We start from the raw sequence: 43364 nt of genomic DNA on the forward strand, positions 1-43364 counted from the left end.
GCTCTTTAAAAATCTGGATCAAGCTGAAAATTGAAACGACACACAGTTAATGTGTGTTCGAGTNTCTCAAATTTTCGCAATCAGAAGTGAAACATCTTCGGGTTGTGAGGTTAAGCGACTAAGCGTACACGGTGGATGCCCTGGCAGTCAGAGGCGATGAAGGACGTGCTAATCTGCGAAAAGCGTCGGTAAGGTGATATGAACCGTTATAACCGGCGATGTCCGAATGGGGAAACCCAGTGCAATTCGTTGCACTATCGTTAACTGAATACATAGGTTAACGAGGCGAACCGGGGGAACTGAAACATCTAAGTACCCCGAGGAAAAGAAATCAACCGAGATTCCCCCAGTAGCGGCGAGCGAACGGGGAGCAGCCCAGAGTCTGAATCAGCTTGTGTGTTAGTGGAACGGTCTGGAAAGTCCGACGGTACAGGGTGATAGTCCCGTACACCAAAATGCACAGGCTGTGAACTCGAAGAGTAGGGCGGGACACGTGGTATCCTGTCTGAATATGGGGGGACCATCCTCCAAGGCTAAATACTCCTGACTGACCGATAGTGAACCAGTACCGTGAGGGAAAGGCGAAAAGAACCCCGGCGAGGGGAGTGAAAAAGAACCTGAAACCGTGTACGTACAAGCAGTGGGAGCACCTTCGGGTGTGACTGCGTACCTTTTGTATAATGGGTCAGCGACTTATATTCTGTAGCAAGGTTAACCGTATAGGGGAGCCGCAGGGAAACCGAGTCTTAACTGGGCGTTAAGTTGCAGGGTATAGACCCGAAACCCGGTGATCTAGCCATGGGCAGGTTGAAGGTTGGGTAACACTAACTGGAGGACCGAACCGACTAATGTTGAAAAATTAGCGGATGACTTGTGGCTGGGGGTGAAAGGCCAATCAAACCGGGAGATAGCTGGTTCTCCCCGAAAGCTATTTAGGTAGCGCCTCGTGAACTCATCTTCGGGGGTAGAGCACTGTTTCGGCTAGGGGGTCATCCCGACTTACCAACCCGATGCAAACTACGAATACCGAAGAATGTTATCACGGGAGACACACGGCGGGTGCTAACGTCCGTCGTGAAGAGGGAAACAACCCAGACCGCCAGCTAAGGTCCCAAAGTCATGGTTAAGTGGGAAACGATGTGGGAAGGCACAGACAGCCAGGATGTTGGCTTAGAAGCAGCCATCATTTAAAGAAAGCGTAATAGCTCACTGGTCGAGTCGGCCTGCGCGGAAGATGTAACGGGGCTAAACCATGCACCGAAGCTGCGGCAGCGACACTATGTGTTGTTGGGTAGGGGAGCGTTCTGTAAGCCTGCGAAGGTGTGCTGTGAGGCATGCTGGAGGTATCAGAAGTGCGAATGCTGACATAAGTAACGATAAAGCGGGTGAAAAGCCCGCTCGCCGGAAGACCAAGGGTTCCTGTCCAACGTTAATCGGGGCAGGGTGAGTCGACCCCTAAGGCGAGGCCGAAAGGCGTAGTCGATGGGAAACAGGTTAATATTCCTGTACTTGGTGTTACTGCGAAGGGGGGACGGAGAAGGCTATGTTAGCCGGGCGACGGTTGTCCCGGTTTAAGCATGTAGGCTGGTTGTCCAGGCAAATCCGGATAATCAAGGCTGAGGTGTGATGACGAGGCACTACGGTGCTGAAGTAACAAATGCCCTGCTTCCAGGAAAAGCCTCTAAGCATCAGGTAACATCAAATCGTACCCCAAACCGACACAGGTGGTCAGGTAGAGAATACCAAGGCGCTTGAGAGAACTCGGGTGAAGGAACTAGGCAAAATGGTGCCGTAACTTCGGGAGAAGGCACGCTGGTGTGTAGGTGAAGTCCCTGCGGATGGAGCTGAGACCAGTCGAAGATACCAGCTGGCTGCAACTGTTTATTAAAAACACAGCACTGTGCAAACACGAAAGTGGACGTATACGGTGTGACGCCTGCCCGGTGCCGGAAGGTTAATTGATGGGGTTATCCGTAAGGAGAAGCTCTTGATCGAAGCCCCGGTAAACGGCGGCCGTAACTATAACGGTCCTAAGGTAGCGAAATTCCTTGTCGGGTAAGTTCCGACCTGCACGAATGGCGTAATGATGGCCAGGCTGTCTCCACCCGAGACTCAGTGAAATTGAACTCGCTGTGAAGATGCAGTGTACCCGCGGCAAGACGGAAAGACCCCGTGAACCTTTACTATAGCTTGACACTGAACATTGAGCCTTGATGTGTAGGATAGGTGGGAGGCTTTGAAGCGTGGACGCCAGTCTGCGTGGAGCCAACCTTGAAATACCACCCTTTAATGTTTGATGTTCTAACGTTGGCCCCTTACCGGGGTTGCGGACAGTGTCTGGTGGGTAGTTTGACTGGGGCGGTCTCCTCCCAAAGCGTAACGGAGGAGCACGAAGGTTAGCTAATCCTGGTCGGACATCAGGAGGTTAGTGCAATGGCATAAGCTAGCTTGACTGCGAGCGTGACGGCGCGAGCAGGTGCGAAAGCAGGTCATAGTGATCCGGTGGTTCTGAATGGAAGGGCCATCGCTCAACGGATAAAAGGTACTCCGGGGATAACAGGCTGATACCGCCCAAGAGTTCATATCGACGGCGGTGTTTGGCACCTCGATGTCGGCTCATCACATCCTGGGGCTGAAGTAGGTCCCAAGGGTATGGCTGTTCGCCATTTAAAGTGGTACGCGAGCTGGGTTTAGAACGTCGTGAGACAGTTCGGTCCCTATCTGCCGTGGGCGCTGGAGAATTGAGGGGGGCTGCTCCTAGTACGAGAGGACCGGAGTGGACGCATCACTGGTGTTCGGGTTGTCATGCCAATGGCACTGCCCGGTAGCTAAATGCGGAAGAGATAAGTGCTGAAAGCATCTAAGCACGAAACTTGCCCCGAGATGAGTTCTCCCTGAGACTTTAAGTCTCCTGAAGGAACGTTAAAGACGATGACGTTGATAGGCCGGGTGTGTAAGCGCAGCGATGCGTTGAGCTAACCGGTACTAATGAACCGTGAGGCTTAACCTTACAACGCCGAAGATGTTTTGGCGANTTGAGAGAATTTTCAGCTTAGATTCAGAGTTGAGTACGCAATAATTTGCGCAGCAGCAAGGCGACAAGCGACGGAAAGGAAGGAGCATACNNAAGTATGTGACTGACTTTACGAGCGCAGGCAACGCAGCTGATGCGATAAAGAATTGCGTACTGAGCACAAAGAATTTGCCTGGCGGCACTAGCGCGGTGGTCCCACCTGACCCCATGCCGAACTCAGAAGTGAAACGCCGTAGCGCCGATGGTAGTGTGGGGTCTCCCCATGTGAGAGTAGGGAACTGCCAGGCATCAAACAAGTGAAGAGCCCATCCTGCCGGATGGGCTTTTTGCGTTTCTGTCGTCCGGCCAGCGTGCCGGTATGTCTCCCCGGTGGCGCTGCGCTTACCGGGGCTACGGATCCGACACGGGGCTACGTCCCTGTGGCCGGACAAGGTGCGCAGCACCGCCTTTATTGCTTCGCAAAATAGCGTGACGAATGCTTGTGGCATGGTCAACCGGATAGTGAATTTACCGGATGATACAAGTCGGAAAATAATTATCAGCAGCTACGATTAATATTATTTCTTTATTTCAGCGCCATTATATTGTGCTCCGGTAAAATAATGATGCGGCCTCTTCCTCCCACAAAATAACGCGTTTACGCTTCAGAAAAAATATTTCCGTGACTGGATACTTCGCTTCCGGATGTATTGTGGCGAACGGTATGCTTCTTCCCTGTTTTTGTCTAAATGAGCTTTATCTTTAACACTTTGTTAACTTGATCTGGTTTATATGGCAGCAAATTTGATATACAAAGGGGGATGATTGCCTGTATGGATGCTGCCCGAAATACCTTGCGAAACATAGACTGGTTCTCGGCTGGCAAATGAGAATAGAAATGAAAATCCTGCTTAACTGGTCGCCATTGCGCCAGCTCTTCACTTACATTCAGGAGCGCTTTACCTTTCTGGTGCTGCTCTGCTGGCCAGCGATTATCTGGTTGTTCTGCCGGGTCGGCGTGTGGCTCACCGATAACGTTTATGAACTGCTGGGAAAATCACCAGCCCAGTCCTTCACCGTGTATCTGCAGCCGTTTATGACCCCCGGCACGCTGCTGCGCATCTCCATCAGCTGGGTGGTGTTGCTGTTCATTCTCTTCAGTATGGCGATGGCCTTCACCTGGGGTTTACGTCGCTTTATGAATCGCCATAAATAAACCATTCGGCCGCCGTAAGTCGACGGCCCTTCTTAAGCCTTTATGCCATCTCACCAATAGTCTTACGAAAACGCAGCAACGCGATAGTAAAGAACACTCCGCCGATAGCCAGCAAGGTTAAGAACTGCGGCCAGACGATGGCGAAGCTGGCGCCTCGATACAATATCGCCTGCGCCAGGCTGACGAAGTGGGTGGTCGGCATGGTCAACATAATATCCTGTACCAGCTGCGGCATACTTTCTCGCGGCGTGGATCCGCCGGAGAGCATCTGCAGCGGCAGTAAGACCAGGATCATCAGCAGCCCCAGCTGCGGCATCGAGCGGGCGAGGGTGCCCATAAAAATGCCGATCGAGGTAGTGGCGAACAGGCTGAGCGCCACCCCCAGCATAAACAGGGGAATCGACCCTTCAATGGGCACCTGCAAAATCCCCTGTACCATCAGTATCAGTGACAACCCGGAGACCACCAGCACCACCAGGCCCATCGACCAGATCTTGGCCAGCATAATTTCAAACGGCGTGATCGGCATCACCAGCAGATGCTCAATGGTGCCATGTTCCCGCTCGCGGATCAGCGCCGAACCGGTGAGGACAATGGCCAGCATGGTGATATTGTTGATGATCGCCATCACCGCGCCAAAGCGCTCCTGCTCAAGGTTAGGATTAAAACGCATCCTGACCGCCAGCTCTACCGGCAGCACGCTGTTATCCCGATAGCGGGCGATAAAACTGTTTACTTCGCCGGTGATAATATTCTGGATGTAACCGTTGCCGGTAAAGGCCTGACTCATGCGCGTGGCGTCGACGTTGACCTGGATTTCCGGCTGCCGATCGGCCAGTACATCGCGCTGGAAGTTAGGCGGGATGTTGATGGCGAACGTGTAGCGCCCGGCATCCAGCCCGGCGTCCATCTCATCAGCGGTGATCAGCTCCGGCTCAAGAAACCAGGGACGGTAAAAAGCGTTAATAATGCGTGAGGAGAGCTGGGATTTATCCATATCAGCAACCGCGATCGGCGCCAGGTGCAGCGAACCGGGCATCACCGTGGCCGAGGAGTACACCGACACGGTAAACGCAAACACGATCAGCGCCAGCATAGCTTTATCACCGAGCAGGCTGCGCAGTTCTTTGACGCCAAGATTATAAATATTGCGTAATCCGCGCATCATCCCTCCTGTTTCTGCAGCAGCAGCACGCTCAACCCGAGCACCAGCGGCACCGCAATCAGTAGCGGAATGAATGAGCCCCACAAATCGCTAATATTCAGCGCTTTCGAAAAGGTCCCGCGGGCGATAGTCAGGAAGTGGCTGGTCGGGTAGATTTGCCCAATCCAGCGTCCGGGACCTTCCAGCGAGGCCACCGGATCGATCATTCCGGAAAACTGGGTTGCCGGGATCAGCGTAATAATCGCGGTACCGAAAATAGCGGCGATTTGGCTCTTCATAAAGGTTGAGATCAGCAGCCCCAGACCAGTGGCAATGGTGACATACAGCAGCGCCGCCAGGGTCAGCGTCAGGAAACTCCCCTTATGCGCGACGCCAAAGACAAAGACCGACAGCGCGCACAGCAGGAAGAAGTTAAACATCCCCAGTACGATGTAAGGCAGCTGCTTGCCGAGCAGGAATTCGCTGCGGGTGGTTGGCGTCACGTACAAGTTGATAATCGATCCGAGCTCTTTCTCACGCACTACGCTCAGGGCGCTGAGCATCGCCGGGATCATCATCAGCAGCAGCGGGATCACCGCCGGGACGATGGCCGGCAGGCTCTTCACATCTGGATTGTAGCGATAGCGGGTCTCGATGGAGATGAGCGAGGTATCGCGCTGCGGGCTGCTCTGCCGGCCGGCCATCTCCTGCAGCCAGGCCAGATGCATCGCCTGTACGTAGCCGCGCACGGTTTCCGCGCGGTTGGGCATCGCGCCGTCCACCCACACGCCGATTTGCACCGGCGTGCCGCGGGCGATATCGCGGCCAAAGTTCGGCGGGATCTCTATCGCCACCGCCAGCTCGCCGTCGCGCATCCGGCGGTCCAGTTCGTCATAGCTGCGCAGCGGCGCCTGTTCGATAAAGTAGCGTGAGCCAGCGAGATTCTGCGACCAGCCCTGGCTGCTGAGGGTTTGATCGCGGTCGAGGACGGCAAAGCGCAGATCCTCAACGTCCATGCTGATCCCATACCCCATGATAAACATCAGGATCACCGTCCCCAGCAGCGCCAGCGTCGATCGTACCGGATCGCGGCGCAGCTCCAGCGCCTCGCGGCGGCTATAGCTAAACAGCCGGCGAAGACTGAAGGCCTGCCGTGGAGTCGTGTGTCGGGAATACGATGCCACAGCAGACGTGGGTTCTTCTGGTACTGGAGAGGACGGCTGGGCCTCTTTAAGCCAGGCGATAAACGCCTCTTCCAGGCTGTTTGAACCGCGCTGCTCGACCAGCGCCTGCGGCGTATCGCTGGCCAGCACTTTGCCGGCGTGCATCAGGGAGATACGATCGCAGCGTTCCGCCTCATTCATAAAGTGGGTGGAGATAAAAATGGTCACTTGATCCTGCCGCGCGAGGTCTACCATCAGCTGCCAGAACATATCCCGCGCCACCGGGTCGACGCCGGAGGTCGGCTCGTCGAGGATCAGCATCTCCGGGCGATGGATGACCGCCACCGCTAACGACAGGCGCTGACGGATCCCCAGCGGCAGATCGGCGGGAAGCGCGTCTTCAACCTCGGTCAGCATAAAGCGCTCGCACATTTCCGCCACCCGGCCGGGGATTTCGCCGTCCGGAATATGGAACAGGCGGGCGTGCAGCTCGAGGTTTTGCCGGACGGTCAGCTCGCTATAGAGCGAGAAGGCCTGCGACATATAGCCCACCCGCTGGCGGGTGGCGATATCCTTCGGGTCGACCGGCTGGCCGAACAGCCAGGCTTCACCTTCGCTGGCGGGCAGCAGGCCGGTGAGCATCTTCATGGTGGTGGATTTGCCGCAGCCGTTGGAGCCGAGGAAGCCGAAGATTTCACCGCGGGCGATGCGGAAATTAACGTGGTCGACGGCAACAAAGTTGCCAAAGCGCATGGTCAGGCCGCGCGCTTCGATGGCGATCTCTTCCTCACGGCTGTCGCGCGGTGGGATAACTACCGCCCTATGCGCCTGACGCTGTGCTTCTGGCAGCAGGGCGATAAACGCCTGCTCCAGGGTCTGGCTGCCGGTCTGGGCTTTGAGCTCTGCGGCGCTGCCGGTCGCCAGCACCTCGCCGGCGTTCATCGCCACCAGCCAGTCAAATCGCTCGGCCTCTTCCATGTAGGCGGTAGCGACCAGCACGCTCATATCCGGCTGGCGCTGACGAATATTGTCGATAAGCTCCCAGAACTGCGCCCGGGAGAGGGGATCGACGCCGGTGGTCGGTTCATCAAGGATCAGCAGCTGCGGATCGTGGATCAGCGCGCAGCACAGGCCGAGCTTTTGCTTCATCCCACCGGAGAGTTTTCCGGCGGGGCGATCGCGAAACGGCGCCAGCCCGGTACTCTGCAGCAGCTCGTTGATGCGCAGTTCGCGCTCGGCTTTATCGTGGCCGAACAGGCGGGCGAAGAAGTCGACGTTTTCATACACCGAGAGAGTGTGATAGAGGTTTTTCCCCAGCCCCTGCGGCATCCACGCGATTTTCGGACACACCTCGCGGCGGTGATGCACATCGCGCATATCGCCGCCAAGCACCATCACGTTCCCCTGCTCGATGGTCCGCGCCCCGGCGATCAGCGAAAGCAGGCTCGATTTGCCGACGCCGTCCGGGCCAATCAGGCCAACCATACGCCGTGCCGGGATCGCCAGACTGATATCGCGCAGCGCGATGGTGGCGCCAAACTGCTGACCAACATGTTCCAGCAGGGCGACGGGGGGCGAGGTATCCTGCGGCGTCAGTTTCATTGCGGCAACCTCACCGCCAGGGCTTCAGGCCAGGGTTGTTGTTTATCCAGCCGTACGTAAGCCATACCGGGCAGGCCGGTTTTGACATACTCCAGGTGTTGCGCCAGCAGCTCCGGCGGGATACGCGCTTTGACGCGGAACATTAGCTTCAGGCGCTCGTCGCTGGTCTCGACCGTTTTCGGCGTGAACTGGGCGACGCTGGCGACAAAGCTGATATTGGCCGGGATCACCAGATCCGGCGCGGCATCAAGGACCAAGCGCGCTTCGCTGCCGAGCGCCAGCAGACCTGCCTGTTCGGTGGGCAGAAAAAAGGTCATATAGACATCGGCGAGATCGACCATGTTCAGTACCCGGCCACCGGCGGCCAGGACTTCGCCTGGCTCAGCGACGCGATACTGAATGCGGCCATCGCGGGGGGCTTTGAGCTCGCTATCGTCAATATCGGCGAGGATCCGCCGCTCGGTCGCCTGGGCGGCTTCGACGCGGGTTTGCGCCTGATTAATGCTGGTGCGGGCAGCTTCGATGGCGGCGCGGGCGGCGGAGACCTGGGCTTTCGCCGATTCCAGCGCCGCGCGGGCGCTCTCTGCGGCCGCGCGATCGTCATCCAGCTGCTGGGCGGAGACGGCGCCACGCTGGGAGAGGGTGTTGGAGCGAACATGGCGTTTCGCCGTGGAATCCAGCTCCGCCTGGCGCTGCTTCACTACCGCTTCGCTGGCACGCATTTCACTTTGTCGCTGATCGAGCAAGGCTCTGGCGGCCAGGACCGCGCTTTCCGCTTCCTTGATTTGCGCGGCGGCTTCAAGACGCTGCTCGTTCAGTACCCGGGTATCCATTCTCGCCAGCACCTCTCCCTGGTGCACGAACTGACCCTCTTTGACCAGAATGGTGTCGATACGCCCGGCGATTTTACTGGCAATATCAACTTCGGTGGCTTCGATTCGGCCGTTGCTGCTGGCAAACCCCGCCGGGAGTCCCGGCGGGCGCAGCAGCCACCATGCGGCGGCGGCGAGCACCACCAGTAAGCCGACAAAATACCCTGCCCAATGTTTCTTTATTTTGTCCATACGCGACTCGCTTGATTCCCTGTGCTGAGTGGTGCGCGTGTTTCCTCCGGCGGGCGGAGCGTCCTTCTTGCGAAGGACGAAAAAGTGGAGGGAGGGCCGCTGACGCCGCGCTCTGCCGCGCCGATGCGCAGCCGCTCGCTGGGCTACTTATGTGGTCATCATCAGCGATCCTGGCCTTAATGAAACACGCATAGTGAGAGCTACCGTTAACGCGATAGTAACAGCCGGGGCGATATTGTCCATACGAAAGACAGGGTCTTGTCGGCGTGTTAACAAAATTATCCGCACAGGGAGTATTTCACCATCTCAGAACAGCACCGGCAGACCCAGCCCACGCTTCACCTCATGCAGCGTCTGCTGTGTGAGGTGGTGGGCGCGTTCGCTGCCCTGGCGCAGCAGTTCCAACAGCATCCCTTTATCCTGAATAAAAGTGGCCCTGCGTTCGCGGATCGGCGCCAGTAGCGTCTGCAAGCAGGTCTCCAGCTCATTCTTACACTGGCGATCGCCCAGCCCGCCGCGCTGATAGTGGGTTTTCATCTCTGCCACCCGCGCCTTATCGCTGTGGAATGCATCGAGATAGGTAAACACCACGTTGCCCTCGACATGCCCCGGATCGCTGACTCTCAGGTGCGTCGGGTCGGTATACATCGCGCTGACCGCGTGGTGGATTTCCTCCTCTGTGGCCGATAACGTCAGCGTATTGCCCAGCGATTTCGACATTTTGGCGTTGCCATCGACGCCCGGCAGGCGACTCACTTCGCTGAGTAGCGCCTTGCAGTGGCGCAGCACCGGCTCGCCGGTGAGGCTATTCATCTTGTGGACGATCTCGTTGGTCTGCTCAATCATCGGTAGCTGATCGTCGCCCACCGGCACCAGTTCGGCCTTGAACGCGGTGATATCGGCCGCCTGGCTAATCGGATAGGCGAGAAAACCCACCGGCAGCGAGCGGGCGAATCCCTTCTGGGCAATCTCATTTTTGACCGTCGGATTACGTTCTACGCGGGCGACGGTGACGATATTCATATACAGCGCGCTGAGCTCCGCCAGCGCCGGCAGGGCGGACTGCAGGCAAATAGTGGTGAGCCTGGGGTCGATGCCGACGGCCAGATAATCGGCCATGACTTCGAGGATATGGTGGCTGATTTTTTGCGGATTGCTGCCGTTGTCCGTGAGCCCTTGCAGGTCGGCGATCAGGATAAATTGCTGGTGGTTATGCTGCAGCGCGACGCGCTGGCGCAGCGAGCCGACGTAGTGGCCAAGATGCAGCTGGCCGGTCGGGCGGTCACCGGTGAGGATGGTTTGTGGATGGTTCATCAAGAACTCCTTATCAGACTGTTCAGCCGAAAGACGTCCTGAAAACACCAAAGCCGCCTTCCGGCGGCTTTGAAAATGGAAACGTGTATCGTGCCGCCTGTTATGCAGGCAGCCACCAACGGCGGGGATAGGTAACGATAACGTTTCTGTTCATAGGGAGTATCCTGCCACGGAAGGGGCTGGAGGCGCAATCAAAAATCACATACTTTTCCTGGTGTTATTTATGTGATTGTTTTTCGGTAAATAACGAAGCGTGAAAAATATATTTTCTCTGCGACCCGATCATTATTCTGGAACAACAAACTATGTTGCATTTTTTTTGTGAAAAAGATCACGCCACAGGATTATAGTATTATTATCCATATTTATAGCTGGAAATTACCTGTCTGCTGTTACAGCTTGTGTTTATTCTCTTCTAAATTATTAACATTATTACAATTTCNATCTATTTTTCCGCTTTGCGTCATACCCCTGTCTGACTACAACGTATTGAGGCTAATTATTATGCATAAACGTCTGGTCGTTAATATTTTTTCATCCTTGCTGTTGGGGGCTGCGCTTATTTCCGCGCCGGTATATGCGGCGGAAAAAACCGTAGTCAATATTTCAAAAGTGGACGGCATGCCATGGTTTAACCGGATGGGTGAAGGGGTAGTCCAGGCCGGGAAAGAGTTTAACCTCAACGCCTCCCAGGTAGGGCCGTCCAGCACCGATGCGCCGCAGCAGGTGAAAATTATTGAGGACCTGATTGCACGTAAAGTGGATGCCATCACTATCGTGCCTAACGATGCCAACGTGCTGGAGCCGGTATTCAAAAAAGCCCGTGACGCCGGCATCGTGGTACTGACCAACGAATCGCCCGGGCAGCCGAGCGCCAACTGGGATGTGGAGATAATCGATAACGAGAAGTTCGCTGCTGAATACGTGGAGCATATGGCCAAGCGGATGGGTGGCAAAGGCGGCTACGTTATCTATGTCGGTAGCCTTACGGTACCGCAGCACAACCTGTGGGCCGATCTGCTGGTGAAATACCAAAAAGAACATTACCCGGACATGCATGAAGTCACCCGCCGAATGCCGGTGGCGGAAAGTGTTGATGATTCCCGCCGTACCACGCTCGATCTGATGAAAACTTACCCGGATCTGAAAGCGGTGGTCTCTTTTGGTTCGAATGGCCCGATTGGCGCGGGGCGCGCGGTGAAAGAGAAGCGTGCGAAAAATAAAGTCGCGGTCTACGGGATGATGATCCCCTCGCAGGCGGCCTCTCTTATTAAGAGCGGCGATATTACCGAAGGGATCACCTACGATCCGGCGACAGCCGGCTATGCCCTCGCGGCCGTCGCCAGCACCCTGCTGAACGGCAAAACCATTGAGCCGGGATTTGAACTGAAAGAGCTCGGTAAAGCGGAGGTCGATAGCGACAAGCATATTATCCGCTTCCATAAAGTGCTGCTGGTAAATAAAGACAATATTGATTCGCTCTACTAATCCACCTTCCGGGGCGCCAGCCGCCCCGGCTTAACCAGCCAGGGGATGCTATGGAACCTTTCCTTTCCCTTCGACACGTCAGCAAAACCTTCCACGCCAACCGCGCGCTCAATGATATCAGCATCGACTTTATGCCCGGAGAAGTGCACTGCCTGGCCGGGCAGAACGGTTGCGGGAAGTCGACGTTGATCAAAATTATCTCTGGCGTCTATCGCCCGGATGAGGGCGCAGCGATGACGCTGGGCGGCAAGACGTGGCCAAAACTGACGCCAGCGGCCTCTGTCGCCCATGGGATCCAGGTGATTTATCAGGATCTGTCGCTGTTTCCCAATCTCAGCGTGTGGGAGAACATTGCTATAAACCACTATCATCGCGGCGTGCTGGTGAGGCGCAGCGAACTGCGACGCAGTGCGGAGCAGGCGATGCGCAGTATTAACGTCTCGCTGCCGCTGGATGCCGCCGTGGAATCGCTCTCCATCGCTCGCTGTCAGCTGGTGGCTATCTGCCGCGCGCTGGCGCAGGATGCCCGGCTTATCATTATGGATGAACCCACGGCCTCATTGACCCATCAGGAAGTGGAGGGACTATTGCATGTGGTGCGCCAGCTGCGTGAGAGGGGGATCTGCATCGTCTTCGTAAGCCACCGTCTGGAAGAGGTCATGGCCGTATCGGACCGCATCAGCGTGCTGAAGGATGGCAATCTGGTCGGCACCATGCCGGCGGCAGAGGTAACCACCCGCCGGCTCGGTTTTCTGATGACGGGCCAGGAGTTTGACTATCAGGTGCGCGATCTGTGGCAGGGGCAGGGCAGTACGCCGGTGCTGGAGGTGCGCAATCTCAGCCGCAAGGGGGAATATCATAACGTCTCCCTGAAGGTCGAAGCCGGAGAAGTGGTGTCGATAGTCGGCCTGTTGGGCGCCGGGCGAACAGAGCTGTGCCTGAGCCTTTTCGGCATGACCCGCCCTGACAGCGGCGAGATCCTGATAAATGGCCAGCCGGTGCGGTTGCGTAGCAATCAGGACGCTATCCGCCACGGTATCGGCTATGTCTCCGAGGACCGTATGTCGCGCGGCCTGGTGATGAGTCAGTCGATTGAAAACAACATTATCAGCACCGTGTTTCATAAAGTGAAAGGCGCTTGCGGACTATTGAGTGATAGTAAAGCTCAGCAGCTGGTCGCAAGAATGGTCAACGCGTTGACCATTAAGGCGCCGGATACGCATCTGCCGGTGAATACCCTCTCCGGTGGTAATGCCCAGCGCGTTTCTATCGCCAAATGGCTGGCGATCTCTCCTAAGCTGCTGATCCTCGATAGCCCAACCGTGGGGGTGGATATCGCAAACAAAGCCGGGATCTATCATATCATCAGCGATTTGGCTGCCCATGGTATCGCCGTGCTGATGATTTGCGACGAGATCGAAGAGGCGTGGTACCAGAGTCATCGCATCCTGGTGATGAAGCAGGGCGAGTTGACCCATAGCTTCCTGCCGGACAGCAGTACCCAGCAGCAGATAGCGGAGGTGGTCAATGGCTAATCTGTTGAAACGACATGAATTCTGGTTAGGCATGTTCATTATTGCGCTGTGCCTGCTGCTGGGCTGGCGCAGTGAGGAATTTTTCACTTTCGGCAATATTTACGACCTCGCTAATAACTATGCGATGCTGACCATTCTCGCCTGTGGTCTGTTCGTGGTGCTGATCGCCGGCGGGATTGATATCTCCTTCCCGGCTATGACCATTATCGCCCAGTACGGCATGGTGGTGATGCTGCAAAAAGTAGGCGGCAACTTCGCGGTGGCTTTTGTGCTTGCCGGCGGCATCGGCGTGCTGCTGGGGCTGGTGAACGCGCTGTTGGTTAATCGTCTGCGGGTGCCCTCGATCATTATCACCATTTCTACGCTCAACATTTTCTACGGTTTGCTGCTGTGGTTAAGCAAAGGTGTCTGGCTCTACGACTTCCCTCCGTGGTTTGAAAAGGGGGTTATGCTGTTCAAATATACCGATGCCGATGGTTACGATTACGGCCTGGGCCTGCCGCTGCTGACGATGATCGTCGTGGTGCTGTTGACCGCGTTTATCATGAATTTCACCACCGTTGGCCGCAAGATCTATGCCATGGGCGGCAACCGGGAATCCGCCAGCCGCGTCGGCTTCAGCGTGCTCCGCCTGCAGCTGTTCGTTTATGGCTATATGGGGCTAATGTCGGGGGCCGCAGGTGTCGTGCAGGCGTGGACAGTGATGACCGTTGCGCCGGATTCACTGCTGGGCTATGAGCTGACGGTGCTGGCGGCGGTGGTGCTGGGCGGCACCAGCCTGATTGGCGGGCGCGGAACTCTCACCGGTACGCTGCTGGGGGTGATTTTACTGGCGGTGATGCAGAACGGCCTGAACCTGCTAGGGGTCTCCTCCTACTGGCAGACCCTGATCACTGGGGCGATCATCGTCGTCAGCATCAGCGTAACGGCATGGAGCCAGCATCAGAACCGGAGCTTGTTATGAAAAAATCGTGGCGCAACAACGTTGAGTTTTACCTGATCGGCCTGCTGCTGCTGATGGTTATCGCCTTTAGCATCGCCATGCCAAACATCTTCTGGTCTGTCAGCAATTTCCAGTCGATTGCCTCGCAAATGCCGGAGCTGGGGATCCTGGCGCTGGCGATGGCCATGACTATGCTTTGCGGCGGCATTAATTTGTCAATTATCGCGACGGCTAACGCCTGCTCGCTGGTGATGGCCTGGGTGGCGACGAGCTATCCGCCTGGGGGCGCTACCGCGCTGGCGACGCTGCTGGCCGGCGGAGGGGCGGCGATGATCATTGGCCTGTGCAACGGGATATTGATCGCCGGGATCCGCGTTTCGCCGATCCTGGCTACCCTTGGCATGATGACCCTGCTCAAAGGGATAAATATTCTGATCACCGGCGGCAGCGCCATCGCTAACTATCCGCAGTGGGTGCTGTGGCTGAATCACGCCCAGTGGTTCGGTATTCCGCTGCCAATGTGGCTTTTTGCGGTGGTGGCGGCCGGGCTGTGGGTGCTGCTGGAGAAAAGCCCGCTGGGTCGGGCGATCATGTTGATCGGATCCAACGAACGGGCGACCCATTATTCCGGGATCAATACCCGGCGGGTGTTGATGTGGGTATATGTCATCTCGGCCCTGCTCTGCGCGGTGGCTGCGTTTCTGATGATGTCGAAGCTGAACTCAGCCAAAGCATCTTATGGGGAATCGTATTTGCTGGTGTCGATCCTCGCGGCGGTGCTTGGCGGCGTGAATCCGGATGGCGGTAGTGGGCGCATCGTTGGGATGGTGCTCGCGCTGTTCCTGCTGCAGATTATTGAGAGTGGGTTCAATATCCTCGGTATCAGCCCCTATTTGACGATGGCGCTGTGGGGCGTATTGCTGCTGTGCTTTATCCAGGCGCGAGGCATGTTGGGACTGGAGAGAGCCGGGTAAATGACCCGTCCTCGGGGGCGAAGACGGGATAGCCAGTTATTCGCTACGCAAATGCACCGCCAGGCCGCTTTGCCCCGGCGCCAGCTCCGGGCGCAGCGTCAGCGACGGGATCAGATAATCGCCATGATTCTGGCGGCGGAATGGAATGGGCTCGGTTTGCCACAGCGTGTCCAGCCGCTCGGCCAGGGCGGCGCACTGATCGGCGAACTGCCCGGCATCGGTTTTATCCGTGCGGTAGAACACCAGCGGCGGAAGCACCTCAAAGCCGGGGTAGAACAGCATACCGTGCTGAATGGGGAACAGGATGTCGTCGATGGGGCCATTGATCCCGCGCGGTGAATAGTGTTCCGCCCAGCCGCCGGCGGTGACGATCAGCATCGCCCGCTTGCCGACGAAAGTGCCTTCCCCGTAGCGATCCCCCCAGTGGCGGTCGCTGTGCTCGCCGACGCCATAGGCAAAGCCCCAGGCGTACACCCTGTCGATCCAGCCCTTCATGATGGCGGGCATCGAGAACCACCATAGCGGGAACTGGAAAATCACCGTATCGGCCCACAGCAGCTTTTCCTGCTCGGCTGCGATATCCGCACTTTGGGTGCCCTGGGCAAAGGCCTGTTTGGAATCGAGGGTCGGCCGCCAGAACTCGCCGACCGGCGGGGCGCCGCTGTCATCGGCGTCATACCCGGCCTTCCAGCGCATGGCGTAGAGATCGGAGACTTGCACTTCATGCCCGGCCTGCTGCAGATGGCGGATGGCGAAATTTTTCAGCGCGCCATTGAGCGAGCGCGGTTCCGGATGGGCGTAAATCAGCAGTACTTTCATAATATCACCTCTGGCGTATGGAGAGCTGCAGAGTAGGAAAGCTGACGCTATAGTAGAAATTAATTACTTAAATTCCCGGTATAGTCGTGATTAATTTACAGCGTCTGGATCTCAATCTGTTGCGCACCCTGGATGTGCTGCTTAGCGAAAACAACGTTACCCGGGCGGCGCAGCGGCTGAATCTGTCGCAGCCCTCGGTAAGTATTCAGCTCGCCAGGCTGCGGGAGATTTTCGCCGATCCGCTGCTGATGCCGGGCCCGCGCGGCATGCAGCCCACCGCCCGCGCCGATGAGCTTCGCCAGCCGCTGCGCGCCGCATTAGCCGCGCTGGAGCAGGCGGTGGCGCCGGTCAGCCCTTTTGATCCGGCCACGGCGGCGGAGACCTGGCGGGTGGCGGCGACGGACTATATGGCCTCGGCGATCCTCCTGCCGATGCTGGCTGGGTTACGCCAGGCCTCTCCCGGCAGTCGGCTGGCGGTATTCGAATTACAGCCGGCGCGGCTGGAGCAGCAGGCGGCCAGCGATACAGTAGATCTCTTCTTTCATACCCGCGAGGGCGCGCCGCCGGGGCTGCATCAGCGCCTGCTGTTTCGCGAACGCTACGTGCTGGCTGGACGGGCGGAACATCCAGCGCTGCGGCCTGGGCTTAGCCTGGAAACGTTCTGTCAGCTGGAGCATGTGATCGTCTCCCCGGACGGGGGCGGCTTCAGCGCGGCGACCGATATCGCGCTGGCTAACCTCGGACTGACGCGGCGGGTTGTCCTTTCCGTGCCACATTTCCTGTTTATGCTGGAGACCCTGCGCAATAGCGATCTGGTGGCGGTCCTGCCGGAGCGGCTGGTGCGCGGGCAGAGCGGGCTGGTGGTCGTCGAGCCGCCGCTGGCGGTCGCCGGCTTTGAGATGCTGATGCTGTGGCACGAGCGCTGGCACCGCGACCCGGCGCATCAATGGCTGCGTCAGTTCATTGTGAATTCACTGGAGGAACAGACATGCTGAGTGGACTGAATCACCTGACCCTGGCAGTCAGCCAGCTGGCGCCGAGCGTGGCGTTTTATCAGCAGCTGCTGGGCATGACGCTGCATGCCCGCTGGGACAGCGGGGCTTATCTCTCCTGCGGCGATTTGTGGCTGTGCCTGTCGCTGGATCCGCAGCGGCGCGTTACTCCGCCGGAAGAGAGCGACTACACCCATTATGCGTTTAGTATTAGCGAAGCCGATTTTGCTAGCTTCGCCGCCCGCCTTGAGGCTGCCGGCGTGGCGATCTGGAAGCTGAACCGTAGCGAAGGTGCCTCGCACTATTTCCTCGATCCCGATGGCCATAAGCTGGAGCTGCACGTCGGCAGTCTCGCCCAGCGTCTGGCCGCCTGCCGCGAACAGCCGTATAAGGGGATGGTGTTTTTTGATCAGTGAAGCTGCTTCGCAGACGCCAGATCACCCGTAGCCCCGGTAAGCGCAGCGCCACCGGGGAGAACAGGTTAAATTCACTCCATCGCCACCTTCACCGCTTCTCCCAGCTTCACCATCACCGCTTTATGTTTCTCGGTCGGCGGCAGGGCGCAGTTGATCCTGACGCAGTTGCGATACTTGCCCGCTGCCGAAAACAGCGAGCCCGGCGCGACCTGGATCTTCAGCCGGCACAGCTGCTTGGCGACGCAGACCATATCTACCTGCTCCGGGAGCTCAACCCACAGCATAAAACCGCCCTTCGGCCGGGTGACGCAGATCCCGCAGGGGAAAAATTCCCGCAGCCAGCAGGTGTAGATCTCGATATTGCGCTGATAGATCTGCCGCATCCGCCGCACGTGCCGGTGGTAGTGGCCTTCGCGAATAAAATTGCAGGCCGCCAGCTGAGTGGAGGGGACGTTGGTCCCGCTGGCGGCGTACTTCATCTGTAGCAGCTTGTCGTAGTAGCGCCCGGGGGCGATCCAGCCGATACGCAGCCCGGGGGCGATGGTTTTGGTAAAGGAGCTGCAGAGCATCACCCGGCCGTCGATATCCCAGGAGTGGATCGTGCGCGGGCGCGGGTATTCGGTGGCCAGCTCGCCGTAAATATCATCCTCGAAAATAACGATATCGTAGCGTTGGGCAAGGTTCAGCACCGCGCGCTTGCGGGCGTCCGGCATGATAAAGCCCAGCGGGTTATTGCAGTTTGGCACGAGGATCACCCCTTTGATCGGCCACTGATCCAGCGCCAGCTCCAGGGCCTCGATGCTGATCCCGGTTTCCGGATCGGTGGGGATCTCAATGGTCTTTAATCCCAGCCCGCGCAGCATCTGCATGGTGCCGTAGTAGCAGGGGGATTCCACGGCGATGATGTCCCCTGGCTGGCACACCGACAGCAGGGCCAGCGACAGCGCGCTGTGGCAGCCGCTGGTGAGCACCAGATCGTCGGCAGTTACCACCGATCCGCCGTCGAGCATCAGGCGGGCGATCTGCTCCCGTAGCTCGCGACGCCCGGCCAGCTCGTCATAGTTCAACACCTCAGTGAGGTTGTGCTGGATAGCCCGGCTCAGTTCACGCCAGATGGGCTTCAGGCTTGGCTGCGTCACGTCCGGCGAGCCGCCGCCGAAGGGGATGATCGATTTATCGTAGCGGGCGTCAAGCATGGTCAGCACCTGATCCCACTGGGTGATCTCCACCGGGCGCTGGACCGGACGCGACATCGGCGGCACCGGCGGCTGGGCTTTGCGCGGGGCGACGAAATAGCCCGATCGCGGCTGCGGCACAATCATCTGCTGCTGCTCAAGCAGCTGATAGGCCTGCTGGACGGTGCTGATGCTGACGCCGTGCTCCTGGCTCAGGCTGCGCACCGACGGCAGCTTTTCGCCATGGCGATACAGGCCCTGTTCGATGCGTTCGGCCAGCAGCGTAGCGAGATGTTGGTAGCGGGTCATACTGTATCCTTAATTGCCGCCATACAGATGGAATAACCAGTACAGATTGGCGTAAAAATTGGGCTCTGGTGTACGTTTTAGCTAATCTGTATGTTAAAGAAAAGCGTTTTGTGAATCTGTATTCCTTACCCCCAAATCCGTGAAGATAAAGCCTCTGGCAAGGTGAGGAGGTAGAGGATGGAATTTCACGAGAACAGGGCAAGACAGCCATTTATCGGTTTCGTACTGCTGGTGCGGTTTATCAAAAAATGGTGGCTTCAGGAGCAAACGCGCAGAGTTTTGCAGCAAATGAGCGACGAACAGCTGAAAGATATCGGCCTGCGTCGAGACCAGATCAATTAAAACGTGCGGTTTTTTACAGGCAAACCTTCTTCATTATCCCGGTGAGCGCAAAGTGCCGCCGGGATACATTCACGAAATTTATCAATTGATGCGGCACGAGCTTCCGTTTCTTGATACTTACCCTGATAAGTATTATTTTCTTCTCAATAATGAGAGGAAGACCCGTGACTGAAGACGAACTGTTTGCCCGCCGCCCGCTGGGGATGCGGATGGCTATGGTGGTGCGCCAGTGGCGCGCCATTATTGACTCCGCTATCACCGATACCGGACTCACCCAGTCCAGCTGGACGGTGCTGATGCAACTGCATCAGCTGGGAGACAACGTCTCGGTCAGCGAACTGGCGGAGGTGCAGGGCATTGAACTGCCGCCGCTAATGCGCACCCTCTCATTACTGGAAAAGCAGGGCTATCTGGTGCGTTCCACATCGCCATATGACAAACGCATTCGCCTGCTGACGCTGACCGCTGAGGGGCGGGCTATTCTGGAAAAACTGAGCTGCGTGATCGAGACCTATCAGGAGCGCGTAACCCAGACCATCCCGGAGGCCGATCTCGCCACCTTCAGCGCCACGTTAAATCAAATCGCCTGCCGTTTGCGGAATATCCGCGAAGAAGATAACAAGATCTAACACACTATGATGACGCCTGAACAAAAATTTGCCCGCTGGGTACGGGTGAGTATTGCCGCTTTTCTGGGAATATTCGCCTGGTTTATCGTTGCCGATATCTGGATCCCGCTGACGCCGGACTCCACCGTCATGCGCGTGGTGACCCCGGTTTCGTCGCGGGTCTCCGGCTATGTCTCGCACGTCTACGTGCACAACAACAGCCAGGTGAAAAAGGGCGACCTGCTGTATGAGCTCGACCCAACGCCATTCATTAATAAAGTTGAAGCGGCGCAGATCGCCCTCGAGCAGGCGAAACTGAGCAACCAGCAGCTGGACGCGCAAATCGCCGCCGCCCGCGCCAACCTGCGCACCGCGCAGTACACCGCGCGTAACGATAAGGTCACGCTCGATCGCTACCAGCGCTTGAGTACGATGCAGAACGTCTCGCAGTCCGACCTCGATAAGGTGCGAACCACCTGGCAGACCAGCGAGCAGTCGGTCTCGGCGCTGAACGCGCAGATCCAGAACCTGCTGATCCAGCGCGGCGAGCGCGACGATAAGCGCAACGTCACCCTGCAAAAATACCGCAATGCGCTGGAGGAGGCGCAGCTGAACCTGGCCTGGACCAAAGTGCGTGCGGAAACTGACGGCATGGTCAGCAACCTGCAGCTGAACCCGGGGATCTACGCCACCGCGGCGACGGCTGTGCTGGCATTGGTTAACAACAACACTGACATCGTCGCCGACTTCCGCGAAAAAAGCCTGCGCCACACCGCGGTGAATACCGATGCGGCGGTGGTCTTTGACGCCCTGCCGGGTCAAGTCTTCCCGGCGCACGTGACCAGCAGCGACGCCGGGATTCTGGCGGGACAGGAGGCGGTGAACGGCCAGCTGTCGCAGCCGGAGCAGTCCACCCGCTGGGTGCGCGACGCCCAGCGGATGCGCATTCACGTCGCGTTGGATCAGCCGCTGGACAAACCGCTGCCGACCGGCGCTCGCGCCACGGTGCAGCTGTACAATAGCGAGGGACCTTTCGCCCGCACCTTCGCCGGCCTGCAGATCCACCTGGTGAGCTGGTTGCACTATGTCTATTAATACCCTGGCGCATGTCTTTACCCCGCACGGCAATATCGTCTACACGGCGAATGATTTTCGCCAGACGGTGCGTATCGCCGTGGCCGGGACCATTGCGCTCAGCATCTCCACCTTCTACGACGTACAGTACGGCGTATTTTTCGTCGTTTATCCGCTGATGCTGATGTCGCTGGTACCGATGTTCAACCTGCACGTCGCCCGCCAGTTTATATTTAGCGCGGCGGTAAACTGTGTCGAAATGGTGCTAATTGTCGGCTATTTGTCGCAGTGGCCGGTGATCATGACCCTGGTGGTGTTTGCCCTGTACGTGATGCGTTTCCGCTTTATGAGCCAGGGACCGCTGTTCCNGTTGGGATCAATGGGGGTGGTGTGCCAGAGCACGATGCTCAACTTTATGAGCTATCCCACCAGCAACTGGCACACCCTGATGTTCTCCAATATGGAAGCCTGCGTGATGGCCGTGGCGCTGAGCGCGCTGCTGCATTACCTGATCCCGGACGTCGAACCGCGCAAGCCGCCGCCGCGGATTGAGAAAGACGCCGCCCGCATCCGTCATGAGTCGCTGCTCTCCGGTACGGTAGCGACGATCATCTTTGTGGTGTTTCAGATCTGCGATCTCAGCGACTCGCTGTCGGCGCTGATGGCCGGGATCCTGATCCTGTTCCCGATGCACTATCGTGGGGCGGTGATCAGCTCGATCTGGCGCGTCGTCGGGGTGGTGCTGGCCTGTCTCTATATACTGGTGGTGCAGCTGATTATCTATGATTTCAGCAACCACATGATCCTGATGATGCCGCTGATTGGTCTCGGGCTGGCCTTCAGCGCCCGCCTCCACGTGATGGAGAAAGTGGGCGCCGGGGTGGGCTTCGCCAGCATCACTACCATCGGCATTATGTTCGGCCAGAATTTGCATCCGTATCAGGATCTGGTGTTCAGCGATCTGTACCGCATCACCTCGGTGACGGTCTCGCTGGTGGTGACGCTGACCCTGGTTTTTCTCATGCACCGCCTGCTGAACTGTTTCGCGGCGACGCGTTTTGTGGTGAGCGATTAACCTGCAGGTGGGAAGGTGGCGAGACAGCGCCATGCTTCCCCGTTCTGCTGATACAGCGCCGCCGTCTGTTCCGGGACGATCCAGCCTCGCGCATCGGCTTCCGTCCCCTCCAGCAGGATGCACAGCCCGCAGCCGCTGCGCAGCTGGCGGGGTATATCTTTGACCTCGAAGGCCACTCCCGCCGCCTGCAGGGCTTTGCGCATCCGCACCACCCCCACCGTGGAGTGAAATAAAAACAGAAACGTTGTCATCCGCGCCTCCGCTGGCGCTGGCCGATCAGCGCCGCGCCGATCGCCCCGGCAAACTGGGCGTCGGGATGGGTTGTCACCGCCATGCCGACATGGCTTTCCAGCATCCGGGCAAAGGCGGCGCAGTGGCTGACGCCGCCGGTAAACAGCAGCGGCCCCTGCGCCGATAAGCGGCCAATAAAGTTCGCGCTGCGCCGGGCCATGGCGTTAATCACCCCCGCCAGAATCGCCTCCGGCGCGACACCGGCCGACCGCAGGCTAATGACCTCCGATTCGGCAAACACCGTGCACATACTGGTAATGGCGTGCGGTTCCACGCCGTCGGTAATGGCGTCCAGTTGTTCGACGCTGGCGCCGAGGGTGCGTGAAATGACTTCCAGAAAGCGGCCGGTGCCGGCGGCGCATTTGTCATTCATCAGGAAGTCGCTGAGGTTGCCCCTGGCGTCCAGCTGGATAACTTTGCTGTCCTGGCCGCCGATATCAATCACCGTGCGGGTGTCCGGCGCCAGCAGGCGGGCGCCGAGGCCGTGACAAGAGATCTCCGTCACCTGCTTATCGGCAAAATCCACCAGCTGGCGGCCATAGCCAGTGAGGGTTAAAAAAGGCGTCTCCGTGAGGCCAGCGCGCAGTGTCTCCCAGGCCTCGTGGATGGCGTCGGCGGGGCGAAAGGGGGTGGGGCAGAGGAAGCGGCGCACGATGACGCCGTCCGCCAACAGGATGCCTTTTGTGGCGGTGGAGCCGGAATCAATGCCAACCGTATAGTTCACGCCAGCTCCTTACAGCATTTCGATAAAGGCGGCGACGCGGGTGCTGAGCTGGCCGAGGTCCGCTGTCGAATAGTCGGTTTCAATCGCCATGTAAGGAAGATCGTGCCGTTGGCGCAGATGGCGTTTAATCGCCAGCGATTCCACGGCATAGGTATGGCAGGCCTGCAAAATGACGTCGATCACCCCGTCGGCCTGATACTCCTCCACCATCTGGCTCAGCAGCTGCAGACGCTGGTCGTTGGGGGAGATACAGGAGCAGCCGATGGCGAGATATTTATCGGTTAAGGCGTCGTAGACGTCACCCTCTTCCGCCACGCAGCGCTCGGTCGCTTTCGCGCCGGTGCAGTTCTCATAGCCGACCACCCAGCCGCCGTTTTCCTCGATGGCGCGGACCACTTTTTCCGCCGCGCCGCCGATCGGGCAGCCGGTGATCAGGATCCGCGGACGAGGTTCCAGCCGTTTACCCTGCTGCCACTCCTGATGGATGCGCTCCGCCATGGCATGCAGTTCATCAATCAGGGCGGTTTTGTCGAAACGAAAAGTGGCGCCGTACACCACTTTCAGGATGTCGCCGCCGCTGAGCGCCGGCGGATTGAGCTGCCCGAGACGATAAAAGTGGGCCAGCGCCCGGCGCTCGCGATTTTTCAACACGATGGCTTCGCGCAGCGCCGCCTCGCTAATCGGCGTGCCAAACCGGGCCTCCATCACCTGCTGCAGGCGCAGGATCTCCGTTTTCCACAGTGCGCGCGAGGCGGCATCGCTGGCGCTGTTCGGCAACTGCATGACGTGGACCGCCTTGAACTCGGCCATGTACTCATACATTTTCTTTTTGCCGTCGCAGGTGGTTTCCCCAACCACCAGGTCAGAGAAATAGAAGTAGGGACATTTATCGGTTTTGCCGAAGCCGTAGCTGCTTTTGATAAGCGGGCAGAGGTTGCGCGGGAGATCTTTTTCCGCTTCCTCGATGGTTTCATCGGAGGTTGAGCACAGCGAGACGACAACGGCGCCCGCCGCCATGGCGATCTCCTGGGGCATAAAGGTGCAGTAAGTGCCCACCAGCGGTACGTTCTGCTCTTTAAGATCCATGACGGTGAGAAAGCCCTTCTGGCGAGCTTCTGAGAACTGGTCAAAAATGGCGGGTAGATCGGTGATAAGCGACATGGTTTTCCTTCCCCGTACACGGGAGATGCTGAAAGAGTCGCCATTATAGCCATGGTGTATGCAGGGTTTTATTGATCTCCTGCGTCTGTACGCGGTGTTAATAGACCTTTTTCAAATCCATCTCTTCCTGGATACGCTCGCTCCATGCCTGATGGGTGCGGATGGCCTCTTCGATACCGGCGTTGTAAAACAGCGGCCCCAGCTCTTTGGCGATAAAGTCGACGAAAAATTCGGCGTCAAACTGCTCCAGTTCGAGGTCGAAGGTCTCTGCGCAGTACTTGCTGAGCCTGTCGCGCAGCAGGTCGCGCTGCGCCTGGCTGAGTTCAATGTCATTCATGATGGGGCTTTCTCCGTAAAAGGGCTCACGACTGCCGGGCTTCGATCACCGCTTGTCCGCGCTGGTGGCGTAACAGTCCGGCCAGGCAGCAGGCGGCGACAATCCCGGCGGCCACCGCCAACAGGTGGAAGGGGAGTCTGCCGCCATGGAACCACAGCCAGCGCGCGCCTTCAATTGATAACGCGCTGACGCTGAGGATCACGATATTCAGCGAGGCGGAGACCGTGCCTTTCGGCAGGTCGTTGGAAAAGAGGGTAAAGCGAAACAGCGTCGGGAAAATCAGCCCGATGCCGAAGGCGTAGAAGCAGGTGCCGAGCACCGACCACAGCCAGACGTGGGGCCATACCAGATTGCCAGCGATCAGGATGGCCAGGCCGAGCATCTGTACCGGCACCGCGCTGAGGACAAAGCGCGGGCGGGTAGGGTCTTTTACCCAGCGCGCCACCGACAGGTTGGCGATGATAACGGCGCTGAAGACCGGCACCTGGCTCCAGGCGAACTCGCTGGTGGTCAGTCCGCCGGCGTCCATTAAAATCACTGGCGATACCGCCACCCAGCTCATCAGCGGAATATAGCTCAGCGACAGCGTGGCGGCGCCGAGTAAAAAGATGCGGTTGCGAAAGACGTTGCGAAAATCGCGCAGCACGCCCAGGGGGCTGAACGGCACATCGCCGCGGCGCACCGTCTCCGGCATGGTCAACAGCAGGCCGAGCCAGGCCACCAATCCCATGGCGGCGATAATGCCGAACAGCGCTTTCCAGTGAATGAAATGCATCAGCGCCGCGCCGGAGAGCGGGCCGACGATCGGCGCCACCAGCACGACGGAGGTGATCACCGCCATCAGTCTGATCGATCTTTTTTCCTCAAAGGCCTCCTGTACGGTGACGTAGCCGACGGTGGCGATAAAGCAGATGCTGGTGCCCTGCACGAAGCGGGCAATCAGGAACTGCGTCATGGAGGTGGTGAACTGGGTCGCCAGGCATGCGAGGGTGAAAATCAGCGCGCCGGTGAGCAGCACCGGACGCCGTCCTATCCGGTCAGAGAGCGGCCCCAGCAGCCACTGTAGCGCCATGCCGCCGGCCATATACAGGCTCACCGAGGCCGGAGCCAGCGCCACATCAGCATTGAAATCCCGCACCACGTGCAGGATCCCCGGCTGGATCAGATCGGTAGTGAGATAAGCGGAAAAATCATACAGAATTAACGCCGCCGGGAAGAACAGCGCGGCGGCGTGTCGGCTCAGCCAGTGGGAAATCCTGTGCATCATTTCGCCCTCCCTGTGGAATATTTATCAGCGCTATTGTTCGGATAGTATCATTGCTAACCAATATGCAGATGCAGCAGCGAGGGGATCTGCGAGAGCAGCCACAACAACAGGCCGATGGTTCCCCCCACCAGGGTACCGTTGATGCGGATGAACTGCAGATCTTTACCGATATTGAGCTCGATCTGCCGCGACATATCGCGGGCGTCCCAGCTCTTCACTGTGTCGCTGATATGGCGGGTGAGGAAGGCGGCGAACTCCGGCGCCACCCGGTGCGCCGCCTGCTCCAGGTGTTCGTTAAGCGATTCGCGCAGCGCGTCGTCGCGGAGTAAGGTTTCACCGAACCACTGCCCCGCCTCGGCGATGCGCTGCTTAATACGTGAGTCGTCGCTGCTGATATCGTTTTTTACCCAGCCGCGCAGGTCGCCCCATACTTCGCCAAGATAGTGGTTAAAGGTCTCATCATTTTTTAGCCAGGCTTTGATGTTATCGGCCTTCTGCGCCATATCCGGGTCGGATTTCAGGTTATCGATAAGCTTTTGCACGGCGCGGTCAAAAGTCTGACGGATCTGATGCGTACGGTCGTGAGTCACCTCGTCCAGCAGGGTATTCACCGCGTCGGTGACCATCTCAGCGCTGTGCTCGCCGAGCCACTCGGTGGGTAGGAGTTTGGCCTTCAGCGGGTGTTCGGTCTCCAGCCAGTGTACGATGCCGCGGGCGATAAAGGCGCGGGAGCTGTCGCGCTGCAGCAGGGCGATCAGTTGGTTTATCAGCGAATCGAGCAGCTTTTGATGGCGATTGTCGCGGGTCAGTCCCTCCAGCATTATGGCGCTGGTCTGCGTCAGGTCGACCTTATCGATAGCCTTATGCACCGCGCGTCGCAGCAGACGTTGAATGCGCGCGTCATCGGTCAGTTCGAGAAAACCGCTCATCACCTGCAGCAGGTGCTGGCCGACCCGTCGGGCGTTCTCCGGCTGGCTGAACCAGTTGCCGAGCATCAGGGCTGGCTGATAGCGGCGGATCAGCGCGACCAGCGACGGGGTATCAAGGAACTTTTCCTCGACAAAGCGGCCGAGGTTGTCGGCGATGCGGTCTTTATTGCGCGGAATAATCGCCGTATGGCGGGCGACAAAGGGCAGCGGAATACGGCGAAACAGAGCCACGACCGCAAACCAGTCGGCCAGCGCCCCGACCATCGCCGCTTCGGAAATAGCTTTTAGCGCACCGACCCAAGGCGACGGTGGTAGCGCGAGGGTAGTGATAAAAATGGCGGCTGCAATCAGCAGCAGCGACAGCGCCAGCAGTTTGGCGCGTTTCAGTTCAGCGAGTTTTTCCATATGCTTAAGCATATAGCCTGACGGCGAGGTCGTGCAAAAATCGCCAGATAATCCCCAGGCCGAAGAGCATCAGGATCGCCCCCGCCGCCCGCTCGACTCGCCAGACGATGGCGCCCAGGCGGCGCTGTATCTGCGGCAGCGCAATCGCGCTCACCAGCAGTAAATCCCAGAAGAACACCACGCTGACCATCCACAGCCCGCTCACCGTTTGCTGAAGCAGGGTCACAGCCGGCCCGAGCAGGGAAGTCATCAGCGCCAGATAAAACAGGGCGTTTTTGGGGTTGAGCAGCGATGACCCCAGCCCCAGCAGCAGCTGCCTGCCGAACCCCGGACGCGCTGCGCGAACGCTCTCCATCGCCAGCGTCGCGGGACGGCTGCGTATCAGCAGGCTGCCAATCCACAATAAATAGCCCGCCCCCAGCAGCTCGATGAGCAAAAAAAGCAGCGGCGCCTGGCGCAGAAGCCCCCAGCCGACGATGGCGAGCACAATATACAGCGCATTGCCTGCGGCGATGCCGAGACACAATCCGATGCTGCCGCGGATCCGGTAGCGCACGGCGTAGCCGATCAGCAGAAAAAAATCAGGGCCCGGACTGAGCAGAGCGACAAAGTGGGACAGGGCTAGCGCCGGGAAGACGGCGGGAAAGAGCGTCGATAAGGTATGCATAGTGGCCTCGATAATGGTGCAGAGGCCACCCTACGCCAGGTGGCGTATTACTTATTGTCAGATATTGATCTGCTTTGCGCATACTGCCGCGGCGTGGCGGCGGTATAGCTGACAAAGGTTTTATGGAAATGGCTCTGATCGGCAAAGCCGGCCTGATAGCCGACGTCGGCGATAGGATCCCCGGCGCGTAAGCGCGTTTTCGCATATTCGATGCGCGCCATGTTGATCAAACTGGCAGGCGTCAGGCCGGTATCTTGTTTCACGGCGCGGATAACGGTCTCTTTACGAAGCGCGCTGTCGTGGGCCAGCTTATCCAGCGACGGCGACGCCGGCAGATCCATCGCCAGGCACTGAAACAGCAGGGCGCTGGCGTGATGCGGCGCCTGCGGCGCGGCGGCGCACAGCGGCAGCGCGTGCAGGAGTTGCGCCAGCCGGGCGGGCAGTTGTTCAAGGCGCCCGCGGCTCATCAGGGCGACAACCTGCTGGAAACTGGCAAAGAGAGGGCTGTCGCGCAGCAGCGGCTGCGGCGAGGTGATACTGGCGCCAGGGGGAATATCCGGGCGCTGCGCGTGGCACCATGTCGCGTCCAGGTAAAGCATGTGATAGCTGCGCGGCCTGCCATGCAGCGGATTACAGCTATGCGGCGCGTGCGGCGGGATCACGATCAGATCCCCGGGTTGCAGCAGGTACTCCTGGCCAGCGCACAGGCAGCGCGTTTCCCCCTCGATAATCGCCCCTACTGAAAGCTGGGGGTGGCTGTGGCGCTTATAGGCCTGGCGGCTGCGCCAGGTGCTGCGCAGCTCCAGCCACGGCAGACGATCGTCTCGCCAGAAGGTTTGGGGAATATCTCGGGTATGGTTCACTGCTTTGGCCTTTGCTGCGGGGATAAGCCGTTTATAGCATGCTGCGCCGAGGCTGTCGCCCGCCTGGATTTGCGTACCGCGTCGAAAAAGGATGTCACGCTTGCAGTCCGGGGAAATATGTTTTCGTAGCGGAATGTAAAATCCCGGTTTCCGGGGTGCCAGAGACATTCATGGGATGTAGAGTCCCTGCAGGATAAGCAGGCAGGGATGAGCCGATGGCAAAGGGCACCACCTCGACGCCGCATGATGCGGTGTTTAAACAGTTCCTCACTCAGGCCGACACCGCGCGCGATTTTCTGGCGATCCATCTACCGCCTGCGCTGCGTCAGCACTGCGACCTCGATACCTTACAGCTGGAGTCGGCAAGCTTTATCGAGGAGAGCCTGCGGGCCTGGTACTCCGATGTGCTGTGGTCACTCAAAACCGCGTCTGGCGAGGGCTACATTTATGTGGTTATCGAACATCAGAGCTCGCCGGATGCGCAGATGGCCTTCCGCCTGATGCGCTACGCCATCGCCGCGATGCAGCGCCATCTTGATGGCGGTCATACAAAACTGCCGCTGGTGGTGCCGATGCTGTTCTATCACGGAGCGACCACGCCATACCCGTGGTCACTCAACTGGCTGGACTGTTTTGCCGATCCACAGCTGGCGAGTGAGCTTTATATCTCGCCCTTTCCGCTGGTGGATGTCACGGTGATCCCCGACGATGAGATCGTTCGCCACCGGCGCGTGGCATTACTCGAGCTGATACAGAAGCATATTCGCCAGCGCGATTTAATGGGCATTGTTGAGCAACTGACGACGATTTTACTTAGCGGGGACGCTAATGACAGACAGCTAAAAACGCTGTTTAATTATCTGCTGCAGACTGGCAACGCGCGCCGCTTTGGCCGGTTTATCCACGAAGTGGCGCAACGGGTTCCTCAGCACAGGGAGAGATTGATGACTATTGCTGAAAGATTACAGGAAGTGGGCCGCAGAAAAGGCAAACGGGAAGGCCGGCTTGAAGGCAGACAAGAAGGACAGCATGCCGAGGCGCTGCGCATTGCCCAGAGGATGCTGGCTGACGGCATTGCCCGCGAGACGGTGGTGAAAATCACCGGCCTGACCGCCGACGAGATCGCCGCGCTGGCGCATTGATAACGCCGGGGCGGCCTGACGGTCGCCCCGGTTAGCCTCGTTATGGAATATTCCGGATATACCTAACTTTACCCGCATCGCCAGCCATCTCGACTACCCTTAATATCCTTAACGGCATTTTTGACTGCCTTAGTAGCGATAACAAGGAGACATGCGATATGGCCTATCAGACGGTGAATCCTGCGAACAATCAGCTTATTAAAACGTACCCGGCGCACAGCGATGCGGACGTGGAGGCGGCGCTGCAGCAGGCGGATGCGCTCTACCATTCTGCCTGGGCAAAAGGCGATATTGAACCGCGGCTGGCGGTACTGCATAAGCTGGCGGATCTGATCGATAGCCGGGCGGAGGAGCTGGCAAAAATCGCTAGCCAGGAGATGGGGAAACTCATTAAGCAGAGCCGCGGCGAAGTGAAACTTTGCGCGCAGATCGCCCGCTATTACGCCGATAACGCCAAATCGTTCCTGGCGCCGGTGAAGTATCCCTCCGAACTGGGTGAAGCCTGGGTTGAGCACCATCCCATTGGCGTCTTACTGGCGGTGGAGCCGTGGAACTTCCCCTATTACCAGCTGATGCGCGTCCTGGCGCCAAACCTGGCGGCCGGTAACCCGGTTATCGCCAAACACGCCAGCATTGTGCCGCACTGCGCGGAGACCTTTGCCCATCTGGTGCGTGAGGCCGGCGCTCCGGAGGGGGCGTGGACCAACCTGTTTATCTCCCAGGATCAGGTGGCGAAGATTATCGCTGACGATCGCGTGCAGGGCGCGGCGCTAACGGGGTCGGAGAAAGCCGGCAGCGTGGTGGCGGCGCAGGCGGCGAAGCATATTAAGAAATCAACGCTGGAACTGGGCGGCAATGATGTGTTTGTCGTGCTGGACGATGCCGACCTGGAGCGCGCGGTGAAAATCGGCGTCCAGGCGCGGCTGAACAACGCCGGCCAGGTGTGTACCGCTGCCAAGCGCTTTATCCTGCACGAAAATATCGCGGATGCGTTCCTGACAAAATTTAGCGAGGCGTTTCGCCAGGTGAAAATCGGCGATCCGCTGGATGAAAGCACCACGCTGGGGCCGCTCTCTTCCAAAGATGCGCTGGATACCCTAAGCAAACAGGTGGACGAGGCGGTGAAAAATGGCGCTAAGCTGCATCTGGGCGGCAAAGCGGTGGCTCGAGAAGGCAATTTCTTTGAACCCACCATTTTGACCGGTATCACCCGTGATAATCCGGCGTACTTCGAAGAGTTCTTTGGCCCGGTGGCGCAGATCTACGTGGTGAAAAACGATGAGGAGGCAATCCAGCTGGCCAATGATTCCCACTATGGTCTGGGCGGCGCGGTGTTCAGTCAGGATATCGAACGCGCCAAACGGATGGCCTCCGCCATTGAAACCGGAATGGTTTATATCAACTGGCTCACCGATACCGCGCCGGAGCTGCCGTTTGGCGGCGTGAAGCGTTCCGGTTACGGACGGGAGCTCTCCGATCTCGGCATCAAAGAGTTTGTGAACCAGAAGCTGGTGGTGGTGCGCCGCTAAGCCTATGACCCGGCCATAAAAAAACCTGCCATTCGGCAGGTTTTTTTATGGCTAATGCTCAGCGCACCTTAACTTTATCGCGGGGCGTTGATCATAATCAGAAGGTGACCCCGCCGCCCACATAGGCGCCATCAATCAGGGTGTGGTTCGGGCGACCCTCTTTACCGTCAACGCTTACATGGCGGTAACCCACTTTCAACGTCACTGGACCAATCGGAGACCAGCTCACGCCGCCGTTCGCTTCAACATAGTTTTTCACGCTGTTGTTCAGACCATCCGGCGCGACATACCCTTCGCCAAACACGTGGATGCTGTCGGTCAGGGCCACGTTCACCCCGCCGCCGACCGGAAACGCGACGCCGTTATCGCCTTTTTTCGGCCCGATGTAGATGGCTTTCGCGCCGGCGTTGAGCATCACCGGGCCCACTTCCAGGTTGTAACCCGCGCCCACGCCGCCGGTCTGGCTACCATCATCGGTATTCTTCAGCCAGTGGCTTTCGGCGTACAGGCCAGAAGAGGATTTACCCATTTCCATATTCAGATTAGTGAAGTTTTTACCCTGTTCAACGGTAAACCCCACCGCCATGGCGGAACCAGAGACCGCGGTCAGGGCTGCAAGAATAAGGATGTTAAGCTTTCTCATGGTTTACTCCTCGTCAATAAAGTTGTCTGAGGGCACCTTAACAAGCGATGTTTATCTCTGCAAATGTGACTTGCGTCGATTTTTTATGCTGGTTTTGTCAGGAAGGTATTTTGAAAATGTTGTAATGACGTTTGGTTACGGCGAGGTCAATCAGCAAATTTAGCCTGTTTAGCCGTGGTTTAATTGGTGGGCTAAACAGAAACTGAACAGAGCAGTCATTAATTATTAAGGGGCCTATTCATTCAGTTTCTTATAATTTCCAAAAATGTTTCTACTGTTACTTATTAAAACGTTGCTTTACATTTTTCGACGCGTTGCCGACGTTTGGTCCCTGTTTTTGACGAGGTCTCAGAGAGAAGGGGGCCTGCGCCTTAGGGCGCAGGCGGGCAGGTTAGCGTCGTAACCCGGCAAACGCCGCGCGAATTTCCTCTTCCGGCAACTGAATGCCGATAAACACCAGCGTGCTGTGCGGCGTTTCATCGCCCCACGGGCGATCCCAGTCGGCGCTGTAGAGGCGCTGCACGCCCTGGAACAGCAGGCGATTTGGCTCGCCGTCGATCCACAGCATGCCTTTATAACGCATCAATTGCTCGGCGAAGGAGAGCAGCAGATTTTCCATTACCCGTGAAACTTCACTGATATCCACCGGATAGTCGAGCTCGACCACAATCGACGAGACGTCATTCTGTTTTTCTGCCACAAAATGAAAGCGCGGTGTGGCGCTGACAACCTTCTCTTCCAGCATAAAACCGCTGGTGTTAAACAGCTGGCTTAAATCGATATCGCCGTGAATGACGGTATAAATCGGCGCCCGCGCGTTAATGCGCGCCAGCCGTTCACGCAGCTTTTCGGTGTCGCCGGCGACGTCGGTTTTGGTTAACAGAATCCGGTCCGCGTAGCCGACCTGCGACTGGGCGATGGTGAACTGATCCATCTGCTGGTCGGCATGGGCGGCATCCACCAGGGCGATCACGCCGTCCAGCAGATAGCGCTCGCAGAGCACCTGATGGGAGAAAAAGGTCTGGATAATCGGCCCCGGGTCGGCCATGCCGGTGCATTCAATCACCAGCCGGTCAAACTCGATTTCGCCGCGATCGCGACTGTCGAGGAGATCGAGCAGGGCGTCTTCCAGTTCGTTGGAGCGTGTACAGCAGATACAGCCGTTGGTCAGGGTTTTAATCTGCGTGGCGCGGTCGCCGATCAGCTGATCGTCAACGGAGACTTCGCCGAATTCGTTTTCAATTACGGCGATTTTGAAACCGTGCTGCTCATTGAGGATATGGCGCAGGAGGGTGGTTTTTCCTGCGCCGAGAAAACCGGTGAGTAGGGTGACTGCAATCGGTGCCATTATTGCCTCCATTAACAGCAGCGTACGCCGCCTTTGCCGTCGCCGCCGTAGCGGGCCTGCTGACGTTCGCGGAAGAATTCTTCATAAGTCATGTACGGCTGATCCGGATGGTTGGTTTGCATATGCGTGACGTAGTTGTCGTAATCCGGAATGCCAATCAGCATTTTTGCCGCCTGACCGAGATATTTTTTTGCCTGACCTAAGTTACCAAACATTATAAGTTCCAGATAACGAATAAAGCCGGATGGCGGCTAGCGCCATATCCGGCCTACGTTAATGCGCTTTTGGTAGGCCGGATACGCGTAGCGCTATCCGGCATCAGGGTTAATGATGTGACGAGGTCTTCACGCCGCCTTCCGGTACCGGCACGTACGGAGTCTCTTTGTCGGTACGCACCTTATTGTTGCGGACATTGAGCCAGGTTTTGATGCCGTAGAAGATGATGCTGTACACCACCACCAGGAACAGAATACTCAGGCCGGCGTTGGTGTAGTTGTTGACCACGATATGGTTCATGTTGGCGATCTGCTGCGCGGTCAGCTCGCTGCCGGCGGCAATCTTCTCTTTATACTGCTGAGCCATAAAGAAGAAGCCTTCCATCTGCGGGTTGCTGCTGAACAGCTTCAGGCCCAGCGCCCAGGTGGTGCACAGCAGCAGCCATGCCGCCGGGATAACGGTGACCCAGATATATTTGGTGCGCTGCATCTTGACCAGCACCACGGTGCCAAGCACCAGCGCCACGGCGGCCAGCATCTGGTTAGAGATACCGAACAGCGGCCACAGGCTCTTCACGCCGCCCAGCGGGTCGACCACGCCCTGATACAGCAGGTAGCCCCACAGCCCGACGCAGCCGGCGGTACCGATAATCCCGGCGACCAGCGAGTCGGTTTTTTTCAGGAACGGCACGAAGTTACCCAACAGATCCTGCAGCATAAAGCGGCCTGCGCGGGTACCCGCATCCAGCGCGGTGAGGATAAACAGCGCTTCAAACAGGATACCGAAGTGGTACCAGAAGCCCATATCCGCCATCGGGATGATTTTATGGAATACGTGGGCGATACCGACGGCCAGCGTCGGCGCGCCGCCAGCGCGGTTCAGTACCGAAGGTTCGCCGATATCTTTCGCCGTCTGCAGGATCTGCTCAGGTGAAATCACAAAGCCCCAGGAGCTGACGGTCGCCGCCGCGTGGACGGTGACTTCTTTCAACTGCGCTGCGATCATCGCCGCGTTTTCACCGCCCATTTCATGCAGGTTTGGCATAACGATGCCCAGGCCCGCCGGCGGGGTGTTCATCGCGAAGTAGAGACCCGGTTCGATAATCGAGGCCGCAACCAGCGCCATAACTGCAACAAAGGATTCCATCAGCATCGCGCCGTAGCCAATAAAGCGGGCATCGGTTTCGTTGGCCAGCAGCTTCGGCGTGGTGCCGGAGGCGATCAGCGCGTGGAAGCCGGAGACCGCGCCGCAGGCGATGGTGATAAACAGGAACGGGAACAGCGCGCCTTTCCACAGCGGGCCGGTACCATCAATGTACTGGGTCACCGCCGGCATTTTCAGGTCCGGGTTAAGGATAACGATCCCCAGTGCCAGGCCGACGATCACGCCGATTTTCAGGAAGGTGGCCAGATAATCGCGCGGCGCCAGAATCAGCCATACCGGCAGCAGGGCGGAAATAAACGCGTAGCCAATCAGGGTAAAGGTGATGGTGGTGTCTTTAAAGGTCAGCGCCGGGCCCCAGTACGGGTCGTGGGCAATCACGCCGCCGAACCAGATAGAGGCCACCAGCAGCACGATACCGATAACCGACACTTCACCGACGCGGCCTGGGCGCAGGAAGCGCATGTAGATCCCCATAAACAGGGCGATAGGCACCGTCGAGCAGACGGTAAACACGCCCCACGGGCTTTCCGCCAGCGCTTTCACCACGATGAGCGCCAGCACCGCGAGGATGATGATCATAATCAGGAAGCAGCCGAACAGGGCGATAGAGCCCGGAACCGGCCCCATCTCCTGTTTAATCATCTCGCCCAGCGAGGCGCCGTTACGCCGCGAGGAGATAAACAGCACCATGAAGTCCTGTACCGCGCCCGCCAGCACCACGCCGGCCAGCAGCCACAGGGTGCCCGGCAGATAGCCCATCTGCGCGGCCAGTACCGGGCCAACCAGCGGGCCGGCGCCGGCGATCGCGGCAAAGTGGTGGCCAAACAGCACGTAGCGGTTGGTTGGCACATAGTTCAGGCCATCGTTATTAATGACCGCCGGCGTGGAGCGCGTCGGGTCAAGCTTCATCACCTTCTGCGCGATGTACAGGCTGTAATAACGGTAGGCGACGAGGTACACAGAAACCGATGCGACGACGATCCACAGGGCGCTGACGTGCTCACCGCGGCGCAGGGCGACTACTGAGAGGCAAAATGCCCCGATGATTCCAAGAATCACCCAGGGTATGTGCTTGAATAGTTTTTTGGTATCCATAGTAAAACCTGGCGTTAATTAGATGAATAATTGGCCGAAGCCGTCTGGTTTTAAGTAAGGGTTGATGGAGGTATTGATTAGCTAGGCTGCCTCCGATCTTGCCAGAACAGCGCGCGCGTAAAGTTGGGTAAATCGGTGAGTGGTTGTATAGGGGGTTAAGCGGTTACTTGCGGGGGTAAGCGGTTAGATATGAGTACGAGAGCGCGTAAATGTGTGATTAAGCTCACAATATTATTCTGCGCATCTCAAAGATATGCTTTCAAACTGAGGATAACGGTTTTTATCACCCGCAGATCACTATCTTTATTTCAAGTAGAGGTATTTTGATATTATGCTGACTTTGCCATGTCGTATGGATAGCGTTTAACAAAGGGAATTCGAGTTATGAAATTTGTAAAGATAATGATCATCGCCAGTGCTTTTTACTTAACATATGCTCATGCAAGAGAGATACATCAGGCTGTTGATGAGCCGGCAGCCCCTTATAATTTGCGCTGGGGGATGAGTTACGATGAGGCCAGAAACACGCCTTTATATTCTCTGGAGGTATCAGATATCAATTATGCCGGAAAAGACCCGGATCTGATTATCTCAACGCTGACTCCCCAGGAAGTGGGGGCGTTGAAATATCAGGAGATGAAGCTTTATTTCGATAAGAATAAAGGGCTGAAAAGTGTTTTTGTTAGCGCTGATGTTGATTCCAGTCAGCAGGCCTATAAAGTTGATGATGGCCGGGAAGCACTCGCCTTATATAATGAGGAAGTTAAGGTTCTTGATCGAGAATATGGGCCAGCGACAATCAAAGAAGAGTTCATTGCAGAAAAAGGGAAATTCTATCAAAGTCTTTCCGCCTGCATTGCAAAACAGCAGGAGTGGTATAATAAAAGATTAGATCTGAATAAAATAACAAATTGTTCAACCTGGCAACGTACTTATAAAAAAGGTCGGGTAACCGTTTTGCTATANATCGAACCGAGACAAGTTTCCAAACATTATATTTATAAATAAATTAAAGGACTTAACGGTGAGAATATATAAGATTTTTTTTAGAATTATTGCCATGGTCATTATGGTTATGATCCTTTCTGATTGTCGTCAGTCGTATTATATTGCCAGAAATACGGGGCGCAATATAATGACCTTATCCGACCATCAGCGCGCTAAATCGGCGTTAAACGCTAACGATTTAAATGCAGCTCAGGGCTACCTGACGGGAGAAAAATACAATAATCGCTACAGGCCTGTTAGCGGTGAGGAATCCTGGGGAAGTTTACAATATCGGGCGGCGAAAATCGTCGCCAACGCCGCGGCGAACGGTCAAAAAGTGCGTGATGATGCGCTCTATCTCGCTTATATCTCTTTGTTTGAAGCAGAAGAGGGAGTGCCCGAACATCCCGATATTATGTTGGGTTACATGCATAAAGCCATGGCGCTACTGTTAGCGAATCCGCAATTACTCGATAAAATCGATTCTAAAAATGTCAGTACTTTACCCAGCCAGTTTACCCTTGAACGCTATGCTGTATGGCAATATTTATACGATGGCGGCGAGATTGACTGGACCAAAAAAGCGCCTGAAGGTGAAGGTTATACAATTGCTGGTGAAAGCTATCAGACCTGGAATATCAAGTTAAAAAAAGCTATCTGGAATCGGGGAGACGCTTTTTTAACAAATATAGGTAAACAACAATTTATTCATGACGCTATAGATTATTCGCAATTTCCGGTTATTGCCTGTACCGCCAGGCGAAAAGGCTGGCACTTAACATTACCTGCTGACTACCGGGAACAAAATTTCCGCGGCGGTGGACGTTTTGATTGGGCTTCATGTCGCGCTGTTGAATAAGGCTGGCGGGGGAGATGACGCATATTAAGCGCCAGGTTTACGTATCGGGCGATAAGTAAACCTGGGCGCGGATTTTAGACTGCCACTTCCATTTCCATCATCACCGGATGGAAACGGCGTTTAAAGTAAATCAGGCCGTGCCCTTGCGGGCTCAGGGTAATATTGCGGATCTCCACCAGATACACCAGGTGGGTACCGATGGTTTGCACCTGGCTAATTTCGCCTTCGAGGCTGGCCAGCGAGCCCTTCAGCACCGGCTGCCCGAGCGCGCCCTGCTGCCAGCCGCTGAGGGCAAACCGCTCTTCCATCGTCACCCCGGTCATCCCGGCGAAATGACGGGCCATGATTTCCTGTTCGTGGTTCAGCACGTTGATGCACAACTTGCCGTTACCCTGAAACACCGGGTTCATCGCGCTGTTGGCGTTGATACAAACCATTACCGATGGCGGCGTATCCGTCACCGAGCACACCGCCGTGGCGGTAATGCCGCAGCGGCCGGCTTCGCCTGCGGTGGTGACAACGTTAACCGCCGCCGACAGGCTGGCCATGGCATCGCGAAAACGCAGGCGCTGTTCATCTAATTGCATTATGACCTCCCGCTGTGAATTACTTCAGCAGCTTATCCAACATGTTGATATCAGCGTTATTGTGCAGATGCGGCACCGTCCAGCCGTTCTGGTCGTACTCGGACAGGCAGCGGTCAACCATCGCCATCATTTTGTCCATATTGCCGGAGCTCTGCGCCTGGCGCAGACACTGCAGGCGAATTTCATCCTGGCTACCGGAGTAGTTGATCTCATACAGTTCATGGCGGCCGCCAAATTCGCTGCCGATGGCGTCCCACATCAGTTTGAGGATCTTGATACGTTCAACGTGATCCATACCGTTGGAGCCGCGCACGTACTTCGCCAGATACTGATCGATCTGCGGGTTGTTCAGATCGCGGGCGCTGGACGGCAGATAAATCAGGCCGCTGGTGACGTTGCGCTCGATGATGTTCTTGATCTTGGCGTAGGCCATCGGGGCCATCACGCGATAGGTCTGCAGCGCGGCGTGATCCGGCAGCCATGCGCCGTTGACCCACGGCGTCGCTTCCGAGCACATAGAATCGCTTAACGCCCAGAACATATTGCGCCACGCCACCACTTCGCCAAGGTCGGCCTGCACGCCGCGGAATTCGAGGGTGCCGGTACATTCCAGAGAGCGTTTCAGCAGGGCGGTGATAAAGTCCAGTTTTACCGCCAGACGCACGCAGGCCTGCAGGGGGTACATGCGGGCAAAACCGCCTTCCATGGTCCAGCGACGGCAGCGGTCAAAGTCGCGATAAATTAGTACGTTCTCCCATGGGATCAGCACCTTATCCATTACCAGAATCGCGTCGTTCTCGTCGAAACGGCTGGAAAGCGGATAGTCGTACGGCGATCCGGTCGCGCCGGCGACCATCTCATAGGAGGCGCGGGAGATAAGCTTGACGCCTTCGGCATCCATCGGCGCGACGAACATCAGCGCGAAGTCCGGGTTCTCGCCCATCACCTGTGCGGAGCCGAAGCCGATCATGTTGTAGTGGGTCAGCGCCGAGTTGGTGGCGACCACTTTCGCGCCGCTGACGATGATCCCGGCATCGGTCTCTTTTTCCAGCTTGATGTAGACATCCTTCACTTCATCAGCTGGCTTGTGGCGGTCAATCGGCGGGTTGACGATAGCGTGGTTAAAGTACAGGCCGGTTTCCTGAATGCGGGTGTACCAGTTGCGGGCGTTCTGCTCGAACTGGCCGTAAAACGCCGGGTTGGCGCCCAGCGCGCAGCCGAAGGCGGCTTTGTAGTCTGGGGTGCGGCCCATCCAGCCGTAGCTTAAGCGCGACCATTCGGCGATGGCGTCGCGCTGCTGGCGCAGATCGTCGGCGCTTTTCGCCACGCGGAAGAATTTATGGGTGTAGCCGCCGCTGCCGGTATCGGTGCCCCAGCACAGGGAATCCTGCATCTCCGGTTTGTGCAGCGCATCGTACAGCTGAGCGACGGAGGCCGCGGCATTACGGAAGGCCGGATGCGTGGTGACGTCTTTCACGCGCTCGCCGTAGATATAAATTTCGCGGCCATCCTGCAGGCTTTTTAAATACTCTTCGCCAGTTAACGGGCGTTTCGCGTCGGCGCGGAAATCTTCAGGTTTCATAGGGGCCTCTTCAGTATTTATCGGAATAATGATGTTAAATATATGTTTTGTTTTTGTTGTTTAATTGAAGCGGTTATGGCGCTTGTCGTGAAGGGACGTTTGCGACAACGGCGGGTACTTTTCAGGCGGGAGTGAATTTTGTGATCTCTGCAACTTTTACCGGCTGGCGCGGCGCTGACCCGCCCTACGGTCTATAGCCCAGGCAAGCGCAGCGCCGCCGGGGTATTACGATACAGGTACTTTTTGCGCCCGGTAGCTGCTGGGCGAGCAGCCGACCTGGCGGCTAAAAAAGCGCGCAAAATAGGCAGGGTCTTTAAACCCCAGCTGCCAGGCTATCTCATTAACCGCGCTATCAGAAAACAGCAGCAGCCGCTTCGCCTCGCGCAGCTGGCGGTCGAATATCAGCCGCTTCGGCGAACGGTTGGCGAAGCGGCGGCAGATATCGGTCAGCCGCGATTCGGTCAGATGCAGCTCCCTGGCGTAATCCGGTACCGTCCAGTGCTGATGGTAGTGGCTGTCGATCATCTGGTTAAAGCGCTGGAATAGCTTCAGCTCGCCGCGCATCCCGCTGGCGGCATGATCGTCGAGCCTGGCGTTGCGCAGCAGCAGGGTAAATACCGCCTGCGCCAGCAGCGCCAGGGTATGCTCCCGCCCCGGCAGCTGGGCGGTGGACTCCCGGCGAATCAGCTGCCAGTAGTGCGCCAGCGCCGCCAGCTCGTCGGGTTTATCCGCCAGCGACAGGCAGATCCCCGGCAGGCCGAAGGTCTCCCGCGTGCCGGGATAAAGCACCTCCAGCAGCGGCCAGATAAGTTCTTCGTGCACCGTCAACACGTGACCATCGCTATCGGACTCGGTAATAAAGGCGTGCGGCACCGAGGGCGGCGTTATCACAAACAGCGGCGCCTGCACCGAATAGCGGTGGTCATCAAGCTGCAGCTCAATCTGTCCGGTATCAAGGTAGTGCATCTGGAAATAGCGGTCGTGGCGATGCGCCTGCATGTCGCGGCCAAAAAAGGCCGCCATGCGGGAGAACGACTGGTAGTGCACCTCTTCGGTGCCCAGACTCTCGTCGTAATCTTTATTGATGTCGATGTTGGCGATGGAATGCTGGCACATACCCGCTCCTTAGTGGCCTTTTTGCGCCGCTAAGCCCGGCGCGGCGGCGGCGTCCTCACGCTGGCTCATTGGAATGCGGGTAAGCACCAGCGCGCCGACGATCAGTAATCCGGCGACAAACCACAGCCCGGAGCTAAAGCTGCCGGTGGTATCGCGCAAAATGCCGATCAACAGCGGGCTGACGGCAGAGCCGACGTTGCCGATAGCGTTGATCACCGCCAGCGCCACCGCGCGCGACTGCAGGCTGATCACCCGATCCGGGGTGGTCCAGAAAATGGCCATCGCGGTAAAGGATCCCACAGAAGCCATAATAATGCCGATCAGTTGGATCAGGCTGTGGTGCGTTGCCGAAGCCAGCAGCCAACCCGCCGCGGCGAACAGGTAGGGCAGGATGGTATGCATCTTGCGCTCTTTGCGGCGGTCGGATCGGCGGCTCCACCAGATCATGCCGAAAATAGTGCAGAACTGCGGGATCGCCGCCAGCAGGCCAATCATGATGTTGCTGCTGCCGGTGTTGAAGCTCTGTAGGATCTGCGGCGTCCAGATATTAATGGCGCTGAGGGTATTGGTCAGGCAGAAGTAGGCGAGGGTATACATCAGCACCGCTGGCGTCAGTACTTCGCGCAGCGTGGAACGCGGCGAAGCCGGGACGATCGCCGCATGTTCCCGTTCGCGATCGATCATCGCCTTCAGCGCTTGTTTCTCTTCGTTATCCAGCCAGTTGGCTTTATCCGGCGTGTCGTTGAGGAAGAACCAGGTGACGACGCCGAGCACCACCGACGGCAGGCCTTCCAGCAGAAATAGCCACTGCCAGCCTTTCAGGTTCCACAGGCCGTCGAGCGCCAGGATATAGCCGGAAAGTATCGAGCCGAGCATCATGGTCACCGGCATGGCGATCATAAACAGGGCGTTGGCGCGGGCGCGATGATAGGCCGGGAACCACCAGGTCAGATAGACGAGGATCCCCGGCAGAAAACCGGCTTCGGCGATGCCGACCAGCATGCGCAGGATGTACAGCGTATGCGGGCTGGTGGCGAACATGGTGCAGGTCGAGGCGATCCCCCAGAACACCATGATCCCGGCGATCCAGCGGCGCGCGCCAACTTTCGCCAGCATGATATTGCTAGGGATCCCGCACAGCACGTAGGTGACATAGAACAGCGTCGCCGCCAGGCCGAACATGGTGGAGGTCAGGCCGAGATCTTTACCCATCGTCAGGCCGGCGAAGCCGATATTAATTCGATCCAAAAATGAGAAAACAAAGAGAACAAACAGGAAGGTGATCAGGCGGCGGAACAGTTTTTTGATCACCCGGTTTTCTACTTCAACGGCTTTATTATCATTGTGTTGCAGGGTAGAGGTAGTCATGTTGCGCTCCACATTATCCGTTCAATAGACGGATTTATTGTTATCTGTTGTGGTGGTTGCGGTGTGGGTAAACCGCGCCGCCAGCGCTTCTGCGCCGCGGGCCAGCAGGGTGGTATCGACGCCGACGGCGACGAACAGCGCGCCCAGTTCGAGATAGCGTTTCGCCAGCTGTTCATTGGCCATCAGGATCCCCGGCGCCTTGCCGGCCTGACGGATTTGCTGGATGGCATCTTCGATGGCGGCCTGCACTTCCGGGTGCTGCGGATTGCCGCCGTGGCCCATATCGGCGCTGAGATCCGCCGGGCCGATAAACACGCCGTCCACCCCGTCGACATCGAGGATCTGCGGCAGGTTTTTCAGCGCTTCGCGGGTCTCAATCTGTACCAGGACGCACATGGCGTCGTTGGCCCGGTGGATATAGTCCGGGACGCGATTCCAGCGCGAGGCGCGGGCCAGCGCGCTGCCGACGCCGCGGATGCCGGCTGGCGGATAGCGGGTGGCTCTGACCGCCAGCCGCGCCTCTTCGGCATTCTGCACCATCGGCACCAGCAGGGTTTGCGCGCCGACATCCAGCAGCTGTTTGATCTGCACCGGATCGTTCCACGACGGACGCACCACCGGCTGGCTGGGGTAGGGCGCAATGGCCTGCAGCTGGGTCAGCACCGTTGGTACATTGTTGGGCGCGTGTTCGCCGTCGATCAGCAGCCAGTCGAAGCCCGCGCCGGCCAGCAGTTCGGCGCTGTAGCTGCTGCACAGCCCCAGCCACAGGCCGATTTGCGGACGCCCNGCCTTGAGCGCCTCTTTAAATGCGTTGTTCA

General features: G+C 57.6%; 39 protein-coding genes and 2 rRNA genes (2 of these 41 only partly in view). 17 read left to right on the plus strand and 24 right to left on the minus strand.

Annotated features, from left to right (window positions below):
* Positions 1–108: 108 nt before the first annotated feature.
* The 3 genes from VZP09_RS23725 (at position 109) to VZP09_RS23735 (ending at position 4229) form a co-directional block, all read left to right on the plus strand.
* Positions 109–3010: ribosomal RNA gene (locus VZP09_RS23725) — 23S ribosomal RNA — on the plus strand.
* Positions 3011–3205: 195 nt separating this feature from the next.
* A 5S ribosomal RNA gene (gene rrf / locus VZP09_RS23730) occupies positions 3206–3321 on the plus strand.
* Between the two features lie 590 nt (positions 3322–3911).
* Positions 3912–4229 carry a hypothetical protein gene (locus VZP09_RS23735; protein WP_002887322.1) on the plus strand — a complete coding sequence of 106 codons (318 nt, stop codon included), beginning with the start codon at positions 3912–3914 and terminating at the stop codon, positions 4227–4229.
* A gap of 40 nt (positions 4230–4269) precedes the next feature.
* On the opposite strand, the gene VZP09_RS23740 is transcribed toward VZP09_RS23735, so the two are convergent.
* The 4 genes from VZP09_RS23740 to trpS form a co-directional block, all read right to left on the minus strand.
* Positions 4270–5394, minus strand: coding sequence for an ABC transporter permease (locus tag VZP09_RS23740; RefSeq protein ID WP_002887327.1), 1125 nt, complete (start codon positions 5392–5394; stop codon positions 4270–4272).
* Positions 5394–8138: a ribosome-associated ATPase/putative transporter RbbA gene (rbbA, locus tag VZP09_RS23745; RefSeq protein ID WP_064277476.1), complete on the minus strand. Its 2745-nt coding sequence runs from the start codon at positions 8136–8138 to the stop codon at positions 5394–5396. Before rbbA ends, VZP09_RS23740 begins: the two co-directional genes overlap by 1 nt.
* Complete coding sequence (locus tag VZP09_RS23750) at positions 8135–9202, minus strand: HlyD family secretion protein (protein ID WP_064277475.1); 1068 nt, start codon at positions 9200–9202, stop codon at positions 8135–8137. Before VZP09_RS23750 ends, rbbA begins: the two co-directional genes overlap by 4 nt.
* 306 nt (positions 9203–9508) lie before the next feature.
* Complete coding sequence (gene trpS / locus VZP09_RS23755) at positions 9509–10516, minus strand: tryptophan--tRNA ligase (protein ID WP_031592140.1); 1008 nt, start codon at positions 10514–10516, stop codon at positions 9509–9511.
* A gap of 504 nt (positions 10517–11020) precedes the next feature.
* Between trpS and VZP09_RS23760 the strand changes: the two genes are divergently transcribed.
* From VZP09_RS23760 to VZP09_RS23775, 4 genes are read left to right on the plus strand one after another with little or no spacing between them, the layout of a single operon-like run.
* On the plus strand, positions 11021–12004 hold the full coding sequence (locus tag VZP09_RS23760) for an autoinducer 2 ABC transporter substrate-binding protein (RefSeq protein WP_002887349.1): 984 nt from the start codon (positions 11021–11023) through the stop codon (positions 12002–12004).
* Between the two features lie 50 nt (positions 12005–12054).
* Positions 12055–13539, plus strand: coding sequence for a sugar ABC transporter ATP-binding protein (locus VZP09_RS23765; RefSeq protein ID WP_016946160.1), 1485 nt, complete (start codon positions 12055–12057; stop codon positions 13537–13539).
* Positions 13532–14503, plus strand: coding sequence for an ABC transporter permease (locus VZP09_RS23770; protein ID WP_004146909.1), 972 nt, complete (start codon positions 13532–13534; stop codon positions 14501–14503). The genes VZP09_RS23765 and VZP09_RS23770 overlap by 8 nt, the downstream gene beginning before the upstream one ends.
* The gene (locus VZP09_RS23775) at positions 14500–15456 is read left to right on the plus strand and encodes an ABC transporter permease (RefSeq protein WP_225372245.1); all 957 of its coding nucleotides are present in this window, start codon (positions 14500–14502) and stop codon (positions 15454–15456) included. The genes VZP09_RS23770 and VZP09_RS23775 overlap by 4 nt, the downstream gene beginning before the upstream one ends.
* 36 nt (positions 15457–15492) lie before the next feature.
* Here VZP09_RS23775 and VZP09_RS23780 read toward each other — a convergent pair whose 3' ends face one another.
* Complete coding sequence (locus VZP09_RS23780) at positions 15493–16275, minus strand: NAD(P)H-dependent oxidoreductase (protein WP_064277474.1); 783 nt, start codon at positions 16273–16275, stop codon at positions 15493–15495.
* A gap of 86 nt (positions 16276–16361) precedes the next feature.
* Between VZP09_RS23780 and VZP09_RS23785 the strand changes: the two genes are divergently transcribed.
* Both VZP09_RS23785 and fosA read left to right on the plus strand, forming a co-directional pair.
* Positions 16362–17270, plus strand: coding sequence for a LysR family transcriptional regulator (locus tag VZP09_RS23785; protein WP_020316585.1), 909 nt, complete (start codon positions 16362–16364; stop codon positions 17268–17270).
* Positions 17264–17683, plus strand: a complete 420-nt coding sequence (fosA, locus tag VZP09_RS23790; protein ID WP_004146118.1) for a FosA5 family fosfomycin resistance glutathione transferase — start codon at positions 17264–17266, stop codon at positions 17681–17683. Before VZP09_RS23785 ends, fosA begins: the two co-directional genes overlap by 7 nt.
* A 71-nt stretch (positions 17684–17754) precedes the next feature.
* Here the strand turns inward: fosA and VZP09_RS23795 are convergent, their stop codons facing one another.
* Positions 17755–19167, minus strand: coding sequence for an aminotransferase-like domain-containing protein (locus tag VZP09_RS23795; protein ID WP_002887384.1), 1413 nt, complete (start codon positions 19165–19167; stop codon positions 17755–17757).
* 177 nt (positions 19168–19344) lie between these two features.
* Here VZP09_RS23795 and VZP09_RS23800 point away from each other — a divergent pair, with 177 nt between their 5' ends.
* From VZP09_RS23800 to VZP09_RS23815, 4 genes are all read left to right on the plus strand, one after another.
* A complete protein-coding gene (locus VZP09_RS23800; RefSeq protein ID WP_002887388.1) occupies positions 19345–19509 on the plus strand; it encodes a DUF1127 domain-containing protein in 165 nt (54 codons plus the stop codon).
* 164 nt (positions 19510–19673) lie between these two features.
* On the plus strand, positions 19674–20138 hold the full coding sequence (locus VZP09_RS23805; protein ID WP_004177547.1) for a MarR family winged helix-turn-helix transcriptional regulator: 465 nt from the start codon (positions 19674–19676) through the stop codon (positions 20136–20138).
* A 6-nt stretch (positions 20139–20144) separates the two neighbouring features.
* Positions 20145–21212: an HlyD family secretion protein gene (locus tag VZP09_RS23810; protein WP_002887394.1), complete on the plus strand. Its 1068-nt coding sequence runs from the start codon at positions 20145–20147 to the stop codon at positions 21210–21212.
* On the plus strand, positions 21202–22266 hold the full coding sequence (locus VZP09_RS23815; RefSeq protein WP_328795439.1) for a DUF2955 domain-containing protein: 1065 nt from the start codon (positions 21202–21204) through the stop codon (positions 22264–22266). Before VZP09_RS23810 ends, VZP09_RS23815 begins: the two co-directional genes overlap by 11 nt.
* On the opposite strand, the gene VZP09_RS23820 is transcribed toward VZP09_RS23815, so the two are convergent.
* The 8 genes from VZP09_RS23820 to VZP09_RS23855 all read right to left on the minus strand — a co-directional run bounded on the left by VZP09_RS23820 (position 22263) and on the right by VZP09_RS23855 (position 28910).
* Positions 22263–22517, minus strand: a complete 255-nt coding sequence (locus VZP09_RS23820; RefSeq protein ID WP_004177546.1) for a DUF3343 domain-containing protein — start codon at positions 22515–22517, stop codon at positions 22263–22265. The genes VZP09_RS23815 and VZP09_RS23820 overlap by 4 nt on opposite strands.
* On the minus strand, positions 22514–23281 hold the full coding sequence (gene yjiL, locus VZP09_RS23825; RefSeq protein WP_023313907.1) for a putative 2-hydroxyacyl-CoA dehydratase activator YjiL: 768 nt from the start codon (positions 23279–23281) through the stop codon (positions 22514–22516). The genes VZP09_RS23820 and yjiL overlap by 4 nt, the downstream gene beginning before the upstream one ends.
* A gap of 9 nt (positions 23282–23290) precedes the next feature.
* Positions 23291–24442 carry a double-cubane-cluster-containing anaerobic reductase gene (locus VZP09_RS23830; protein WP_021313608.1) on the minus strand — a complete coding sequence of 384 codons (1152 nt, stop codon included), beginning with the start codon at positions 24440–24442 and terminating at the stop codon, positions 23291–23293.
* 97 nt (positions 24443–24539) lie between these two features.
* Positions 24540–24779, minus strand: coding sequence for a DUF2164 domain-containing protein (locus VZP09_RS23835; RefSeq protein WP_002887416.1), 240 nt, complete (start codon positions 24777–24779; stop codon positions 24540–24542).
* Positions 24780–24804: 25 nt separating this feature from the next.
* The gene (mdtM, locus tag VZP09_RS23840) at positions 24805–26046 is read right to left on the minus strand and encodes a multidrug efflux MFS transporter MdtM (protein ID WP_021313607.1); all 1242 of its coding nucleotides are present in this window, start codon (positions 26044–26046) and stop codon (positions 24805–24807) included.
* A 53-nt stretch (positions 26047–26099) separates the two neighbouring features.
* Positions 26100–27392, minus strand: coding sequence for a DUF445 domain-containing protein (locus VZP09_RS23845; protein WP_019724788.1), 1293 nt, complete (start codon positions 27390–27392; stop codon positions 26100–26102).
* A complete protein-coding gene (locus VZP09_RS23850; RefSeq protein WP_020805198.1) occupies positions 27385–28047 on the minus strand; it encodes a LysE family translocator in 663 nt (220 codons plus the stop codon). Before VZP09_RS23850 ends, VZP09_RS23845 begins: the two co-directional genes overlap by 8 nt.
* A gap of 47 nt (positions 28048–28094) precedes the next feature.
* On the minus strand, positions 28095–28910 hold the full coding sequence (locus tag VZP09_RS23855) for an AraC family transcriptional regulator (protein WP_021313606.1): 816 nt from the start codon (positions 28908–28910) through the stop codon (positions 28095–28097).
* Between the two features lie 215 nt (positions 28911–29125).
* On the opposite strand from VZP09_RS23855, the gene VZP09_RS23860 reads away from it, so the two are divergent.
* The gene (locus VZP09_RS23860; protein ID WP_218788438.1) at positions 29126–30052 is read left to right on the plus strand and encodes an Rpn family recombination-promoting nuclease/putative transposase; all 927 of its coding nucleotides are present in this window, start codon (positions 29126–29128) and stop codon (positions 30050–30052) included.
* Between the two features lie 158 nt (positions 30053–30210).
* Complete coding sequence (locus VZP09_RS23865; RefSeq protein WP_004146105.1) at positions 30211–31581, plus strand: NAD-dependent succinate-semialdehyde dehydrogenase; 1371 nt, start codon at positions 30211–30213, stop codon at positions 31579–31581.
* A 97-nt stretch (positions 31582–31678) separates the two neighbouring features.
* Here VZP09_RS23865 and VZP09_RS23870 read toward each other — a convergent pair whose 3' ends face one another.
* From VZP09_RS23870 to VZP09_RS23885, 4 genes are all read right to left on the minus strand, one after another.
* Positions 31679–32224 (minus strand): YfaZ family outer membrane protein, encoded by a 546-nt coding sequence (locus tag VZP09_RS23870; protein WP_023285791.1) that lies wholly within the window; start codon positions 32222–32224, stop codon positions 31679–31681.
* 391 nt (positions 32225–32615) lie between these two features.
* Positions 32616–33572 (minus strand): GTPase, encoded by a 957-nt coding sequence (gene yjiA, locus VZP09_RS23875; protein ID WP_004222432.1) that lies wholly within the window; start codon positions 33570–33572, stop codon positions 32616–32618.
* 11 nt (positions 33573–33583) lie between these two features.
* On the minus strand, positions 33584–33787 hold the full coding sequence (locus tag VZP09_RS23880; protein WP_002887451.1) for a YbdD/YjiX family protein: 204 nt from the start codon (positions 33785–33787) through the stop codon (positions 33584–33586).
* A gap of 109 nt (positions 33788–33896) precedes the next feature.
* Positions 33897–36047 carry a carbon starvation CstA family protein gene (locus tag VZP09_RS23885; RefSeq protein WP_064277472.1) on the minus strand — a complete coding sequence of 717 codons (2151 nt, stop codon included), beginning with the start codon at positions 36045–36047 and terminating at the stop codon, positions 33897–33899.
* 384 nt (positions 36048–36431) lie between these two features.
* On the opposite strand from VZP09_RS23885, the gene VZP09_RS23890 reads away from it, so the two are divergent.
* Positions 36432–37055: a hypothetical protein gene (locus VZP09_RS23890; RefSeq protein ID WP_328795440.1), complete on the plus strand. Its 624-nt coding sequence runs from the start codon at positions 36432–36434 to the stop codon at positions 37053–37055.
* 127 nt (positions 37056–37182) lie between these two features.
* Positions 37183–37893 (plus strand): ascBF operon repressor, encoded by a 711-nt coding sequence (locus VZP09_RS23895; RefSeq protein ID WP_002887465.1) that lies wholly within the window; start codon positions 37183–37185, stop codon positions 37891–37893.
* 74 nt (positions 37894–37967) lie between these two features.
* Here VZP09_RS23895 and VZP09_RS23900 read toward each other — a convergent pair whose 3' ends face one another.
* Positions 37968–38480, minus strand: a complete 513-nt coding sequence (locus VZP09_RS23900) for a 4-hydroxyphenylacetate 3-monooxygenase reductase subunit (protein ID WP_002887467.1) — start codon at positions 38478–38480, stop codon at positions 37968–37970.
* Between the two features lie 19 nt (positions 38481–38499).
* Positions 38500–40062, minus strand: a complete 1563-nt coding sequence (gene hpaB / locus VZP09_RS23905; RefSeq protein WP_002887473.1) for a 4-hydroxyphenylacetate 3-monooxygenase, oxygenase component — start codon at positions 40060–40062, stop codon at positions 38500–38502.
* Positions 40063–40287: 225 nt separating this feature from the next.
* The gene (gene hpaA, locus VZP09_RS23910; protein WP_002887475.1) at positions 40288–41178 is read right to left on the minus strand and encodes a 4-hydroxyphenylacetate catabolism regulatory protein HpaA; all 891 of its coding nucleotides are present in this window, start codon (positions 41176–41178) and stop codon (positions 40288–40290) included.
* A gap of 9 nt (positions 41179–41187) precedes the next feature.
* Positions 41188–42546, minus strand: coding sequence for a 4-hydroxyphenylacetate permease (gene hpaX / locus VZP09_RS23915; RefSeq protein WP_328795441.1), 1359 nt, complete (start codon positions 42544–42546; stop codon positions 41188–41190).
* A gap of 21 nt (positions 42547–42567) precedes the next feature.
* A protein-coding gene (gene hpaI, locus VZP09_RS23920) for a 4-hydroxy-2-oxoheptanedioate aldolase (RefSeq protein ID WP_032439179.1) crosses the window boundary here: on the minus strand, positions 42568–43364 show its 3' portion. 1 nt of this gene lie beyond the right edge of the window; 797 of the gene's 798 nt are visible here — the last part of the coding sequence; only part of the start codon is in view: it crosses the right edge, with 2 bases visible at positions 43363–43364; the stop codon is at positions 42568–42570.
* Positions 43349–43364, minus strand: partial view of a 2-oxo-hept-4-ene-1,7-dioate hydratase gene (hpaH, locus tag VZP09_RS23925; protein WP_328795442.1) — the 3' portion only. The gene runs 815 nt beyond the window's last position; only the last 16 of its 831 coding nucleotides appear in the window; its start codon lies beyond the right edge, outside the window; it ends in the stop codon at positions 43349–43351. Before hpaH ends, hpaI begins: the two co-directional genes overlap by 17 nt.

The organism is Klebsiella sp. EMBS2024 (assembly GCF_036233805.1).
In the GTDB taxonomy this organism is placed as follows: domain Bacteria; phylum Pseudomonadota; class Gammaproteobacteria; order Enterobacterales; family Enterobacteriaceae; genus Klebsiella; species Klebsiella pneumoniae.

What these genes read in the sequence shown, in the direction of transcription:
- VZP09_RS23735 (WP_002887322.1), top strand. Translation starts at nt 3,912, where the DNA reads ATGAAAATCCTGCTTAACTGGTCGCCATTGCGCCAGCTCTTCACTTAC.
- VZP09_RS23740 (WP_002887327.1), bottom strand. Translation starts at nt 5,394, where the DNA reads ATGCGCGGATTACGCAATATTTATAATCTTGGCGTCAAAGAACTGCGC.
- rbbA (WP_064277476.1), bottom strand. Translation starts at nt 8,138, where the DNA reads ATGAAACTGACGCCGCAGGATACCTCGCCCCCCGTCGCCCTGCTGGAA.
- VZP09_RS23750 (WP_064277475.1), bottom strand. Translation starts at nt 9,202, where the DNA reads ATGGACAAAATAAAGAAACATTGGGCAGGGTATTTTGTCGGCTTACTG.
- trpS (WP_031592140.1), bottom strand. Translation starts at nt 10,516, where the DNA reads ATGAACCATCCACAAACCATCCTCACCGGTGACCGCCCGACCGGCCAG.
- VZP09_RS23760 (WP_002887349.1), top strand. Translation starts at nt 11,021, where the DNA reads ATGCATAAACGTCTGGTCGTTAATATTTTTTCATCCTTGCTGTTGGGG.
- VZP09_RS23765 (WP_016946160.1), top strand. Translation starts at nt 12,055, where the DNA reads ATGGAACCTTTCCTTTCCCTTCGACACGTCAGCAAAACCTTCCACGCC.
- VZP09_RS23770 (WP_004146909.1), top strand. Translation starts at nt 13,532, where the DNA reads ATGGCTAATCTGTTGAAACGACATGAATTCTGGTTAGGCATGTTCATT.
- VZP09_RS23775 (WP_225372245.1), top strand. Translation starts at nt 14,500, where the DNA reads ATGAAAAAATCGTGGCGCAACAACGTTGAGTTTTACCTGATCGGCCTG.
- VZP09_RS23780 (WP_064277474.1), bottom strand. Translation starts at nt 16,275, where the DNA reads ATGAAAGTACTGCTGATTTACGCCCATCCGGAACCGCGCTCGCTCAAT.
- fosA (WP_004146118.1), top strand. Translation starts at nt 17,264, where the DNA reads ATGCTGAGTGGACTGAATCACCTGACCCTGGCAGTCAGCCAGCTGGCG.
- VZP09_RS23795 (WP_002887384.1), bottom strand. Translation starts at nt 19,167, where the DNA reads ATGACCCGCTACCAACATCTCGCTACGCTGCTGGCCGAACGCATCGAA.
- VZP09_RS23800 (WP_002887388.1), top strand. Translation starts at nt 19,345, where the DNA reads ATGGAATTTCACGAGAACAGGGCAAGACAGCCATTTATCGGTTTCGTA.
- VZP09_RS23810 (WP_002887394.1), top strand. Translation starts at nt 20,145, where the DNA reads ATGATGACGCCTGAACAAAAATTTGCCCGCTGGGTACGGGTGAGTATT.
- VZP09_RS23820 (WP_004177546.1), bottom strand. Translation starts at nt 22,517, where the DNA reads ATGACAACGTTTCTGTTTTTATTTCACTCCACGGTGGGGGTGGTGCGG.
- VZP09_RS23830 (WP_021313608.1), bottom strand. Translation starts at nt 24,442, where the DNA reads ATGTCGCTTATCACCGATCTACCCGCCATTTTTGACCAGTTCTCAGAA.
- VZP09_RS23835 (WP_002887416.1), bottom strand. Translation starts at nt 24,779, where the DNA reads ATGAATGACATTGAACTCAGCCAGGCGCAGCGCGACCTGCTGCGCGAC.
- mdtM (WP_021313607.1), bottom strand. Translation starts at nt 26,046, where the DNA reads ATGATGCACAGGATTTCCCACTGGCTGAGCCGACACGCCGCCGCGCTG.
- VZP09_RS23845 (WP_019724788.1), bottom strand. Translation starts at nt 27,392, where the DNA reads ATGCTTAAGCATATGGAAAAACTCGCTGAACTGAAACGCGCCAAACTG.
- VZP09_RS23850 (WP_020805198.1), bottom strand. Translation starts at nt 28,047, where the DNA reads ATGCATACCTTATCGACGCTCTTTCCCGCCGTCTTCCCGGCGCTAGCC.
- VZP09_RS23860 (WP_218788438.1), top strand. Translation starts at nt 29,126, where the DNA reads ATGGCAAAGGGCACCACCTCGACGCCGCATGATGCGGTGTTTAAACAG.
- VZP09_RS23865 (WP_004146105.1), top strand. Translation starts at nt 30,211, where the DNA reads ATGGCCTATCAGACGGTGAATCCTGCGAACAATCAGCTTATTAAAACG.
- VZP09_RS23870 (WP_023285791.1), bottom strand. Translation starts at nt 32,224, where the DNA reads ATGAGAAAGCTTAACATCCTTATTCTTGCAGCCCTGACCGCGGTCTCT.
- yjiA (WP_004222432.1), bottom strand. Translation starts at nt 33,572, where the DNA reads ATGGCACCGATTGCAGTCACCCTACTCACCGGTTTTCTCGGCGCAGGA.
- VZP09_RS23880 (WP_002887451.1), bottom strand. Translation starts at nt 33,787, where the DNA reads ATGTTTGGTAACTTAGGTCAGGCAAAAAAATATCTCGGTCAGGCGGCA.
- VZP09_RS23885 (WP_064277472.1), bottom strand. Translation starts at nt 36,047, where the DNA reads ATGGATACCAAAAAACTATTCAAGCACATACCCTGGGTGATTCTTGGA.
- VZP09_RS23895 (WP_002887465.1), top strand. Translation starts at nt 37,183, where the DNA reads ATGACCTTATCCGACCATCAGCGCGCTAAATCGGCGTTAAACGCTAAC.
- VZP09_RS23900 (WP_002887467.1), bottom strand. Translation starts at nt 38,480, where the DNA reads ATGCAATTAGATGAACAGCGCCTGCGTTTTCGCGATGCCATGGCCAGC.
- hpaB (WP_002887473.1), bottom strand. Translation starts at nt 40,062, where the DNA reads ATGAAACCTGAAGATTTCCGCGCCGACGCGAAACGCCCGTTAACTGGC.
- hpaA (WP_002887475.1), bottom strand. Translation starts at nt 41,178, where the DNA reads ATGTGCCAGCATTCCATCGCCAACATCGACATCAATAAAGATTACGAC.
- hpaX (WP_328795441.1), bottom strand. Translation starts at nt 42,546, where the DNA reads ATGACTACCTCTACCCTGCAACACAATGATAATAAAGCCGTTGAAGTA.